The following is a 45,136-nucleotide window of genomic DNA, read 5'->3' on the forward strand; positions in this document are numbered from 1 at the left end:
CATCAACCCACTACAGTTGACAAAGAGCCCTTTTTTAAAAAAAACAGAGAAAACTTGTGCCCCCTCTGTTTATAGTATTTAAGATAATTAATTTTCTTCACTCATTTTTGATTTTACTTCATCATAAGATAGTGCATGTGATTCCTCTTCTACTGTTTCAGGCATCTTTCCTGTTTCGTATAGAGATTTAATTTGTGTACTATCCAATGTTTCGTATTTCAATAATGCTTCTGCAATCAGCTTGTGAGTTTCACGATTTGACTGGATAATTTCAGCAGCTTTGTTTCGTGCTTCATTCAATAATGAACGAACTTCTTCGTCAATTTCATAAGCTGTTTGTTCTGAAATTGATTTTTGAGGGCTTTGTGCACCAAACATAGCATGATTTCCTTCATATTGTACTGGACCAAGTTTTTCACTCATACCATACTCAGTAACCATAGCACGCGCCATCTGAGTCGCTTGTTCGAAGTCATTAGATGCTCCAGTTGTTTGGACGTTAAAGATAATCTCTTCAGCTACACGTCCACCCATTAATCCAGCTAATTGCTCTTTCATATCTTCTTTAGATAAAAGCATTTGGTCTTCTTTAGGAAGTGCAATCATATATCCGCCTGCACGTCCACGTGGTACTATGGTAACTTTATGAACAACACGGGCATTTGACAATACTAGACCGACAATGGTGTGTCCTGCCTCATGGTAGGCAACCAATTCACGTTCTTTTTGTGAAACTGTCTTGTCTTTCTTAGATGGTCCAGCGATAACACGATCTTCAGCTTCATCAATATCAGAAGCATCAATCACTGATTTATTACGACGAGCTGCAACTAAAGCTGCTTCATTCAATACATTTTCCAAATCGGCACCAACAAAACCTGGAGTTTGTTGTGCTACCAATTTCAAATCTACATCTTCAGCTAAAGGTTTATTTCTAGCATGGACTTTCAAAATTGCTTCGCGTCCCTTAACATCTGGACGACCAACCAATACTTTTCTATCAAAACGACCTGGACGAAGTAGAGCCGGATCAAGAACATCTGAACGGTTTGTTGCCGCAATGACAATAATTCCTTCATTTCCTTCAAAACCATCCATTTCAATCAAGAGTTGGTTTAAGGTTTGTTCTCGTTCATCATTACCTCCACCTAAACCAACACCACGTTGGCGACCAACGGCATCAATTTCATCAATGAAGATAATAGCTGGTTCTGCTTTTTTTGCGTCCTCAAAGAGAGAACGTACACGGCTCGCACCGACACCGACGAACATTTCTACAAAGTCAGAACCTGAAATACTAAAGAATGGTACACCAGCTTCTCCTGCGACTGCTTTGGCAAGTAATGTTTTACCAGTTCCCGGAGGTCCTTCTAAGAGAACTCCAGCTGGAATCCGGGCACCCAATTTTGTAAATCGTTTTGGATCTTTTAAGAATTCAACAACTTCAACAAGTTCTTGTTTTTCTTCCTCTGCGCCTGCGACATCTGAGAAGCGAACTTTGATATCTTCTTTATTAGCAGCTTTAGCTTTACTACGTCCAAAGCTCATTGGATTGCGTCCACTATTTCCGCCCATATTTCCCATCATAGAGAAGAGGAAGAAGAATAAGATAGCAAATGGTACTACTGAAACCAGGATGTTAATCCACATACCACTTGAGCTTTCGTGTTTCACTTCAATCTGTGTTTGGTGTTCACTTGCTAACTTTTGCAAATCCGCTACAGTTGTATCTGATGGGAGGACAATACTTGTAAATTTCTCTACTTTTGTAGCAGAGGGTGTAAAAAATTGAATTCCCGTTTCCTGTTTCTCTGTCTTAGCAGTTTTGTAGACACCATACACTTCAATAACACTACCACTTGGTTGGTAGGTCATTTCTTTTACATTGTCGTTAGTGATTTCCTGAACCAATTCTGAGTACTTAATTTGTTGACTATGACCAGCGGATCTGCCAGCAAAAAAGTACTGGAATCCTGTCACTAGCAAGAAAATCATCAACAAATAAAGAAATGGATTTTTTATGAAACCATTATTTTGTTTTTGCATTCAAACACTTACCCTTCTATTTTGAGTAAACTTCCTCTTTCAATACACCTACATAAGGAAGGTTACGATAGTTTTCATTATAGTCTAGTCCATATCCTACAACAAATTCATTTGGAATTGTAAAACATGTATAATCTGCTTCGATTTCTACAGTGCGACCTTCTGGTTTATCAAGCATGGTAACAATCTTCACAGACGCTGCTTCTCTTGCAGTAAACATATCTTTCAAACTTTTCAAGGTTTGACCAGTGTCAATGATATCTTCTACAAAGACAACATGTCGACCTTTAATATCTTGAGTTACGTCTTGTTTAATATTAATGACACCACTACTTACAGTCCCACCATGATAGCTAGAGACCATCATAAAGTCCATTTCAAGATGTGTATCAATATATTTCACCAATTCTGCCATAAAAGGAATAGAACCTTTTAAAATTCCAACTAAAATCGGATTTTTACCCTCATAATCTTTTGTCAACTGAGCACCCAATTTTTTAGCTGCTTCTGTAATTTCATCTTGTGAAATCAAAATTTTCTTGATATCTTTTTCTAACATGATTTTACCTATCTATTTTTTCTATATAAAGTACAGTGTTCATTATATCATTTTTCATTTTTTTACTCAAATCACTGATTTCAATTCCTAAAACTGAACAAATTTTTCCAAATTGCTCAATGATAATAGCTTTTTCTCGTCTTTCTTTAGGAATTTTTAAATCAATAAAAAGTCGCCTTAGTTTTTTACGATGACCATTTTTTATCAAATAATCACCAGGCTGTCGATGCCTTAAAATCAAAGATGTTTCACGAGAAACATTCATCTTTTGAATATTTTCCCCTTCTAGAGGGATTCCAAATGAAAATAAATAACCTTCATAATGAAGTTGATTTTGATAGTTTAACACACACTCACTACTTTTTTCATCAGACTTTGGTCTGATTTTACAAATTCGAAAGTGCTGGTATTCTTTTACAAGTTCATAACCATTTTTTATATAATGGCGATATTGACTCTTAGTTTTTAAAATATGATGAATTTCTTGAAATTGTTCTCTTGTTACATTTAAATCAGCAAAACAACTAAGGTATTGTTGTAGCAAAATTCGCTGTGTTGCCTCAGAAAAGAATAAAAACTGAGTTAAATCTTCCACATTGACTGTTTGAGATAATTCAGTCAGAGCAATTTGATAGTCAGATACTTCTTTTCCAAACTCTAAAAATGCTCTCTTCACCTGAATATTTTCTTTTTCCAGTTGTGGTAAGTAAATATTACGAACTCGATTGCGAAAATAGTAATTTTCTTCATTCGTCCTATCTTCAAAATGCTCGATTTCAGGAAAATCCTTCTTATAAAAAGACAGCAAAGGACGAATCAATTCTCCTTTATCAAACTCTTGTCTTTCTTTAATAGCTGATAAGTGTTGTAATCTAACACCCCTAATCATTCGCATAAATACCGTCTCAACCTGATCATCTGCATGATGAGCTGTTACAAGGGCTGTAGAGGAAGTTTTCCCCATCACTTTCCTAAAAAATTTATAGCGAAATTGACGAGCATTTGCTTCTGAAAAATCTCCAGTAAAATGAGCTACGTAAATTGGAACTCCAACTTGTTCAGCTAGTTTTATTAATTCATATTCTTCATGGTCTGATTCTAATCGTTGTTTATGGTTTACATGAGCTAAAAATAATTCAATCCCAAGTTCTTCTTGGTAAGTTGAAAGGAGATGAAAAAGAAACATCGAATCCAATCCACCAGACAAGGCTAATATAACTCGTGAATGATCTTTAAAATAACCTTTTTCTAGAAAATGATTTAAAAAATCTCGGTCTCTCATTTTAGGACCTCATAGACATCCTTAGCAATTTTAGAAATGGTATCATAATCAGAATCTTTGGTAAAGATTGAAATAATGAAAGGAGAATCTGTATAGACTATTCCTACATCGTGTTTAAATTCATCTGCATCCCCAATTTTATGGGCTACCTTAGCAGAAATATTCTTAGCAATCCTCTGATTATCAAAAGCTGTTTGTGATAGGGATTCTAAAACAAAACCATTCTGATTATAAATAGATTCCATAACTTGACCAGCCATTTTCGCTGAAGCCAACTTATCTGTCACATCCCATTCCTCACCTGCGATAGTAGCCATCTCTTTTTTAAAGGCTTCATCTGATTTATTCGTAATATAATAACCAAGAATATTATGAGCTACATTGTCAGATTCTTTTGCAGTTTTTGTGATTAAATCTTTGATTGTGTATTCTTTATTGTCTGCTGTTTTAGGGAGACTTCCGCTTCCTTCAGGTTTATAAGAACCAGGGAAATCATTAACTTCGGAAACATACTTTAATTTCGTGTCAAGTTGGTAATCACCTTGATTGATTTTTTCTTGAACATAATAAAGATAAGGCAATTTCATAACACTAGCAGCGTACATTTTTTGATCTTCATTAATCCCAGCTTCCTTACCTGTACTCAATTGTTTAACATAAATAGAAAACTGTTCATTTTGATAATTCGCAGATAACAACTCTTGTACTTTCTGGATTCTATTATCATCATTGGAAATATAATCCGTCGAAATCCAACCAGTTTGTTTGATATGTAAAAATTCATGCCCACCAGCAAAAATAGACATATCTACTTCAACATCTTGATAGGGTACCAAAGTAGATTTTAATTCTTGTTTATCATAAGGGCTATTATAGACAATAAATTCAGGTTCTAACCACAGTCGTTTAGAAAAATTGTTGACAATTGAACTATCGTATAAAAGTCGTTTATCGGCCATCACAAACTGATTATTAGACAATTTAAAGATAGGCTGTCCTTGTTTATTTAATCTCCATTCTAAAACAGATAATTTTGTATCTGCATTGACTTTTCCTGATTCTTTAATCAAATCTTCTGTAGAATAAACAGATGTTTCACCATAAAATTTTGGAGATTCTATAACATCTTGATAGTAAAAGTGATACGAAGCGTGGGTTAAGGAATAAACTTCTTGGTTTGGAATGATAACTGGATTCTCAGTGCTTACTACTTGGACACTTTTTAAAAAAATAGGAAGTAGCAATATCACTAAAAATTTACGCATTCTTTTTTTCCTCTTCTTCCTGTAACCGTAACAGATGATTTTTTTGAGCTAACTCTTCTAATTTTTCATCTGATTGACTTAAAAATTGTTCAATAATATCTAATAAATTTTCCATTTTACATTACCTAGGAAGTAAGTCCGGAATAGTATAAACTTCTTCCCATGATTTTGAATAGTAATATTTTGCACGCAAATACTTGGCTGCGTATGTTTCGTCCTTTAATTTGGTTGCAAGATTTGATTCTTTATCTTTTTCATCGCTCAATTCTTGATACTGTTTTTTCAGATCGGCTAACTGTTGGCGACGTTCGAGTAGTTGCTGATAACTTTGAGTCAAATTATAGGTTGGTAGGATGAACAACAACATAATCAAAATCAAAACCCAGCCCATAAAACGATTTCTTCTTTGTCGTTCTTCCATCAAGTATTTACGACGTTGGTGTTCATTTTGAATAAAAGAATTATTCATTTGTACAATTTTTTTATACATCGTTTTCTACCCTTGTTTCGCTGATAATTTCATACATACCGGCAGCATCTTCTTTTTTAGTGCTATCTTTCATTTCTAACACTTTTACGAGCAACAATTTATTTCCAAAACGAATTTCGACTTGATCGTTGATTTTTAAATCTGTAGAGCTCTTAGCAAGAATACCATTTACCTTGATACGTCCCTTATCTGCAACTTCTTTAGCCACTGTACGACGCTTAATAATTCTTGATACTTTTAAATATTTATCTAATCTCATTTTTATTACCTCAAATTATTATTGTACCATTTTTCTACCTTTTATAGAAGAAAAAAGATAACTCCTAATGTGACTATTTTGATTCTTTTATATTTGCTAATGATTCTCCAAAAGTTAAAAGACCTTCCAAAATCTCATAATCCTTTTTATTACGAATATCAAAAACAACTTCGATTAAACCTTGATTTTCTGAAATATTTGCCTTCAAACTTGTCTGAGAAAGAGCCTGGAAATAATCTTGTGTTAAAAATAATTGTTGCGATATTTTTTCAAACTGAATGACCAGCTTATTAACCTTTCTTTCTACACGATTGACAAATACTTTATCAAGATATGCTTTGGCTAACCCAATTTCTAAAAGGTAAGCAACCACATCTGGATATTCTCCAAAACGATCGATCAACTCATCTTGTAATTCTTCATAGTTGACACGATTGTCAATTTGACGAATTCTCTTGTAAATTTCAATTTTATGCCGTTCATCTGAAATGTACTCATCCGGAAGATAAGCATCAATTTGTAAAATTAACTCAGCATTTCCTTTTTCACGTTTTTTGTCAGTTCCATTTTTCTTAGCTATCGCTTCTTCCAGCAACTGAGAATACAACTCAAAACCAACAGAATCAATAAAACCAGACTGCGAACTTCCTAAAAGATTACCCGCTCCACGAATGGATAAATCACGCATAGCGATTTTGAAACCAGAACCTAGTTCAGTGAAACCTTTTATGGCTTCTAATCTTTTCTCAGAAACTTCTGTCAGGGTTTTATCTGGACGATACATAAGATAAGCATAAGCGATTCGGTTACTACGACCAACCCGACCTCTTAATTGATACAAGGTAGACAGACCCATATGATCCGCATTTTCAATAAATAAAGTATTTGCATTTGGAATGTCCACACCTGTTTCAATAATTGTAGTGGTGACAAGAATATCATACTGTCCTTCTATAAAGTCAAGTAGCGTATTCTCCAAACGAATTTCACTCATTTGTCCATGAACAAATCCAATCAAAGCTTCTGGAATCAGTTCTTGTAACTCTGAAACCTTTTTTTCAATCGTGTCAACTTTGTTGTAAAGATAGTAAACCTGACCACCACGATCCATTTCTCTCAATACAGCATCACGAATGACACGATCATTCTGTTCAAGAACATAGGTTTGAACAGGATATCGATTGGTTGGAGGAGTTTCGATGACTGATAAATCTCGGATACCTAACATAGACATGTGGAGGGTTCTAGGAATTGGTGTAGCTGTCAAGGTTAAGACATCAACCTTCTTTTTTAATTCCTTCAAAGCTTCTTTATGCTTTACTCCAAATCGTTGTTCTTCATCAATAATCATCAACCCCAAATCAGCAAACTCAACATCTTTAGATAAAACTCGATGAGTTCCTATCAAAATATCTACTTGACCTTTTTTCAATTTTTCAAGTGTCTCAGTCTGCTCTTTTTTACTTCTAAAACGACTCAAAACATCTACATTGACAGCAAATTGTTCAAATCTTTCTTTAAAATTACTGTAATGTTGCTGAGCAAGAACGGTAGTTGGTACTAAAACGACAACCTGTTTATGATCATTGACAGCCTTAAATGCAGCTCGCATGGCCACCTCAGTCTTACCAAAACCAACATCTCCAACTAAAAGTCGGTCCATCGGTTGAGGAGCCTGCATATCTTTCTTTATCTCTTCGATACTTCGAAGTTGGTCCTCAGTCTCTACATATGGGAATGCTTCGTCAAAAGCGTTTTGGTCTTCATCATCTTTGGAAAATGCAAAACCTTTAAGTTGACTTCTCTCTGCATATAACTTAATTAAATCATCTGCAATATCTTCAACTTGACTCTTTACTTTTTGCTTCGCTTTTTTAAAACGTCCATCGTTTAATTTGTTTAACTTTGGAGCCTTACCATCACTAGAGACATACTTAGAAAGAGTCTGTATCTGCTCCACAGGGATAGAAATACGATCTCCATTTTGATATAGAACACTTACGTAGTCTCGATGAATTCCTTTGATTTCAATCGTTTCAATCCCTAAATATTGCCCAATACCATGAATTTGATGAACAACATAGTCTCCTTTTTGGAGCTCGTTATAATCCTTTAATCGCTCAGCGTTGCTGATATTTTGTCTTCTATATTTCCGTTTAATCTTCTTTTTAAAAATCTCATATTCAGTGATAAATACAAGATTTTCATCTACAAAATGAAACCCATGTCGCAGATTTCCTTCAACAAGATTGACAGTTCCTTTACAGATTTCACTTTCATTACTATTATCAACTTTAATATCATATTCATCAAGAATCGTTGACAGTTTCTTTAATTCAGTTTTGGTACTTGATTGAAGAACAATTGTATACTTCAATTTTTTATAACGTTCAATTTCTTCTTTCAGAAAAGAAAACTGATTGAAGAACTCTTGCATTGGATATTGACTAAATTGATACAGATGATCAAATTTTAGATTTCCAAGCCCTTTTTGGAAATTTGAAAAGAAACTAGAAGGCTGATATTTTTTTAAAATCCCTTCTGTATCTACAAAGTAAAGTAGACTTGACACTGATTTACCATTATGTAAATCATCTGTAAAGTAGCTAGCGATTTCCTTATCAAAAGCATCGTACTGATTCAAGATTTTTTGAAAATCATCAAAGATAATGGGCACTTGATTCAAATAATCTATCAGTGTCCACTGTTTTTTATAAAAATTAGATAAAAACTTACGAATATCAGCATGAAGAACTTGCTCTTTCGTGCAACTAAAAACTTCTTCTAAGTAAGACTTTATAGTTGGAGAAAGTGACTTATCAATCTCATGTTCTAAAAATTTCTGGCCACGCTGATAATCTTCAAAAGTTAGTAAAATATCACTTGCTGGATATATCAGTACTTTAGACTGACTGTCTTTAGAAAGCTGAGTTTCAGTATCAAATTCTCTAATGCCATCAATCTCATCACCAAAAAATTCTATTCGGTAAGGAGATAGTTGAGAAGTTTCAAAGATATCTAGAATATCTCCACGAAGGCTAAATTCTCCCTGACTTTGAACTTGTGTAACTTTCTTATAACCAAGAGAAATTAAGTGATTTTTTAATTCTCTTTGTTCGCATTCCTGGCCCACTTGAAGTTCTAAGACACTATCATCAAAAACTTGAGGATTTGGTAAGAATACCCGACTAGCTGCGACATTACAAACTAAAATCCCTCTTTGAGACTTATCTCTTAGAAAACGCAAAGCTTCAACCCTAGAAAAAATCTTTTCCTGAGATGATACCAAAAATTCGACCATTGGTGAATCATCTACTAGAAATGGATAAACCAGATCCGAACCTAGTATAGAGATTAGATCATTGACCAGACGCTCAGCTTCTCCATATGTGGAAGTCATCACTAAAACCTTATCCTGACTCTTCAGACTACTAGCAATCGCTAAAGATTTTGCTGAGCCAGAAAGACCTAGCAATAATTGTCTTTGTTTCTGTGGTAGGTTCTCATGCCAAGATAGGATTTGTTTATTCTCTAAAAAGAAATCTAGTAAATTCATTGGCCTACCCGTTGTATTTCTGCATCGTTTTTTCAAATTTTTTTTCTTGTAAATAATAATTTACAGCATCGTCAACCTTGTCAATAGATTGTAAAATACCAATATAATCTTCTTGATCAAACTTACTCAAAACATGGTGAACAACAGACATTCCTTTTTTAGGTCTACCAATACCAATCTTTACACGATTGAAAACCTGTGTACCGATATGTTGAATAATCGACTTAATTCCATTATGACCACCAGCTGATCCTTTAGCACGAAGACGAATTTTTCCTACTTCCATGTCAAGATCATCGTAAATAATCAGTAAATCTTCAATATCTAAACCATAGTAGGTTAACAATGCATGAACAGCTTTTCCACTTTCGTTCATAAAGGTAGTTGGTTTTACCAGATAAATTTTTTCACCATTAAGGAAAAAGGATGCTAAGTCAGCTTGGAATATCTTATCGTGTGTAAAGGTGACATTCTGTTTTTTTGCTATTTGATCAATCAACATAAAGCCAACATTATGTTTAGTTTCAAAATATTTATCCCCTGGATTTCCCAATCCTACAAGTAATTTTGTCATTTAAATTTCCTTTCAAAAGCCAAAAGGGTTGGAATTTTTTTCCAACCTAATTGACATTATGTTAAATATTGATTAGACGTTAAAGCGGAATTCCATAATATCGCCATCTTGCACGACATATTCTTTTCCTTCTTCACGCAAGCGTCCAGCTTCTTTTACGGCCTTTTCAGAGCCATATTTTACCAAATCGTCATAAGACATGGTCACTGCACGAATAAATCCTTTTTCAAAGTCAGAGTGGATGATACCAGCTGCTTGAGGAGCTTTCATGCCACGTTTAAATGTCCAAGCACGAACCTCTTTTTCACCAGCTGTAAAGTAAGTTCCAAGTCCTAGTAGATGATAAGCAGCTCGAGTCAACTTATCTACACCTGATTCTGTCAATCCAATGGCTTCAAGAAACTCTTTTTTATCTTCATCGTCTAACTCAGAAATTTCTTCTTCAGCACGCGCTGAAATGACCACTACCTCTGCATTTTCTGTTTCTGCGAATTCACGAATTTTCTTCACATAATCGATAGATTCTGGGTCTCCAACGACATCCTCATCAACATTAGCTACATAAAGAATAGGTTTCGTGGTCAAAAGGAAAAGACCTTTGACTACTTTTTGCTCTTCATCTGTAAATTCAATGGTACGTGCTGATTTACCGTCTTCAAGAACAGGTTTAATTTTTTGAAGAACGTTAAATTCTGCAACTGATTCCTTATCTTTTTGCGTACGCGCCATTTTTTCTACACGCGCATAGCGTTTATTGACTGATTCTAAGTCAGCAAGAATCAATTCTAGGTTAATAGTATCAATATCTGCTAGCGGATCCACAAAGGCATCTTCACGACCTTGCTCACGCATGACATTTTCATCATCAAAGGCACGAACCACATGAACAATCGCATCAACTTCACGGATATTGGCTAAGAATTTATTCCCCAGACCTTCTCCTTTTGATGCACCCTTTACAATCCCTGCAATATCTGTAAATTCAAAGGTTGTTGGGACTGTCTTCTTAGGAGTGATCATTTCAGTCAATTTTTGTAGGCGTTCATCTGGAACTTCTACCATTCCAACGTTTGGATCAATAGTCGCAAAAGGATAGTTTGCAGCCTCTGCTCCTGCTTTTGTAATTGCATTAAATAGGGTTGATTTACCTACGTTTGGTAAACCAACGATACCTGCTGTTAAAGCCATAGTTTCTCATTCTCCGTTCACATTTCAATCTTCAATATTATAACACAAAAAGGGAAAACTTGCTAACCCTCTAACTAGGGTTCTTAGTCGATGATTTTACTCATTTTTCTTTCAAAATCATAGCGACTCATCATGACCACATGATCACAATTGCTACATTTTATTTTGATATCTGCACCAACACGGGTAATTTCCCAGCGATTTGCCTTTTTGCCTGTTGACTTAATCGTACAAGCATGAGGTTTTTTCATTTCAACAAAATTTCCAACTTCATACATAGTTAGTCTCCTTTTTCTTTTTCGATTATATCATAAAAGAGGCGAGCTAGGCTCAACCTCTTTCCATTAATTTGTACGAACTGGCGTGATGAGCTGCATGAAATCTTCATCTGTATCAGCTGGAACCAGAGTAAATGGACGAACTGCTGAAATAAAGCTGATTGTAACTTTTTCGCTATTTAGAGCTTTTAGTGCTTCAATCAAATAAGTTGGGTTGAAACTAATTGTCAAATCAGCACCACTTACATTTTCAGTATCAATTTCTTCATTTACTTTCCCTACTTCTGGAGAGTGAACATGGGCACTTACAACTCCTTCTTTGATTTCTAATTTAACAGTACCATTTTGTGTCGCACTTGATAAGAGGCGAGCACGTTCCATAGACTGGCGTAGTTTAGCAACATCAAAAGTAACTGTTGTATTGAAATCTGTTGGAATCAATCGATCGGTATCTGGATAATTTCCTTCTAAGAGACGTGTGTAAAAGCTAATATTTTCACTTCTAAAGAGAATTTGGTTGTTTGCGAAGAAAATCTCTACGGTTTCGATATCGTCCGTAAAAACAGCTGAAAATTCACGTAGCGAACGACTTGGGATGACAACATCAAAATCATCGCTATTTTTTTCAAGAGTCAACTTTTTCTGACTAAGACGGTGAGAGTCTGTCGCAACTGTTTTTAATTCTTTATGATTGCTCAAGACAAAATGTACCCCCGTCAAAATAGGACGGCTTTCTTGGGTACTAGCTGCAAAAGCTGTTTCATTGATAATCTTTTTAAGAAGTTTTGTTTCAAGAACTAAAGGATTGCTTGCAGAAATTTCCTGAATACGTGGATATTGCTCGCTATCTTTTCCTTTAAGAGTAATCTCTGATTTTCCACTAGTTAAGACAATTTGCTTTTGTTCAATCTCTTTAAAATCAAGTGTTACATCTGGAAGACTTGAAACAACATTGATAAAGAAAGAAGCTTCCAGTAGAACTGATCCTAAAGAATTAATCAAGAGACCTGCATTTTCATTTTTTTGCGAAATGAAATTTTCGATTGAGATTTGACCATTTGATCCAATCAAGGTAATTCCTTCATTGGTAACATCAATTTTTACAGTCGACAAAATAGGAATTGCATTCTTTGAGCTAATAGCTCTCTTTGTTGTATTTAAGGCTTGTAAAAATAAGTTTTTATTAATTGAAAAATGAATCATGGATTCTCCTTTATTCTTTTTATTATTAGAAGGATAATAGTAATAATAGAGCGTGTGAAATCTGTGGAAAAACACTTGTAATCAAGAAAACTCAAGGACAGAGCCTTGTTTAAAAGATGTGGATAAATAAAAAATTTTTCAAAAGTTATCCACAAGTTATTTAATTTTCTTTTTGATGTTTTCAATTTCTATACGTAAATTATCATCTGTTTCAAGCATGGATTTGATTTTTCCATGAGCGTGAATGACCGTTGTGTGGTCTTTACCACCAAACTCTTTTCCAATCTTAGGAAGGCTATTATCAGTCATTTCTCTGGCTAGGTACATAGCAACTTGACGGGCTAAAACGATATTTTGAACACGTCTAGTTCCTTTCATTTCCTTGACACTAACACCATAGAAGTTTCCAACTTCTGTTTGGATTTTATCAATTGGAATCACAATCATTTTGCTAACGTCTTGTTTACGAGCACGAATAGCTTCAGCGGCAATATCAACTGTGATATCGTTAATCTTTTTGACTTTGGCCATTAGGCTGATATCATTGAGTGCACCCTCGAGTTCTCGCACGTTAGAGTCAAATTGTCCAGCTAAATATTCGAGTGTATCATTCTGAAAATGATAATTGAGATGTTCAGTTTTACTCTGTAAAATTGCAATACGTGTTTCAAAATCAGGTGGTGTGATATCTGTCGTTAATCCCCACGAGAAGCGCGTGACCAGACGTTCAGGTAGACTCTCTAAATGTTCAGGCCTACGGTCACTCGTCAAAACAATCTGTTTATTATTATTGTGAAGGGCGTTAAATGTATTGAAAAACTCTTCCTGAGTCTGAACTTTCTTTCCACTAAGAGATTGAATATCATCAATGAGTAGGAGATCCAAACTACGATAAGTTTTTTTGAATTTTTCCATATCATTGAGTCTTAAATGCTCTAGGAATTCATTAATGAAGCTTTCAGCAGGTATGTATTTAACACGCGCATTCGGGCTCTTTTTTAGAATTTCATTACCAAGGGCATTTAGTAGGTGGGTTTTTCCAAGACCAGGCCCTCCATAGATAAATAGAGGATTATAAGTTAGTCCAGGATCTTCAGAAACTGCTAAAGCTGCGGACTTAGCCCAAACATTACCATTTCCTTGAACAAAATTATCGAAAGTATACTTTTCCTTGAGTCCAGTTTCAGAATATGGAATAGTGGATGGAATTGGTTGATAATCGTTGCCAGGTTCAGACTCGAAAGCTACTTGTGAGCTAGCTTCTTCAACTTTCGTGAAGATATAATGAGCTTTTATTTCAGTATCATAGATTTCAAAACCTGCTGCTAAAAGCATCCCATTGATATTTCTTTCCCAGAATATCTGCATTTCATCGCGGGGTAAGAAAATCGTTGCAGTATTTTCTTCAACTTTAACCAGTTTTGCGTCTAAAATATAGAAATCATAAACTGACTGAGTTAATTTATCATGTGCAAGTTCTAAAAGACGATTCCAAAATTGTTTTTCCTTCAATGATTTCCTCCTCCTTTACTATAGAATTTAAAAGGTTTATTGATAGAATCATTTTACCATAGATAAGATTATTTTTCCACAACTTGTGGAAAACAAGTAACAATGTTTTTAAATGTTATCCACAAAATGTGGAAAACTAAGAAAAATTCTGAAATACTGGGCTTTTAAAAACTAAAATGCAGTGGATAACCATGTTAGTTAAGAATAATAAAATAACAGCCTTATTTCAGGCTGTTAATAAATTGTTGGTATTCTTCTTGGTTATGGAAGGAAATTGAGATTTTACCGCTATCTTTTTTTTGAAGGCTAATCTTAACATCTAATCCAAGTATTTTTTTCAATTTTTGTTCTTCCTCTTTGACAAAGTAATCTTTTTCTTTTTTGCTGATCTTCTTTGTTTTTTGTAGTATTTGTTCAACTTGTCGAACAGAGAGATTTTCAGTTTGAATACGATTCAAGAGTTTATCTTGTTTATCACTTGATAATTGAATGAGGAGTCTAGCATGAGCCTGGGAAAGCTTCCCACTTTCAACTTCTGTTAGGATATGTTTAGGTAGCCCTAACAATCGAACTAAGTTTGTAATATAAGGTCGAGATTTCCCCATTTTTTCAGCAATTTCTGTGTGGGTAAAACCTTTATCGATTAAGGACTGGTATGCTTTAGCTTCTTCGATAGGATTTAAATTTTCGCGTTGGAGATTTTCAATGATGGAATGAAGCATCATATCTTGATCAGAAAGTTGCTTAATAATTACTGGAATTTCTGAAAGTCCGGCAGCTATTGAAGCGCGATACCGTCTTTCTCCAGCTAGAATTTCATATCCAAGTACTGGAGATTTTCTAACGATAATTGGCTGAATCAAGCCGTTTTCCTTAATGGATTGTGCCAACTCTTGTATTTTTTCTTCTGAAAATTCTTTACGAGGTTGATAGGGATTTTTTTGAATATCCTTTATTTGAACAATTTTAAATTCTTCCATAATTCTACATTATCATAACTTAGATATTCTGTAAAGCAACTTTACATATCTGTAAACTATTGTTCCAAATCACTAGTACTCTTATCTAATTTAATGGTAGTTGTTTCTTCTTTACCATTACGGTAGTATGTAATGGTCATGCTATCTCCGATAGAATGACTATATAGAGCACTTTGTAATTCAGTAGTTGAAGAAATAGCTTTATCATCTACTTTTGTAATGACGTCATATTGTTGTAGATGTCCATTGGCAGGCATACTAGTTATAACAGAACGAACAACTACTCCTGCAGTGACACTTGATGGTACATTCAATCTTTGTAAATCACTGCTACTAAGATTTGAAAGGTTGACCATTTGAATGCCCAAGGCTGGTCGAGTGACTTTTCCATTCTTTTCTAATTGATTGATAATATTGATGGCATCGTTTGAAGGAATCGCAAATCCAAGTCCTTCTACAGAAGTTCCACCGTTTGTGGCTATTTTACTAGATGTAATTCCGATTACTTGTCCCTGAATATTGATTAAGGGACCGCCAGAGTTTCCAGGGTTGATGGCTGTATCTGTTTGGATAGCTTTTGTAGAGATAGCTTGTCCATCTTCAGATTTTAAAGAAACATTTCTATTCAAACTTGACACGATACCTTGTGTAACGGTATTGGCGTACTCAGAACCTAGAGGGCTTCCGATTGCAATGGCAGTCTCTCCGACTGTTAGTTGATCAGAATCACCAAATTCAGCTACGGTAGTCACCTTATCTGCAGCAATTTTTACAACTGCAATGTCAGAATAAGTATCAGAACCGACAATTTCACCTGGAACTTTAGTTCCGTCAGCTAAACGAATATCTACTTTTTTAGCTCCACTGATAACGTGAGTATTGGTTACGAGGTAAGCAAAGTTACCTTCTTTTTTATAAATAACTCCAGAACCTTCACTCGATACTTGCTCAGTATTTGTATCTGTATCAGTTTCTGCAGATCCAAATAAACTATTTTGGGAGTTTGCAGAGTAAGTAATGACAGATACCACAGCATCTTTAACTTTATCGACTGCCTGTGTAGTTGAGTTTTCATTTTTTACAGCTGTTTTGCTGACAGTGGTGGTATTTGTTGGACTAGTGTTTTGTTTTTGACTTAGTTGCAATGTCGTAAAACTACCTAAAACACCACTAAAAAAGCTAATGAGAATGACTAATAAAAGTTGTCCCCATTTTTTGGAACTAGTTTGTAAGTTTTTCATAGAAGCCTCCATGTTTTTTTAATCAATGAAAGTATAAAATAGCTAGCTTAATCCAAGCTTAAAGAAAGAAAGTTTTTCACAACTTGTGGATAACTTTCAAAAACCTGTGAATTTATTGAATTTTTTCAAAATCTTCTCTGTGAATAAGATGTGAAATTGAGTGTGAATATGTTAGAATAGAAGAATGAAAATTAAAGTGGTAACAGTTGGAAAACTGAAAGAAAAATATCTCAAAGATGGCATAGCTGAATATTCCAAAAGGATTTCACGCTTTGCTAATTTAGAAATGATTGAGTTGACAGATGAAAAAACACCAGATCGGGCTAGCGAATCTGAAAATCAAAAGATTTTGGAGTTGGAAGGGAACCGCATTCTTTCTAAAGTAGGAGATCGTGATTTTGTAGTTGTTTTAGCTATTGAAGGAACAACTTTTTCTTCTGAAGAATTCAGCAAGCAGCTTGAAAGAGCCTCTATTAATGGATTTTCTACAATCACTTTTATCATTGGTGGGAGTTTAGGACTCTCTCCAGAGGTGAAAAAGAGAGCCAATCTCTCTGTTAGTTTTGGGAGATTAACGCTTCCTCATCAACTGATGAGACTAGTCTTAGTAGAACAAATCTATAGAGCATTTTCGATTCAACAAGGCTCACCCTATCACAAATAGATGATTGACTAAGCTAGCTTTTTTTGATAAGATAGATAGGTAAGGTCTCATAGCTCAGCTGGATAGAGCATTCGCCTTCTAAGCGAACGGTCGCAGGTTCGAATCCTGCTGGGATCAGTGTTAAATCGTAAGCTGGGAAAAAATCCCAGCTTTTTTTGTAAAAATTTGACATTTCAGAAGAAAATTTGAGCATTTGAGAGATAATTCTTCATAGAAATCCTAGATTTTATATAATATTTTTGTAAGTTAATTTACAAGAAAAACATTATAGGAGTTTATATTATGAAAAAGAATACAGATTTTGCTCAAATGAAAGATTTCCAAGAATTGAACGAAAAAGAACTGCAGGAAATCAGAGGTGGGGAATGGAGACCTATGTATACAATAAATAATTTTCTTTTTTCAAAAAGTAAGTAAGTAAAAATAAAGGTGGGAAATAATGGATTTATTCGGATTAGTAATTGCTATTGTTTATGTTTTTATTATTAGTAAAATTCATGAATGGGTTTGTAAAGCAACTAGAAAAGACCAATATTTTTTTAGTCTTTATATCTTTCTACTACCATTAGTATTAGAAGTAACTCTCCATTTCTTGAACTTAGATAGTTTTGGTTTGTCTAAATTTTTATTTCCTTTCCTCCTATTTGGTTACTTTGTTGGATTTAAGAAGTATGAGAAGTATAAGGGGATTTTTATCAGTCTATTATTTTCTCTTTTATATAATAGTACTAATAACTTTTTATCAGTAACCTTATCATCTATTACAGGAGATGAGTTTGCATTGAAGTATAACAATTATTTTTCTCTATTTATCCTGATCTTAACTTATTTGGTTATTAAAGTTGTTGTTTCTTATTTCCATCTCGAATTTAAATATTTTGATAAAGACTATCTATATCCTTTTCTGAAAAAAGTGCTCTTTACATTTATTTTTCTACACGTTGTCTCTTTCACTTCAGATATTGTGAGTACGATTCGTCACTTAAATGGTTTTGGAAGTATTTTATCATCCATTATTTTTGTTGGTCTACTTTTGACTTTTTTCTCTATGAATTCTTACAAAGTTCAGATGGAAAAAGAAATTGAATTGGAACAAAAGAAGTTTGAGCAAAAACATTTACAAACTTACACGGATGAGATTGTTGCATTATATAATGAAATTCGTGGTTTTCGTCATGACTATACAGGAATGCTTGTCAGCTTAAGAATGGCGATCGAAAGTAAAGATTTACAAGAAATTGACAGAGTTTACAGTGAAGTTCTTGTAAAGGCGAATCAAAAATTACGTTCAGATAAGTATACCTATTTCGATTTGAACAATATTGAGGATTCAGCTCTTCGTAGTTTGATTGCTCAATCTATTGTCAATGCGAAAACGAATGATGTAGAGTACACATTAGAGGTAAAAGATATTATCACACCTTTGTCTATGGAATTGTTAGATTTGGTGCGCGTGATGAGCGTTCTGCTCAATAATGCTGTTGAAGGGGCAGTTGAAAGCTATCAAAAACAACTAGAGGTAGCTATCATCAAATTGGATCTTGAAACTCTAGTTGTTATCCAAAACTCTTGTAAAAAAAGAAAGGTAAAATCTGAAGATTTATTTGAGTTAGGATTTTCAACTAAAGGAAGACATAGAGGACTTGGGCTCAATAATGTTAAAGAAATTTTAGGAAAATATGACAATGTTATTTTAGAAACAGAAATTGATAATGATGTATTTAAACAAGTGATTAGATTTAAGAGGGAACTGATATGAAAGTATTAATTTTAGAAGATATTATAGAACACCAAGTAAGGTTGGAAACAACTTTGAATAAAATCTCTAAGGAAACAAATATTCCTATCTCCTATAAAACAACAGGAAAAGTGAGAGAGTTTATGGAATATGTAGAGCATGATGAAGTTAATCAGCTTTATTTTCTAGATATTGATATCAATGGGATTGAGAGAAAAGGATTTGAGGTTGCTCAATTTATTCGTCACCGAAATCCTTATGCCATTATTGTTTTTATTACAAGTCGATCTGAATTTGCTACCTTGACTTATAAATACAAAGTTTCAGCATTGGATTTCATTGATAAAGAAACCAGTGATCAAGTTTTTAAAAATAGAGTTGCCGACTGTGTGCTTTACACTAAAACTACTTTACTTGAAAACCAATCAGTCGTTGATTATTTTGATTATAGTTATAAAGGAAATGATCTTTGTATTCCTTATCATGATATTCTCTACATTGAGACAACTGGAACTTCTCATAAATTACGAATTGTAGGTAAGAATTTTGCAAAAGAATTTTATGGAACAATGACAGATATTCAAGAAAAGGATAAGGAAACCCAACGTTTTTATCTAGCTCACAAGTCATTTTTAGTCAATATCGGTAATGTGAGAGAAATTGATCGTAAAAAAATGGAAGTTGTATTTTATGAAGATCATCGTTGCCCTATCTCTCGCCTAAAAACTAAAAAATTGAGAGAACTAATGGCTAAAAACCAAAAAAAGTAATTGACAATTTTTGATAAATTGATATAATGGTTATATCTGCTACAGGTAGAGGGTCCGTTGGTTAAGAAATCGTCTTTTCATAGCGGTAACACGGGTTCGAATTCCGTACGGACTATTTAATCCGCCATAGCTCAGTTGGTAGTAGCGCATGACTGTTAATCATGATGTCGTAGGTTCGAGTCCTACTGGCGGAGTCAGATGAAAGGAACACTAATTTGGTGTTCCTTTTTTTGATTCGTTGTCCGATGTAATGAGGGGAGGCATACCTAACATACGGATAGATAATGATTTGTGTCCGAAAATAAAACTAAGGAAATTGTATTGCCTTAGCCTAATAAGAATAACAAAATAGGCTCCATAATAATCATAGGGGGTGATTTCCTATAAATATTATAGAGCTTTTTTATTAATTTGTATCCCTTAACATTTTCATTAAAAAGTCCGTAATTTCTTGTGGACTTTCTTTTTTTCCATGGGCAATCCAGGTTTGACAGACTCCAAAGAGAGCATTTGTCAGGTAGACGCTACTGTATTCTAATTCTATTTCATTTAGTTTGAGTTGCATAAAACGTTTTTGAAGGTCTGTGCTCAGTAGGATGTGAAGTTTATTTCTCAAGAAATTTTGAATTTCCTTGGTTCCATTTTCAGATAAAAGAGCTGCTAGAAGTGGTTCTGATTCTAAGTATTCAAATACTTCTAGAATAGCATCTCGTTTATGATTAGCATGTTTTTGAAAGATATATTCGAAGGTATGAAATAGTTTACTTTGGTAATGTTCAATCATATCGTATTTATCTTTGTAATGAGTATAGAAACTGGAGCGGCTGATTCCAGCTTTTTGTGCTAATTTAACAGTTGTAATCTGATCGAATGGTTGTTCCATCAATAATTCTACCATGGCATTTTCGATAATACGCTTGGTTTTTAATCGTTTATTACTTTCTTGCATGTTCCCTCCAGATGAACATTTTTAGACAATGTGTTCAAAAATAGATTTTTTATCTTGTCTTTTTAATTTTTTTATGTATAATCTATTATATCAAAAATTTAGACAAGTAGTTTAAAAAAGGAGACAATATGTTTAAAGAATGGAAAGCAATCTTTAAAAAACCTACATTTATTATTGTCATGATAGGAATTTCCTTAATTCCAGCTCTTTACAATATCATTTTCTTATCCTCAATGTGGGATCCATATGGTAAACTTTCGGAGTTACCTGTAGCAATTGTTAATAAGGATCAAGCTGCTACTTATAATGATGAAAAACTCACTATTGGTGAAGACATGGTGTCTAATTTGAAAGATAGTAATAGCCTGGATTTTCATTTTGTAGATGAAGGTGAGGGAGAAAGAGGACTGCGGGATGGAGATTATTACATGGTTGTAACGTTGCCAAGTAATCTTTCTGAGAAAGCTTCTTCTATCCTTACAAATCATCCTGAACAGATGACGATTGACTATCAGACATCAAGTGGTCATAGTTTTATTGCAAGTAAGATGAGTGATTCTACCATGACACAAATCAAACAGACTGTGGCTACTAATGTTACTCAATCTTATACCAAAGCTTTATTTGAGAAGATGGGTGATTTAAAACTTGGTTTATCTCAAGCTGCAAATGCAAGTTTACAGTTGGCTGATGGTTCGAATCAGCTTTCTGATGGGAGTCAAACCTTAACGACTAATCTTCAAACCTTAGCTCAATCGAGTTTCACATTTTCTAATGGTGCTGATCAATTATCTACAGGTTTAGGAACCTATACAGCTGGTGTAAATCAGTTAAATCTTGGTCTTGGTAATTTTAATACTGGTTTAAATCAATATACCAGCGCTATTTCACAAATCGACAATGGATTAAACCAACTGAATTCACAGACACCGGCACTGGTATCAGGATTGACTCAACTTGATTCAGGCACACAAGCCTATACAGGTGGTGTTTCTCAATTAAATTCAGGATTAAATCAATTTTCACTTGGTATTGATACTTATACAAATGGAGTTCAAAGTCTATCATCAGGTGCAAATCAGATTTCTAAACAATCAGAGACCTTGCGTACAGGACTTACCCAACTTAATCAAGGAATTCAAGAACTTTCTACTCAATTAGATGGGACAACCCAACAAAAAGATCAGATTAAACAATTAGCAACTAGTTTAGAGCAATTGAATCAAGTTATTCAAACGTCAGACACAAGAGACATAACAGAGTTAACAACTCAGTTTTCTAGCAGTCTATCAACCATTGCCAATTCAGCACAAAGCATCATTACTTCAAATCAAGCTGAAAAAGAAACTACTTTGTCAGCTATTCAATCTACTAGTGCTTATCAAAGCCTAACTCCTGACCAACAAGCAGAGATAACTTCTGTTGTTTCTAATTCATCATCTTCTACTAGTGACTCAGCACGAACAATTTTAACCACAGTTCAAACGTTACAATATTCTTTAGAGAATGTAAATAGTCAAGTAAATAGTCTTAGTAGCTTAAAAACAAGTTCAGCGCAATTGTTACCAACTACTACTGCCACCTTGACAAGTTTGTCAAGTGGATTAACAAAAGTACAGACAGCAATTGATGGTCAATTATTGCCAGCTAGGCAAACTCTTGCATCTGGTATTGACAACTACACAAAATCAGTAGACCAAGTAGTTTTAGGAGCAAGTCAGTTGAGTTCGAAAAATTCGAACTTGACAGGAAGTTTCAATAAGTTGCTACAAGGTTCTAATCAGTTGACAGAAAAATCTTCTACATTGACAGGTGCTACTGCTAAGTTAGCAGAGAATGCACCAGAATTAGCAACAGGAATTGATAAACTTACATCAGGTGTCAACCAAGTAAATAATAAAACATCAGATTTAACCGCTGGATTTAATCAATTACAAGCGGGCTCTCAACAATTAGCTGATAAATCAGACCAGCTAGTTTCTGGTGCAAATCAACTATCTAATGGTTCTGAAAAAATAGCTAGTGGAGCAGATCAACTTGCTCAAGGATCAGAAATTTTACAATCAGGACTTGGAAAATTAAGTGATGGTTCAAGTCAATTAAATCAAGGTTTGACAGAGGCTGAGGGGCAATTGAAACAGGCTTCAACTGAACCAATAAATGCAGATTTACTAGCTGATCCTCTAAGTCTTTCAAAAACTGATAAGGATCAAGTAGCAGTTAATGGAATTGCCATGGCTCCATATATGATATCAGTTGCTCTTTTTGTTGCTGCTATTTCAACTAATATGATTTTTGCTAAATTGCCTTCTGGGCGCCATCCAGAAAGTCGCTGGGCTTGGTTTAAGTCTCGCTTTGAAATTAACGGTATCATTGCTGGTTTGGCAGGAGTATTAGTTTATGGTGGAGTACATTTAATCGGACTGACTGCAGTTCACGAATTCAAGACCTTTGCTTTGATTATTTTAACCAGTCTTGCTTTCATGGCGATGGTAACAGCATTGACAACCTGGAATTCTCGCCTAGGCGCCTTCTTCTCCTTAATTTTATTACTCCTTCAATTAGCATCAAGTGCAGGAACTTATCCTTTAGCTTTGACGAATCAATTCTTTAAAACTATTAATCCATGGCTACCTATGAGTTATTCAGTTTCAGGTCTACGACAAACCATTTCTATGACAGGTAATATTCATAGTCAGATTATTTTCCTTATCTTTACAATAATGATTTTTGTTGCTTTAGGAATGCTTTCCTACCAACCTAAAAAAGTTGAAGAAGATTAAAAACTATCGACCAATTCGGTCGATAGTTTTTTTATCTAGAATATTTTTTTCTTTTAAAATCGTAAAAGATAAAGACAATAATGGCTATAAGAGAACAACTTGCACCAGCAATAAATCCTTTTGGTATAAAGGAAAGGGTAATAGTTCCTTCACCTTCAGGAACATCAACTTTCATAAATCCAGTTTGTGCCTGTTGAATTTGTAATTTTTTACCATTTTGATAAGCAGACCATCCTTGGTCATAAGGAATTGTGAAAAAGATCGATGTTTCATTCTTTACCTTATAATTTACAATGACTTTATTTTTATATGATTGCACTTCTACTGGATTTTCTTTTATTTTAGCAATTGCCTCCGTATACTTTTTAGTATCTAATAGATAGAAAGTTGGAGATTCAAATGATACTTGAGCATTTCCTGGGAACTTAACTTGGATATCAAAAGTTTGTTTATGGTCTGTATACCCAAGATTAAAAAATGTAAAAGCATTATCTGTGGTAAAGGATTTTTTTTCACCATTGACAATGATGTCAACTTGCTTTTTCTTATCATTTGAAAAATTTAGCTTGGTCATGGAAAGGTAAACCTGACTATTATCAGGTACTTCAATGCTATAGCTGATAGTTGCATCTTCAGTATCAGTTCCGTTTAGATTGACCACGCTGTCACCAGAGTCTGTATGATGATTTATCGGATAAAAGTACTCTTCATTTAAGCCAGCAATGTGATTTAAAAATTGAGTTTGGTTATCAAGAGTATGGTCATTGAAATCGACATCTTTGTAAAGAGACTGCGTAGCAAAAGCAATTGGCAGAGCGAATTGATTTTTATAAAGGATTAGATTATCTTTTTGATAGCTTGGATGAAAACCGTATTTATCTGGATAGGTTTCAGAAATATTATAGCTGATTCCAAATAAACTATCTGCAATGATACTGTTATTTGCATAACGGAGATTAAGGTTGGTTCCTGAAGATTTAAACCCCAACTTATCTAAAGTTGTACTTGCAGAGCGATTACGAACAGATGAAAACTGGGAAATACCATTGTAGTTAAATTTCATGCTGTCATTTCCAGTCTGTGTCTGCAATTTTTCAGTTCGTGTAAATGTATCTGGTTGCTGTTTGATATACTCCAAAATAGCTTCCATACTTGGACTATCTTTGTCATAGGTGCTACGAGAAGCGAATCCCCATTCTTTTGAAATTCCATTGAATTGCGATGTTGCGTTCAAACTGACTTCACTTAGTATAAAGATCAGAATAAGGATTGAAAAGATTTTTGGTGAAATCATCTTTCGGATAAATGCCAGTAACAATAGCAAGTATACCACTAGAAATTCAATTGTTAAAAGGATATTTAAATTAGTTAAAAATGAATAATGGTTTTTAAAATAAATGGTTGCTAGATAACCAGCTAAAAGGAAGGTCATTGAGCAGAAAACGTTCCACAATTTTATATCTTTAACCCTATTTAAAACTTCTGCTGATATATAAATCAAAAGAGTGGAGAAAATCCACGCATAGCGATGAAGAAACATATTCGGTGCGTGCATTCCTTGCCAAAATAGATCTAGAACTTCAAGATAAAAACTAGCTATGATGATGATAAATAAAGTTGCGTAGCATAGTTTCACGTGAAACTTAATTGATTTTAATGTAAAGAATACAATTGTTAAGATGAAAGGAAGGAGGCCAACAAAAATCATAGGGATGGAACCATATTTAGTAGTATCGAAAGCACCAATGAATTGTTTAGCAAATATGTCTAGGTACCAACTAGCGTCTGTTTTTATTTTTGTAATAGCAGTTAGTTTTTCACCATGAGTTTTTAAATCAAACAAGGTTGGGAGTGTCATGATGAAACTTGTTAAACCAGCGAGTAAGGATGTTAGGAAAAAATCAAGGAAAGAATATTTGCGACTTTTAAAATCCCAGGAAAGTTGGCAAAAATACCAAACCACTAAAAACAGGGCAGTCATATAACCAAAATAGTAGTTTTGGATAAATAATATTGACAAATTTGTAAAGTATAAAATACGTTTTTTTTCTGTTATGAGTAGATGTAAACCAGTTAAAATTAAGGGAATTAAAATAAAAACATCTAACCAGGTTTTAATCTCAAGTTGACTAACTGTAAAGCTCATTAAAGCATATGAGGTAGATAGAGCTAATCGAAGTGGGGCTGGTATATTTTTAAATATTTTACTCAAGCTAAAAAAGGTTGACAGACCTATCAAGCCAAATTTCAACAAGGTTGACAGATAGACTGCATCTGGCATGCCTGATACATCAAAAAAATAAACAAGAGGAGATAGAAAACTACCAAGATAATAACTGGACAAGGCATAAAAATTGAGACCTAGACCACTGGTAAAGGTATAAAATAAACTACCACTTCCATGTAAAATATGACGGAGATTAAGATCAAAAATAACATATTGATGAAATCCATCCCCTAATAAAGGTGAAGTATCACTATTCCAGTAGATACCTTGAGAAAGATAGACTCCGAACATAATCACTAGGGGAATGATGAAAGAAATAAGATAGGTCCAATAGTTTCTGAAAAATGTTTTCATGTTACCTCATAGAATGTTAGAAAACTCAGTTGGTTAATCCAACTGAGTTTTAAAGTATTATTTAGTCTTTCCAAAGTTCTTTGACTTTTGCTTGTACTTCAGCATTTTCTAAGAATTCATCATAGGTTTCATCGATACGGTCGATTACACCATTTTTAGATAGGACAATAATGTGGTTAGCCAATGTTTGAATGAATTCATGGTCATGGCTGGCAAAGATGATAGATTCTTTGAAGTTTTTCAATCCATCGTTCAAACTTGAAATAGATTCCAAATCTAAGTGATTAGTAGGATCGTCAAGTACTAGAACATTTGATTTCAAAAGCATGAGTTTCGATAGCATCACGCGCACTTTTTCTCCACCTGACAAGACGTTTACAGGTTTGTTAACTTCGTCTCCAGAGAAGAGCATGCGACCAAGGAATCCACGTAAGAAGGTATTATCATCTTCTTCTTTACTTGCAAATTGGCGCAACCAGTCAAGAATAGATTCACCCCCAGCAAAATCAGCCGAATTGTCTTTTGGTAGGTAAGAGCGACTAGTTGTAACTCCCCATTTGACAGTTCCCTCATATTCAATTTCGCCCACGATTGCGCGAATTAAGGCAGTTGTTTGGATGTCGTTTTGTCCGATAAGAGCTGTCTTGTCACCTGGACGCAAGATAAAGCTGATGTTGTCAAGAATAGTTTCGCCATCAATCTTGACAGATAGATTTTCTACTGTCAAGAGATCATTACCAATTTCACGTTCGGCTTTAAAGTTGATAAATGGGTATTTACGACTAGATGGAATGATTTCTTCCAAGACAATCTTGTCAAGCATCTTTTTACGTGAAGTTGCTTGTTTAGATTTAGATGCGTTAGCAGAGAATCGAGCAACGAATTCTTGGAGTTGCTTAATTTTTTCTTCCGCCTTAGCATTACGGTCTGCTAACAATTTGGCAGCAAGCTCAGAAGATTCTTTCCAGAAATCGTAGTTTCCGACATAGAGTTTGATTTTTCCAAAGTCAAGGTCGGCCATGTGAGTACATACTTTGTTTAAGAAGTGACGGTCATGGGATACGACAATAACGGTGTTATCAAAGTCAATCAAGAAATCTTCTAACCAAGTAATAGATTGGATATCAAGACCGTTAGTTGGCTCGTCTAGAAGAAGAACATCTGGTTTACCAAACAAGGCTTTAGCAAGGAGAACTTTCACTTTATCTCCATTTGCTAGTTCACTCATATTTTGGTAATGAAGATCTTCAGGGATATTCAAGTTTTGCAAGAGTTGTGAAGCTTCACTTTCAGCTTCCCAGCCGCCTAGTTCAGCAAACTCTCCTTCAAGCTCAGCTGCACGAACCCCGTCTTCATCAGTAAAGTCTGCCTTCATATAGATAGCATCTTTTTCTTTCATGATGCTATATAGCTTTTCATTACCCATGATAACGACATCGATCGCACGCTCATCTTCGTAGTCAAAGTGATTTTGACGAAGAACAGAGAGACGTTCGTCTGGTCCAAGAGAGATATGACCAGTTGTCGGCTCAATATCACCAGCCAAGATTTTTAAAAATGTTGATTTACCTGCACCGTTAGCACCAATCAAACCATAGGTATTTCCTTCTGTAAATTTGATGTTGACATCATCAAAAAGTTTGCGGTCACTAAAACGTAGTGAGACATCAGATACTGTAAGCAATGTTTTTCTCCTATTATATATAATACTTTAATTCTACTAGAAAATCCCCAAATATTCAAATTTTTATTTGTCAATTTTTTGTAAATAAAGTTGACAGTTTCTTTACGATTGGATAGATATCCTAGATATAGTTTGATTTCAAAAATTATCTGTCTTTTTATCAAAAAAATGCTATAATTAAAAGGACCATATCAAAGGAGAATAAGATGAATAAACCCATTATTTTAACAGGAGATCGTCCAACTGGGAAATTACATATCGGACACTATGTAGGTAGCTTAAAAAATCGTGTTATCCTTCAAGAAGAAAATAAATATGACATGTTCGTTTTTTTGGCTGATCAGCAAGCCTTAACTGACCATGCAAAAGATCCACAAACAATTGTAGAATCTATCGGGAATGTTGCCTTGGACTATCTTGCAGTGGGATTGGATCCGAAGAAATCAACGATTTTCATCCAAAGTCAGATTCCAGAGTTGGCAGAGTTGTCTATGTATTACATGAATCTAGTGTCTTTGGCTCGTTTGGAACGAAACCCAACAGTCAAGACAGAAATTGCTCAGAAAGGCTTTGGAGAAAGCATTCCAACTGGATTTTTAGTTTATCCGGTTGCTCAAGCAGCAGATATCACAGCTTTCAAGGCTAATTATGTTCCTGTAGGTACAGACCAAAAACCGATGATTGAACAAACGCGTGAGATTGTGCGTTCTTTCAATCATTCCTACAACTGTGATGTTTTGGTAGAGCCAGAAGGGATTTATCCTGAAAATGAAGGAGCAGGTCGCTTACCTGGTCTTGATGGTAATGCTAAAATGTCTAAATCGCTAAATAATGGTATCTACTTATCAGATGATGCGGATACTTTACGTAAGAAAGTAATGAGTATGTATACAGATCCAGATCACATTCGTGTCGAGGATCCAGGTAAGATTGAAGGAAATATGGTCTTCCATTACTTAGATGTTTTCGGACGTCCTGAAGATTCTCTGGAAATTACTGACATGAAAGAGCATTATCAACGTGGAGGTCTTGGTGACGTTAAGACCAAGCGTTACCTGCTTGAAATTTTGGAAAGAGAACTTGGTCCTATTCGTGAACGTCGCCTTGAATATGCCAAAGATATGGGTGAAGTGTATAATATGCTTCAAAAAGGTAGTGAAAAAGCTCGAGAAGTTGCTGGCCAAACGCTATCAGAAGTAAAATCAGCAATGGGTCTAAATTACTTTCATTAATAGATAAAATACGAACTCTAAAACTATCTCTTCTTTAAAGTTAAAGGGATAGTTTTTTTACAGTATCTATTATCAATATAATTGACAAATTTTCATAGAATGGTATGATAGATACAATACAAAAAGCGTCAAGCTCAAAAAGAAAGAAAAGAGGAAACTTCAATGTCTAATTGGGACACTAAATTTTTGAAAAAAGGTTTTACCTTTGATGATGTATTGCTTATTCCAGCAGAGAGTCATGTATTGCCTAATGATGCGGATTTAACAACAAAATTGGCAGATAATTTGACTTTAAATATCCCAATTATTACAGCAGCCATGGATACTGTAACAGAAAGCCAAATGGCTATTGCTATTGCTCGTGCAGGTGGTCTTGGAGTTATCCATAAAAATATGTCAATTGCTCAACAAGCAGATGAAGTTCGTAAGGTAAAACGTTCTGAAAATGGTGTTATCATTGATCCATTCTTCTTGACTCCAGAGCATACAATTGCAGAAGCAGATGAACTCATGGGACGTTACCGTATCAGTGGTGTTCCAGTGGTTGAAACTCTTGAAAATCGTAAATTGGTTGGTATCCTAACAAATCGCGATCTTCGCTTTATTTCTGACTACAACCAACCAATTTCAAAACACATGACTAGCGAAAACTTGGTTACTGCACCAGTTGGTACAGATTTAAAAACAGCTGAGAGCATTCTTCAAGAACACCGTATTGAAAAACTACCTTTGGTTGATGAAGAAGGTCGTCTTTCTGGCTTGATCACAATCAAAGATATTGAAAAAGTAATTGAATTCCCAAATGCAGCAAAAGATGAGTTTGGTCGCCTTCTAGTTGCAGGTGCGGTAGGTGTTACTTCTGACACATTTGAACGTGCAGAAGCCCTCTTTGAAGCAGGGGCTGATGCCATTGTCATCGATACAGCACACGGACACTCTGCAGGAGTTCTCCGCAAAATCGCTGAAATCCGTGCGCATTTCCCAGACCGTACACTGATTGCCGGAAATATCGCTACTGCTGAAGGAGCACGTGCCCTTTATGACGCAGGAGTTGACGTTGTTAAAGTTGGTATTGGACCAGGCTCAATCTGTACAACTCGTGTTATCGCAGGTGTCGGAGTTCCACAAGTTACAGCTATCTATGATGCGGCAGCAGTTGCGCGTGAATATGGCAAAACAATCATCGCTGATGGTGGAATCAAGTATTCTGGAGATATTGTAAAAGCTCTTGCTGCTGGTGGAAATGCAGTAATGCTTGGATCAATGTTTGCAGGAACAGATGAAGCTCCAGGTAAAACTGAAATTTTCCAAGGACGTAAGTTCAAGACTTACCGTGGTATGGGTTCAATTGCTGCGATGAAGAAAGGTTCAAGCGACCGTTACTTCCAAGGTTCTGTCAATGAAGCAAATAAACTTGTTCCAGAAGGAATTGAAGGGCGTGTTGCTTATAAAGGAGCAGCAGCTGATATCGTCTTCCAAATGATTGGTGGTATCCGTTCTGGTATGGGTTACTGTGGTGCTGCTAACCTTAAAGAATTGCATGATAACGCTCAGTTTATTGAAATGTCAGGTGCTGGTCTAAAAGAAAGCCATCCACACGATGTGCAAATCACAAATGAAGCACCAAACTACTCAATGTAACAAAAAATCTCCTGTTTGACAGGAGATTTTTTGTTGTTTACAAAGTTGTAAAGCTCAATTTACAGATAATTGACCATCTTTTACTGTAAACACACTGAGATTGTCAGGTAAGTTTTGAAGATGTTCTAAACTAGTGGTAGTAATAAAGGTTTGAATATTTTGGGATATAGTCTCTAATAATTTAAGTTGACGATTATTGTCAAGTTCACTCATAACATCGTCAAGTAAAAGAATTGGTGATTCCTTGGTAATGCTTTCCATCAACTCAATTTCAGCTAGTTTGATAGAGAGGACAAGGCTACGATGCTGTCCTTGACTGCCAAAACTTGCTTCTATACCGTTGATTAAGAAAATCATATCATCTCTATGAGGACCAACTCCAGTGTTCTTCTTAAATAAATCTCTTGCTCTACTTTTTTGAAGAGCTGCATAGAAAGATTCTGCTAGGTGTTTCTTGTCAGTGAAGTTTACAGATGGTTGATAGCGTATTGACAGTTCTTCCAATTGCTCTGAGATATCAAAGTGCTTTTTACGACCAAAAGACTCCATTTTTTTAATAAATTCTTCTCTGTGGACCATCACTCGACAACCATAGTCTACTAGCTGGTCATCCAGAACAGATAAAAATGTTTCGTCAATCTGATTCGCTGACTTTAAGTAGGTATTTCTTTGTTTGAGCACATGGTTGTAGCTTGACAAGTCTGACAAGTATATGGGTTTGATTTGCCCTAGCTCCATATCTATAAACTTACGTCGGATAGCTGGTGCTCCTTTGACAAGTTGTAAATCTTCGGGTGCAAATAGAACAACATTCATGTGTCCAATATAGTCAGATAGCCGAGCTTGCTTTAAGTGATTGACTTTAGTAATCCGACCTTTTGGGGTTAAGTCAATCTCAAGTGGAACAGTAGTCGTTCGTTTTTGAAGAATTCCAGAAACTTGAAGTTGTTGTTCTTCAAATTGAATTAAATTCTTGTCTGTCTTTGTCCGATGACTTCTAGTTAAAGCTAAAAAGTAAATACTTTCCAGAAGATTGGTTTTGCCTTGTGCATTTCGACCAACAAATACATTCAATTTAGGATTAAACTCAATCTCAGTATCCTGATAGTTTCTAAATTGCTTGATGGATAAGTTTTTTAGCCACATACTTATCTACCTGGGAAACGTGGTGCAGTTTTTGTTTCAGCTTTCTGGGTCTTTTTTGTTGGCTTTTTTTTGACCGTCTTATTCATTTCTTTGACAAGTTTAGCCACACGTTCTTTCTCAAGTTTTTCTTGGAGATATTCTTCCTGTTCTTCTAAGCTCGGTTGCGTCAGAATGATTTGGATTTTCATGTCAGGAATGTCGATAGAGTCTTCGATTCTTACTTTTTTTCCACGACGATTCTCTAATTCCCCATTAAAATAGACAAGATGTTCAGCTAAAAAGGATTTAATAGCCCCGCCACTGTGTATAATACCAAGTTCTTTCAAGAGAGCTTGGAGAGTGATAAATTCTTCAAATAATTTGTATTCCATAGTTCACCTCAATCTTTGGTATTATACCATATTTTACCTTGAAATGGCAGAGGTAAATTCGTTAGAAATGAAAGCGATTTTAATTCTAAAAGGGGTAAAGAGAACAAGAAAAATTTCTCTTTTCATGGTATAATAGAACTCTATGTAGAAGGAGGTAAGCGATGGAGTTAGTACCTGGAATTGCAGTGCATTTTATCCAATCAAAAAAATTTAAAACTAATAAAATTACTGTGCGTTTCACAGCTCCATTGTCTTTGGATTCAATTTCAAGTCGCATGTTAAGTGCCAGTATGCTTGAAACTGCCAACCAAAGTTATCCAACTGCTCAACTGTTTAGAAAACGTTTAGCAACCTTGTATGGAACTGATTTGTCAGCGCACGCCTATCGAAGAGGACAAAGTCATCTTGTGGATTTGAGTATTTCCTATGTGCGTGATGAATTTTTAAGTAAGAAAAACGTATTAACTTCTCAAATTTTAGAATTACTGCACCAGGTTCTGTTTATACCATTGTCGGATGAGGATGGATTTGAGAAAAATGCTTTTGACATCGAGAAAAAACAGATCTTATCAAGGCTAGAATCAGAATTGGAAGACCCATTCTTCTTTGCACATAAAGAGTTAGATCAATTGTTTTTCCAAGAAGAATCAATGCAGTTAGTTCCTAAAGATTTGATTTCTAGAATTTCAGAAGAGACTTCTAAAACTTGTTTTTCAAGTTTTCAAAAAATGATGAAAGAAGATAGAATTGACTTATTCTTTTTAGGGGATTTTAATGAAATTGAAGTTTTAGAGTATTTGAAAAAATTATCGTTAACAGGTCGTAAATCATCTGTAAAGATTCAATATCAGCAACCCTATTCTAAAATTCTTAAGGAAGGTATTGTTAGAAAGAGATTGGGACAGTCTGTTTTAGAGATGGGTTACCATAGTCCAGTGGGGTATGGTGATGAAGAGCAGATGGCAGTGCTTCTTGTCAATGGTCTTTTAGGAGCCTTTCCTCATTCGAAACTATTTACCCAAGTACGAGAAAAAGAAGGGCTAGCCTATACGGTATCGAGTCACTTGGACCTTTTTAGTGGATTTTTACGATTGTTTGCTGGAATTGATCGGCAAAATCGAAATAAAGTAAGAAAATTGATGAATCATCAGTTGCTTGACATAAAAAATGGCAAGTTTACAGATAAGGAAATTGATCAGACTAAACAAATGATTCGTCGATCCTTACTACTAGCTCAGGATAATCAAGATTCTATTGTCGATAAATATTATCTGTCAACCTTTTTTGGAAAAGCAAATCTTGATACAAAAACTTTAATCGATAAGCTTGAACAAGTTGATAGAGAAGCGATTTGTGAAGCAGCAAATAGTTTTAAGTTGCAGGCTATTTATTTTATGGAAGGAGCAGAATGACCAGACCTACTTTTCAAAAGAAATATTATCCTGCTGTAAAAGAAACTTTGTATCAAACTAGATTAGAAAATGGTTTGACAGTTACTTTACTACCTAAAAAGGATTTTAACGAGGTTTATGGAGTTGTGAGCGTCCAAGTCGGTTCTGTTGACACAAGGTTTACAGCAGATGATAAGGGCTTGCAACAGTATCCTCAAGGGAGCGCTCATTTCTTAGAACATAAACTTTTTGAAAGAGAAGATTCTGGAGATGTTATGGCAGCTTTTACAGAGCTAGGGGCTGAAAGTAATGCCTTTACGAGCTTTACAAATACTAGCTATCTTTTCTCGACTTCTGAAAATGTTCTAGAGTGCTTAGATTTACTTGAAGAACTTGTCACTACCTTCAATATGACTGAAGAATCAGTGGAGCGCGAAAAAGATATCATTCAGCAGGAAAGAGAGATGTATCAGGATGATCCAGATTCTTGTCTATTTTTCAATACTCTCGCAAATCTCTATCCAGAAAGTCCATTAGCTTCAGATATTGTTGGCAGTGAAAACTCCATTGATGCTATTTGTCTGGAGGATTTGAAAGAGAACTTTAAAGAGTTTTACAGACCTGTCAATAGTAATATCTTTTTGGTCGGTAATTTTAAACTTGAACTTCTTGAAGATTATTTTGCTAAGAAATCTTATCTTCAAGAGAAAAAACATGAGTTTAAAAGAGAACAAATATCTTTACATCCTGTAAAGACTACTGAAAGTTTACGGATGGACGTAGCTTCTCCAAAATTAGCGATAGGTATTAGAGGAAATAAAGAAATCGGAAATCGAGATCAGTATCGTTATCATCTTTTATTGAAATTGTTGTTTACAATGATGTTTGGTTGGACTTCACAAAGATTTCAAAGATTATATGAGTCTGGTAAACTGGATGCTTCCTTGTCTCTAGAAATAGAAGTGGATCGTCGTTTCCATTTTGTGATATTAACAATGGATACAAAGGAACCTGTGGCACTTTCTCATCAATTTCGTAAAGCTATTCGTAATTTTATGAAAGATGAGGATGTCACTGAGGATCATTTGGATATTGTAAAAACTGAGATGTATGGGGAATTTCTTCATAGTATGGATTCCTTAGAATATATTGCTACTCAGTATCATCCAACTGAGACAGGCTCGACCCTGTTTGACCTTCCTAAACTTTTGCAGGAAATTACTTTAGAAGATGTTCTAGAAGCAGGACATGATTTGATAGATAATAGCGATATGGTTGATTGTACAATTTTCCCGATATAATCGCTAGAAAATACACTAGAAAGAAGGAATGTTAAGTATGAGAAAAAAAACAATTGGTGAGGTCTTACGTCTTGCAAGAATTAACCAAGGACTGAGCTTAGAAGAATTACACAGAAAGACGGATATTCAACTGGATTTGTTGGAGGCACTGGAAACAGATGATTTTGACAAACTACCGAGTACTTTTTATGCTCGATCTTTTTTGAGAAAATATGCTTGGGCAGTTGAATTAGATGAACATATTGTTCTAGATGCCTATGATTCAGGTAGTATGATTACCTATGAAGAAGTAGATGTTGATGAGATTGAGCTTTCAGGACGTAGACGTTCTAATCGCAAGAAGAATTCATTTCTCCCGCTATTTTACTTTGTTCTCTTGTCTTCATTAATTTTAATTTTTGTAACCTACTATGTGTGGAATTACATTCAAACCCAACCAACTACGCCAGCTACAGCAAGTTATAGTGTTGTGAGTTCAACAAGTACTTCCAGTAGTGAGCCATCAAGTAGTAGCCAATCTACTAGTTCATCAAGTTCGAGTGATGCCTCTTCTGTGATCATTTCTGGTCAGGGAGATACGATAGCAGCAGAATACAAAACTTCTAAAGATTCAGTTGAGCTTCAATTTTCTGTTAGCGATGTAACGAGCTGGATCAGTGTTTCGGATACTGATTTGGCAGGAGGAGTGACTCTCGAACCTAATAATAAAACAGCTAAAACAACGATTTCGAAAGACAATCCTGTAACAATTACATTGGGAGTTGTTAAAGGAGTAACAGTGAAAATCGATAATCAGGAAATCGATACTTCAAAATTGGCTGGGGAAACTGGCTGGATTAAACTGACAATGAGTTCAAATTAAGGAAGGATAATATGAAAAAAGAGAATATTCCTAACATACTAACGATTGGTAGAATTTTATTTATTCCCATTTTTGTTCTTCTTCTATCATTTGGACCGTCTCCAGTATTACATATAACAGCAGCAATTATTTTTGCTATTGCTAGCATCACGGACTATTTGGATGGATATTTAGCTAGAAAATGGCAGGTGGTTAGTAATTTCGGTAAGTTTGCGGATCCGATGGCTGATAAATTATTGGTCATGTCAGCCTTTATTATGCTAGTTGGTCTAAATATGGCACCAGCTTGGGTGGTAGCAGTTATTATCTGCCGTGAACTTGCAGTCACTGGTTTGCGCTTGCTCTTAGTTGAAACAGGAGGTACCGTTCTAGCTGCTGCTATGCCTGGAAAAATCAAGACATTTAGTCAGATGTTTGCGATAATATTCTTGCTACTTCACTGGAATGTGCTTGGTCAGATAACTCTTTATATTGCCTTGTTCTTCACAGTTTATTCTGGTTATGATTATTTCAAGGGAAGCGCATATTTGTTTAAAGGAACCTTTCGTTAGATATGGAATCGATTATTGAGATAAAAGACCTGTCTTTTCGATATCAGGCAGATCAAGAACATTATGATGTTCATAATATTACGTTTCACGTGAAACGTGGAGAATGGTTGTCAATCGTTGGTCATAATGGTAGTGGAAAATCAACGACAGTTCGCTTGATTGATGGTTTGCTAGAGTCTGAATCTGGAGAAATTTGGATAGACGGTGATTGCCTAACTCCAGAAAATGTCTGGGAAAAAAGACGTAAGATTGGTATGGTCTTTCAAAATCCTGATAACCAATTCGTAGGAGCAACTGTTGAAGACGACGTTGCTTTTGGACTGGAAAATCAAGGAATCCCGCTTGAGGAGATGAAGCGTAGAGTTACAGAAGCCCTATCCTTAGTTGGGATGGCTGGATTTTCTAAAAAAGAACCTGCTCGTTTGTCAGGAGGTCAAAAACAGAGAGTAGCTATCGCAGGCGTTGTTGCCTTGCGACCAGATATTTTAATCTTGGATGAGGCTACAAGTATGTTGGATCCTGAGGGACGATTAGAGTTGATTAAGATAGTCCAGAAGATTCGCAAAGACCATCAGATGACAGTCATCTCCATTACGCATGATTTGGATGAGGTAGCCATGAGTGACAGAGTTTTGGTGATGAAAAAAGGAGAAATCGAGTCAACTAGCACTCCTAGAGAGTTATTTTCTAGATCAGATTTAGATCAAATTGGCTTAGATCAACCCTTTGTCAACCAATTAAAACAATCACTGCGTGATAATGGCTTAAAATTACCAGAGCACTATCTGTCCGAAGAGGAGCTCGAGGAGGCTTTATGGGAATTATTCTAGACAATGTTAGTTATACATATCAGGAAGGAACACCCTTTGCCTCAGCTGTCTTGTCAGATGTCAGTTTGACCATAGAAGATGGTTCCTATACTGCTATTATTGGGCATACAGGAAGTGGAAAATCAACTATTTTACAACTATTGAATGGTTTGCTAGTTCCCACAGATGGAAGTGTTCGTGTCTTTGATACATTGATCACACCAACATCGGTCAATAAGCAAATTCGCCAAATTCGCAAACAAGTTGGGTTGGTGTTTCAGTTTGCAGAGAATCAAATTTTTGAGGAAACTGTCCTAAAAGATGTGGCTTTTGGCCCTCAAAATTTTGGTGTTTCTGTAGAAGAGGCAGAAGCTATTGCGCGTGAAAAACTAGCTTTAGTAGGAATCGATGAATCACTCTTTGATCGAAGTCCATTTGAACTCTCGGGTGGACAAATGAGACGGGTTGCGATTGCTGGAATTTTGGCAATGGAGCCAAGAATTTTGGTCTTAGATGAGCCAACAGCTGGTTTGGACCCAATTGGTCGAAAAGAGTTGATGACCTTGTTTAAAAAGCTTCATCAAGATGGCATAACAATTGTTTTAGTAACCCACCTTATGGATGATGTGGCCGAATTTGCTGATCAAGTTTATGTGATGGAAAAAGGGAAACTAGTTAAGGGTGGGAAACCAGGTCTTGTCTTTCAAAATGTCGAATTTATGGAAAAAATCCAATTGGGTGTTCCTAAAATCACACGATTTGCTCAAAGGCTAGTTGACAGAGGAATTTCTTTCGAACAATTGCCGATAACGATAGAGGAGTTTAAGGAGTTTATCAATGGATAATATGATTTTAGGTCGATACATACCAGGAAATTCGATTATTCATCGTCTAGATCCTCGTAGTAAGTTAGTAGCAATGATTTTATTGATCATCATCGCTTTTTGGGCCAATAATCCAATTACAAATCTCATACTCTTCATTGCAACAGGCATATTTGTCGTTTTATCAGAAGTTCCCTTATCTTTTTTTATAAAAGGATTGCGATCTATGTTTTTTCTGATTGCTTTTACAACCCTTTTTCAACTGTTCTTTATTTCTGGTGGTCACGTCTTGTTCGAGATGGGATTTATAAAAATCACAAGCTATGGTATTGAGCAGGCAGGAATTATTTTTTGTCGCTTTGTGTTGATTATTTTTTTCTCAACTTTGCTAACCTTGACGACTATGCCACTAAGTTTGGCAACAGCAGTTGAATCCTTGCTTGGACCTTTAAAAAGATTTAAGGCTCCAGTTCATGAGATTGGGCTCATGTTGTCTATGAGTTTGCGATTTGTACCAACCTTGATGGATGATACGATTCGCATTATGAATGCTCAAAAGGCGCGTGGTGTTGATTTTGGAGAAGGAAATGTAATTCAAAAGGTTAAGGCTATGATTCCTATTTTGATTCCTTTGTTCGCTACCAGTTTGAAAAGAGCGGACTCTCTTGCTACAGCCATGGAAGCTAGGGGGTATCAAGGTGGGAATGGACGCAGTCAGTATCGACAGTTAAATTGGATGAACAGAGACAGTATAGCGCTATTATTTGTTTGTGTATTGGGTGCAATTCTATTTTTGCTAAAATCTTAGAATGTAATATAAGGTAGAGGTATGAACCGTTTTAAAAAATCAAAATATATCATTGTTCTATTTGTCGTTGTATTAGTAGTATCCGTTTTTTTAGTAACAACACAATCAAGTGCAGTTGTAACAAAAGCTGGAGATGGAATTTCATTAGCCGATAGAATAGTGCAAAAGCCTTTTCGATGGCTTTCTTCCGTAAAATCTGATTTAGGTCGTTTGACCAGAACCTATAACGAGAATGAAACTCTCAAAAAAGAACTCTATCAGATGAAGAAGGAAACGAATGAAGCAGACAGTTTGAAGGAAGAAAATGAGCAACTACGTCAGTTATTGGATATGAAGTCAAAATTGAATGCAACCAAGTTAATTGCTTCTGACGTCATCATGAGAACTCCTGCAACCTGGAAACAAGAGTTGACAATTGATGCAGGTTCTCAACAAGGCGTGACAAGCAATATGCTTGTTATAGCTGGTGGGGGACTAATTGGAAGCGTGGGAAAGATTGAAGATAACTCTACTGTGGTCAACTTATTGACCAACGCGGAAAATACGGAGAAAATCTCCGTTAAAATCCAACACGATTCTACTAGTATATATGGTATTATCATTGGCTACGATAAGGAAAAAGATTTACTGAAAATTAGTCAGTTAAATAGTAGTAGCGACATTAGTAAAGGCGATAAGGTCGTAACTGGTGGTCTTGGTAATTTTAATGCTACTGACATTCCAGTAGGTGAGGTCGAATCTGTGACGCATAGCAATGACTATCTGACAAGAGAGGTGTTAGTCAAACTTCAGTCTAATTCAATGAATACCAAAGTCGTAGAGTTAGTGGGGAACCCATCATGAGACTGTTGAAGCAGATAGGAATGTTTTTACTTTTGCCTACAGTTGTCTTAATAGACAGTCATTTAGGGCAATTTGTAAATAGTTTTTTTCCACATTTTCAAATTGTGAGCCACATTATCTTCATCTTCTTGTTGTTTGAAACTATAGAAGTATCAGAGTACCTATTTTTAGTTTATTGCTTATTTATTGGTCTTATATACGATATTTATTTTTTCCATTTAGTAGGGATTGCTAGTCTTCTTTTTGTGATTATTGGTGCAATCATTTATAAAAATAATGCGATTATTTTATCAAATAGATGGACTAGACTATTAGCTATTTTAATGATGACTTTCTCTTTTGAATTTGGTAGTTTTCTTCTAGCGCAAATGATTGGCTTAACTGCTGAAAGTATAACAGTCTTTATCGTTTATGGTCTAGTTCCGTCAATGATATTAAACTGTCTATGGATGTTAGTTTTCCAGTTTATTTTTGAAAAAATATATCTATAAGAAAGAAATAAAACTGTAATAAAGGCGTAATATTTATTAGGCCTTTTTTTGATATACTAGTATTGTCTTAAAAGAAGGAGTATTCACACTTATGAAGAAAAAAATCCTAGCATCACTTTTGTTAAGTACAGTATTAGTCTCACAAGGAGCTGTTCTTTCAAGTGTTAAAGCAAATACAACAGATGAAAAAATTGCTGCTCAAGATAGTAAAATTAGTAACTTGACAGCTCAACAGAAAGAAGCTCAAAAACAAGTAGACGAAATTCAAACTAAAGTTTCAGCTATTCAATCAGAGCAAGAAAAATTGCAATCTGAAAACGAAAAACTTCAAGAAGAATCTAAAAAACTTGAAGGTGAAATCGCAGAGCTTTCAAAAAATATTGTAGCTCGTAATGCATCGCTTGAAAACCAAGCTCGTAGTGCACAAACGAACGGAACTGCTACAAGCTACATCAATACGATTATTAACTCTGACTCAATTACAGAAGCTATTTCTCGTGTAGCAGCTATGAGTGAAATCGTATCAGCAAACAATAAAATGTTGCAGCAACAAAAAGAAGATAAGAAAGCTATTTCTGAAAAACAAGTTGCAAACAACGAAGCAATCAATACAGTCATTGCTAACCAACAAACGCTTGCTGACGATGCTCAAGCTTTGACGACAAAACAAGCAGAATTGAAAGTAGCTGAGTTAAATCTTGCAGCTGAAAAAGCTACAGCAGAAAATGAAAAAGCTAGCTTGTTAGAGAAAAAAGCAGCAGCAGAGGCAGAAGCCAAAGCAGCAGCAGAGGCAGAGGCAGCTTATAAAGCTAAACAAGCAAGTCAACAACAATCACTTGCAGCTTCAGCCAACACAACCTTTGCTGCACAAGTACAAGCAACTTCAAGTTCTTCATCAGATGATTATTCAAGTTACACACCTGCAGCAACTACTGTAAGTCAACGACCAACTTATAGTTCAAATGCTTCAAGTTACCCTGTAGGTCAATGTACATGGGGTGCTAAGACTTTGGCTCCATGGGCTGGTGATTATTGGGGTAATGGTGGTCAGTGGGCTACTAGTGCAGCAGCAGCAGGTTTCCGTACAGGTTCTACACCACAAGTTGGTGCGATTGCTTGTTGGGATGATGGTGGATACGGGCATGTAGCAGTTGTTACTGCTGTTGAGTCAACAACGCGTATTCAAGTTTCAGAATGTAACTATGATGGTAGTGGAACTCAACCAATCGGAAATTATCGTGGATGGTTTAATCCTACAGCATCACGTGGTACAGTAAGATACATTTATCCAAACTAACATATTAATTATTACTAAATTTAGGGTGAGGTTTTATTAATCTCACCCTTTGTATGGTATTAATAAAAAATTTTTATCAGAATGTTTTTGTCATTATGGAATTAAAGATGGGAAGAAAATTATCGGATATGTAGCTAGGATAAATATGTTTATCTAACGAAATAATATGTTTTTAAGAGAGTTGGTACTGGAATTATGTTTACTTATAAAATGAATGTTGATGCCAAAGAGTGGGATTTGTTTTTAGAAAATCATCCTCAAGGAAATTTATTGCAGAGTAGTGATTGGTCCAAGATAAAGGATACTTGGGGAAACGAGAGAGTTGGCTTTTATAAAGAGAATCAACTAGTTGGAGTAGCGAACATCTTAATTCAGCCTCTTCCATTAGGTTTTTCCATGTTCTATATTCCAAGAGGCCCAGTTATTAATTATGAAGATAAAGAACTTCTGAAATTTGTGATTTTAACATTGAAAAAAATTGCTAAAAAAAGCAATGCAATAATGGTTAAATTTGATCCAAGCCTTTTTATTAGTCGAAGTCTGATCGACCAAAAAACTATTCAAAATTCTAAAACTTTTGAAATTGTTGAGAAATTGCAAAAAAATAAAGTTCATTGGACAGGATTGACAAAGGATATGGCAGAAAACATCCAACCTCGTTTTCAAGCTAATATTCATAAAGAAAACTTCTCGCTGGATCAACTGTCCAAATCTACTCGACAGGCAATTCGAACTGCAAGAAATAAAGGATTGGAAGTGAAATTCGGTGGACTTGATTTATTAGATGAATTTTCATTTTTAATGAAGAAAACAGAGTCTCGTAAGAGTATCAGTTTACGAGGAAAAGATTATTATCAGAAGTTATTGACTACTTATTCTGATCATTCCTTTATCACACTGAGCTATTTAGATTTACCTAATAGACTGAAAGAAGTTGAGCAGCAACTGGAAAAAAATCTTAAAATAGCACAGAAATTCACTGATAAAACGAAAGAAGGCAAAATAAAAGAGAATCAGCAAGAGAGAAAACGATTAGAGGAAGAAATTTCTTTTCTTAAGAGCCATATTGATAGAGGGGACAGTGTCGTTCCATTGTCTGGAACTTTGACCATCGAATTTGGGAAAACTTCTGAGAACTTATATGCTGGAATGAATGAGGAATTTAGACATTATCAACCTGCTATTCCAACATGGTTTGAGACTGCTCAACATTCATTTGAACGCGGGGCAGAAACTCATAATATGGGTGGAATTGAAAACAACTTAGAGGGTGGGTTATTTAATTTTAAATCTAAGTTTAATCCCACTATCGAGGAATTTGCTGGTGAGTTTAATTACCCAACTAGCTCATTGTATTTCTTGTTTAATATAGCCTATAAAATCCGTAAGAAACTTCGAAGTAGCAAGTAGAAAGTCAAAGACTTATTGGCAAGTTTAATCTTTAGTAATTGTTTTTTTGATAACATATAGTATGAAGATATGATACTTGCTATAAAAAATATAAAGTAGATTCTTTCATATCAAAACATTTAAGTTATCAACTCGAAATATTTTGTATTTATCTGAGTCTCAACATAAGCGGTTATTGCACATTTAGCAGTAACCAATTTATGTTGGGATGTTTTTTATTTAAAGTTGATAAATTTTTTTAAAATTTCAGTTGGGAAGTTACGTTATGAAGGAAAAACTAGCACAATTACTTGAAAAAAAGGTTCAACTATGATATAATGTAACTTGTCGTGTAAACGATAATACTCATTCTTGATGAATTGTGAAGCTGTTGCCTTCGGGTCGTTTTGCAAGCTGAAATCAAGAAGAGGAAAAAAACAAAAAGGAGAAATACTCATGGCAGTAATTTCAATGAAACAACTTCTTGAGGCTGGTGTGCACTTTGGTCACCAAACTCGTCGCTGGAACCCTAAGATGGCTAAGTACATCTTCACTGAGCGTAACGGAATCCACGTTATCGACTTGCAACAAACTGTAAAATACGCTGACCAAGCATACGACTTCATGCGTGATGCTGCAGCTAACGATGCAGTTGTATTGTTTGTTGGTACTAAGAAACAAGCAGCTGATGCAGTTGCTGAAGAAGCAGTACGTTCAGGTCAATACTTCATCAACCACCGTTGGTTGGGTGGAACTCTTACAAACTGGGGAACAATCCAAAAACGTATCGCTCGTTTGAAAGAAATCAAACGTATGGAAGAAGATGGAACTTTTGAAGTTCTTCCTAAGAAAGAAGTTGCACTTCTTAATAAACAACGTGCACGTCTTGAAAAATTCTTGGGTGGTATCGAAGATATGCCTCGTATCCCAGATGTAATGTACGTAGTTGACCCACATAAAGAGCAAATCGCTGTTAAAGAAGCTAAAAAATTGGGAATCCCAGTTGTAGCGATGGTTGACACAAACACTGATCCAGACGATATCGATGTAATCATCCCAGCTAACGATGACGCTATCCGCGCAGTTAAGTTGATTACAGCTAAATTGGCAGACGCTATCATTGAAGGTCGCCAAGGTGAAGATGCTGTTGCAGCAGTTGAAGCAGAATTTGCAGCTTCAGAAGCTCAAGCAGACTCAATTGAAGAAATCGTTGAAGTTGTAGAAGGCGACAATGCTTAATTTATACAAATAGTAATTACCTAGGAGGGCGGGGCTTAGCCCGGCTCTCCTATTTTTAAAAAATATAGGAGAATCAAAATGGCAGAAATTACAGCTAAACTTGTAAAAGAGTTGCGTGAAAAATCTGGTGCTGGTGTTATGGACGCTAAAAAAGCATTGGTTGAAGTGGAAGGCGATATCGAAAAAGCGATTGAATTGCTTCGCGAAAAAGGTATGGCAAAAGCAGCTAAGAAAGCTGACCGTGTTGCTGCAGAAGGTTTGACTGGTGTTTATGTTGACGGTAACGTTGCAGCAGTTGTTGAAGTAAATGCTGAAACTGACTTCGTTGCGAAAAACGCTCAATTTGTTGAGTTGGTAAACGCAACAGCTAAAGCAATCGCTGAAGGAAAACCAGCTAACAACGAAGAAGCACTTGTTTTGACAATGCCTTCAGGTGAAACTCTTGAAGCAGCTTATGTGTCTGCAACAGCGACTATCGGAGAAAAAATCTCATTCCGTCGCTTTGCTTTGATTGAAAAAACAGATGCACAACACTTCGGAGCATACCAACACAACGGTGGACGTATTGGTGTTATCTCTGTAATCGAAGGTGGAGACGAAGCACTTGCTAAACAAATTTCAATGCACATCGCTGCTATGAAACCAACAGTTCTTTCATACAAAGAATTGGATGAGCAATTTGTTAAAGATGAGTTGGCACAATTGAACCACGTTATCGACCAAGATAATGAAAGCCGTGCTATGGTTGGTAAACCAGCTCTTCCACACTTGGCATACGGATCTAAAGCTCAATTGACTGATGAAGTAATCGCTCAAGCTGAAGAAGCTATCAAAGCTGAATTGGCTGCAGAAGGTAAACCAGAAAAAATCTGGGATAAAATCATCCCAGGTAAAATGGATCGCTTCATGCTTGACAACACTAAAGTTGACCAAGCTTACACACTTCTTGCACAAGTTTACATCATGGATGACAGCAAGACAGTTGAAGCTTACCTTGAATCAGTTAACGCTTCAGTAGTTGAGTTCGCTCGCTTTGAAGTTGGTGAAGGTATCGAAAAAGCTGCAAACGACTTTGAAGCAGAAGTTGCAGCTACAATGGCAGCAGCCTTGAATAACTAATAAAAAGTAAGGAAGCAAATCAGCTTCCTTCAGAACGAAGACAAACGTCATTTTTGGCGTTTGTTTTTTTCTCTTTTCAAAAATAGTTTGTCTCATCATCTGATATTCTATTCAAAAATCTGAATTTGAGAAAAATAAAAAGGGATATTTCCTATCCATTTCACTAATTTTTTGATATTTAAGCATGCCAAAGTAAGCCCAACCTGATCCTCCATTTTGG

General features: G+C 35.3%; 40 protein-coding genes and 2 tRNA genes. 22 read left to right on the forward strand and 20 right to left on the reverse strand.

Features of this window, described 5'->3' with window-relative positions:
* Window positions 1–87: 87 nt before the first annotated feature.
* The 15 genes from ftsH to HMPREF2837_RS02220 all read right to left on the reverse strand — a co-directional run bounded on the left by ftsH (window position 88) and on the right by HMPREF2837_RS02220 (window position 16,433).
* Complete coding sequence (ftsH, locus tag HMPREF2837_RS02155; RefSeq protein ID WP_049549109.1) at window positions 88–2,046, reverse strand: ATP-dependent zinc metalloprotease FtsH; 1,959 nt, start codon at window positions 2,044–2,046, stop codon at window positions 88–90.
* Between the two features lie 16 nt (window positions 2,047–2,062).
* On the reverse strand, window positions 2,063–2,605 hold the full coding sequence (gene hpt, locus HMPREF2837_RS02160; RefSeq protein WP_000890189.1) for a hypoxanthine phosphoribosyltransferase: 543 nt from the start codon (window positions 2,603–2,605) through the stop codon (window positions 2,063–2,065).
* Between the two features lie 4 nt (window positions 2,606–2,609).
* Window positions 2,610–3,887, reverse strand: coding sequence for a tRNA lysidine(34) synthetase TilS (gene tilS, locus HMPREF2837_RS02165; protein WP_049549108.1), 1,278 nt, complete (start codon window positions 3,885–3,887; stop codon window positions 2,610–2,612).
* Window positions 3,884–5,152: a serine hydrolase gene (locus HMPREF2837_RS02170; RefSeq protein ID WP_049549107.1), complete on the reverse strand. Its 1,269-nt coding sequence runs from the start codon at window positions 5,150–5,152 to the stop codon at window positions 3,884–3,886. The genes tilS and HMPREF2837_RS02170 overlap by 4 nt, the downstream gene beginning before the upstream one ends.
* The gene (locus tag HMPREF2837_RS11600) at window positions 5,145–5,267 is read right to left on the reverse strand and encodes an SP_0009 family protein (protein ID WP_000429332.1); all 123 of its coding nucleotides are present in this window, start codon (window positions 5,265–5,267) and stop codon (window positions 5,145–5,147) included. The genes HMPREF2837_RS02170 and HMPREF2837_RS11600 overlap by 8 nt, the downstream gene beginning before the upstream one ends.
* A 6-nt stretch (window positions 5,268–5,273) precedes the next feature.
* Window positions 5,274–5,642: a septum formation initiator family protein gene (locus tag HMPREF2837_RS02175; RefSeq protein ID WP_000277028.1), complete on the reverse strand. Its 369-nt coding sequence runs from the start codon at window positions 5,640–5,642 to the stop codon at window positions 5,274–5,276.
* Window positions 5,635–5,901 (reverse strand): RNA-binding S4 domain-containing protein, encoded by a 267-nt coding sequence (locus tag HMPREF2837_RS02180; protein WP_001234970.1) that lies wholly within the window; start codon window positions 5,899–5,901, stop codon window positions 5,635–5,637. Before HMPREF2837_RS02180 ends, HMPREF2837_RS02175 begins: the two co-directional genes overlap by 8 nt.
* A 73-nt stretch (window positions 5,902–5,974) precedes the next feature.
* The gene (gene mfd, locus HMPREF2837_RS02185; protein WP_049549106.1) at window positions 5,975–9,457 is read right to left on the reverse strand and encodes a transcription-repair coupling factor; all 3,483 of its coding nucleotides are present in this window, start codon (window positions 9,455–9,457) and stop codon (window positions 5,975–5,977) included.
* Window positions 9,458–9,461: 4 nt separating this feature from the next.
* The gene (pth, locus tag HMPREF2837_RS02190) at window positions 9,462–10,031 is read right to left on the reverse strand and encodes an aminoacyl-tRNA hydrolase (RefSeq protein WP_049549105.1); all 570 of its coding nucleotides are present in this window, start codon (window positions 10,029–10,031) and stop codon (window positions 9,462–9,464) included.
* Between the two features lie 72 nt (window positions 10,032–10,103).
* Window positions 10,104–11,219 (reverse strand): redox-regulated ATPase YchF, encoded by a 1,116-nt coding sequence (gene ychF / locus HMPREF2837_RS02195; protein ID WP_049549104.1) that lies wholly within the window; start codon window positions 11,217–11,219, stop codon window positions 10,104–10,106.
* 83 nt (window positions 11,220–11,302) lie between these two features.
* On the reverse strand, window positions 11,303–11,497 hold the full coding sequence (locus HMPREF2837_RS02200) for a DUF951 domain-containing protein (protein ID WP_049549103.1): 195 nt from the start codon (window positions 11,495–11,497) through the stop codon (window positions 11,303–11,305).
* Window positions 11,498–11,563: 66 nt separating this feature from the next.
* The gene (dnaN, locus tag HMPREF2837_RS02205; RefSeq protein ID WP_049508360.1) at window positions 11,564–12,700 is read right to left on the reverse strand and encodes a DNA polymerase III subunit beta; all 1,137 of its coding nucleotides are present in this window, start codon (window positions 12,698–12,700) and stop codon (window positions 11,564–11,566) included.
* 156 nt (window positions 12,701–12,856) lie between these two features.
* On the reverse strand, window positions 12,857–14,212 hold the full coding sequence (dnaA, locus tag HMPREF2837_RS02210) for a chromosomal replication initiator protein DnaA (RefSeq protein ID WP_049549102.1): 1,356 nt from the start codon (window positions 14,210–14,212) through the stop codon (window positions 12,857–12,859).
* A 221-nt stretch (window positions 14,213–14,433) separates the two neighbouring features.
* Entirely contained in the window at window positions 14,434–15,192 is a 759-nt protein-coding gene (locus HMPREF2837_RS02215; protein ID WP_049549101.1) for a ParB/RepB/Spo0J family partition protein, read from the reverse strand.
* 56 nt (window positions 15,193–15,248) lie between these two features.
* Window positions 15,249–16,433, reverse strand: a complete 1,185-nt coding sequence (locus HMPREF2837_RS02220) for a serine protease HtrA (protein WP_049549100.1) — start codon at window positions 16,431–16,433, stop codon at window positions 15,249–15,251.
* A gap of 184 nt (window positions 16,434–16,617) precedes the next feature.
* Between HMPREF2837_RS02220 and rlmH the strand changes: the two genes are divergently transcribed.
* The 6 genes from rlmH to HMPREF2837_RS02245 all read left to right on the forward strand — a co-directional run bounded on the left by rlmH (window position 16,618) and on the right by HMPREF2837_RS02245 (window position 19,799).
* Window positions 16,618–17,097, forward strand: coding sequence for a 23S rRNA (pseudouridine(1915)-N(3))-methyltransferase RlmH (gene rlmH, locus HMPREF2837_RS02225; protein ID WP_075230577.1), 480 nt, complete (start codon window positions 16,618–16,620; stop codon window positions 17,095–17,097).
* Window positions 17,098–17,140: 43 nt separating this feature from the next.
* Window positions 17,141–17,214: transfer RNA gene (locus tag HMPREF2837_RS02230), tRNA-Arg, on the forward strand.
* Window positions 17,215–17,379: 165 nt separating this feature from the next.
* Window positions 17,380–17,514 (forward strand): ComC/BlpC family leader-containing pheromone/bacteriocin, encoded by a 135-nt coding sequence (locus HMPREF2837_RS10605; RefSeq protein WP_080979250.1) that lies wholly within the window; start codon window positions 17,380–17,382, stop codon window positions 17,512–17,514.
* Window positions 17,515–17,536: 22 nt separating this feature from the next.
* Window positions 17,537–18,856 (forward strand): competence system sensor histidine kinase ComD, encoded by a 1,320-nt coding sequence (gene comD / locus HMPREF2837_RS02235; RefSeq protein WP_075230578.1) that lies wholly within the window; start codon window positions 17,537–17,539, stop codon window positions 18,854–18,856.
* A complete protein-coding gene (gene comE / locus HMPREF2837_RS02240; protein WP_049530388.1) occupies window positions 18,853–19,605 on the forward strand; it encodes a competence system response regulator transcription factor ComE in 753 nt (250 codons plus the stop codon). The genes comD and comE overlap by 4 nt, the downstream gene beginning before the upstream one ends.
* Before the next feature lie 120 nt (window positions 19,606–19,725).
* Window positions 19,726–19,799, forward strand: a tRNA-Asn gene (locus tag HMPREF2837_RS02245).
* A gap of 212 nt (window positions 19,800–20,011) precedes the next feature.
* On the opposite strand, the gene HMPREF2837_RS02250 is transcribed toward HMPREF2837_RS02245, so the two are convergent.
* The gene (locus tag HMPREF2837_RS02250; protein ID WP_049549096.1) at window positions 20,012–20,554 is read right to left on the reverse strand and encodes a TetR/AcrR family transcriptional regulator; all 543 of its coding nucleotides are present in this window, start codon (window positions 20,552–20,554) and stop codon (window positions 20,012–20,014) included.
* Between the two features lie 128 nt (window positions 20,555–20,682).
* Here HMPREF2837_RS02250 and HMPREF2837_RS02255 point away from each other — a divergent pair, with 128 nt between their 5' ends.
* Complete coding sequence (locus HMPREF2837_RS02255; RefSeq protein ID WP_049549095.1) at window positions 20,683–23,337, forward strand: YhgE/Pip domain-containing protein; 2,655 nt, start codon at window positions 20,683–20,685, stop codon at window positions 23,335–23,337.
* Window positions 23,338–23,368: 31 nt separating this feature from the next.
* Here HMPREF2837_RS02255 and HMPREF2837_RS02260 read toward each other — a convergent pair whose 3' ends face one another.
* Window positions 23,369–25,918 carry a YfhO family protein gene (locus tag HMPREF2837_RS02260; protein WP_049549094.1) on the reverse strand — a complete coding sequence of 850 codons (2,550 nt, stop codon included), beginning with the start codon at window positions 25,916–25,918 and terminating at the stop codon, window positions 23,369–23,371.
* Between the two features lie 61 nt (window positions 25,919–25,979).
* Window positions 25,980–27,602: an ATP-binding cassette domain-containing protein gene (locus HMPREF2837_RS02265; protein ID WP_049549093.1), complete on the reverse strand. Its 1,623-nt coding sequence runs from the start codon at window positions 27,600–27,602 to the stop codon at window positions 25,980–25,982.
* Between the two features lie 206 nt (window positions 27,603–27,808).
* Here HMPREF2837_RS02265 and trpS point away from each other — a divergent pair, with 206 nt between their 5' ends.
* Both trpS and guaB read left to right on the forward strand, forming a co-directional pair.
* The gene (gene trpS, locus HMPREF2837_RS02270; RefSeq protein WP_049549092.1) at window positions 27,809–28,834 is read left to right on the forward strand and encodes a tryptophan--tRNA ligase; all 1,026 of its coding nucleotides are present in this window, start codon (window positions 27,809–27,811) and stop codon (window positions 28,832–28,834) included.
* Between the two features lie 162 nt (window positions 28,835–28,996).
* The gene (guaB, locus tag HMPREF2837_RS02275) at window positions 28,997–30,475 is read left to right on the forward strand and encodes an IMP dehydrogenase (protein ID WP_075230579.1); all 1,479 of its coding nucleotides are present in this window, start codon (window positions 28,997–28,999) and stop codon (window positions 30,473–30,475) included.
* A 54-nt stretch (window positions 30,476–30,529) separates the two neighbouring features.
* Here the strand turns inward: guaB and recF are convergent, their stop codons facing one another.
* Complete coding sequence (gene recF, locus HMPREF2837_RS02280; RefSeq protein WP_075230580.1) at window positions 30,530–31,621, reverse strand: DNA replication/repair protein RecF; 1,092 nt, start codon at window positions 31,619–31,621, stop codon at window positions 30,530–30,532.
* A gap of 2 nt (window positions 31,622–31,623) precedes the next feature.
* The gene (gene yaaA / locus HMPREF2837_RS02285; RefSeq protein ID WP_075230581.1) at window positions 31,624–31,992 is read right to left on the reverse strand and encodes a S4 domain-containing protein YaaA; all 369 of its coding nucleotides are present in this window, start codon (window positions 31,990–31,992) and stop codon (window positions 31,624–31,626) included.
* A 161-nt stretch (window positions 31,993–32,153) separates the two neighbouring features.
* Here yaaA and yfmF point away from each other — a divergent pair, with 161 nt between their 5' ends.
* The 13 genes from yfmF to tsf all read left to right on the forward strand — a co-directional run bounded on the left by yfmF (window position 32,154) and on the right by tsf (window position 44,916).
* On the forward strand, window positions 32,154–33,404 hold the full coding sequence (gene yfmF / locus HMPREF2837_RS02290; protein ID WP_049549088.1) for an EF-P 5-aminopentanol modification-associated protein YfmF: 1,251 nt from the start codon (window positions 32,154–32,156) through the stop codon (window positions 33,402–33,404).
* The gene (yfmH, locus tag HMPREF2837_RS02295; RefSeq protein ID WP_049549087.1) at window positions 33,401–34,684 is read left to right on the forward strand and encodes an EF-P 5-aminopentanol modification-associated protein YfmH; all 1,284 of its coding nucleotides are present in this window, start codon (window positions 33,401–33,403) and stop codon (window positions 34,682–34,684) included. The genes yfmF and yfmH overlap by 4 nt, the downstream gene beginning before the upstream one ends.
* A gap of 37 nt (window positions 34,685–34,721) precedes the next feature.
* A complete protein-coding gene (gene rodZ, locus HMPREF2837_RS02300; protein WP_075230582.1) occupies window positions 34,722–35,546 on the forward strand; it encodes a cytoskeleton protein RodZ in 825 nt (274 codons plus the stop codon).
* A gap of 11 nt (window positions 35,547–35,557) precedes the next feature.
* The gene (gene pgsA, locus HMPREF2837_RS02305) at window positions 35,558–36,097 is read left to right on the forward strand and encodes a CDP-diacylglycerol--glycerol-3-phosphate 3-phosphatidyltransferase (RefSeq protein WP_000711962.1); all 540 of its coding nucleotides are present in this window, start codon (window positions 35,558–35,560) and stop codon (window positions 36,095–36,097) included.
* 2 nt (window positions 36,098–36,099) lie between these two features.
* Complete coding sequence (locus tag HMPREF2837_RS02310; protein ID WP_049549085.1) at window positions 36,100–36,927, forward strand: energy-coupling factor ABC transporter ATP-binding protein; 828 nt, start codon at window positions 36,100–36,102, stop codon at window positions 36,925–36,927.
* Window positions 36,912–37,751, forward strand: coding sequence for an energy-coupling factor transporter ATPase (locus HMPREF2837_RS02315; protein ID WP_049549084.1), 840 nt, complete (start codon window positions 36,912–36,914; stop codon window positions 37,749–37,751). Before HMPREF2837_RS02310 ends, HMPREF2837_RS02315 begins: the two co-directional genes overlap by 16 nt.
* The gene (locus HMPREF2837_RS02320; RefSeq protein WP_049549083.1) at window positions 37,744–38,538 is read left to right on the forward strand and encodes an energy-coupling factor transporter transmembrane component T family protein; all 795 of its coding nucleotides are present in this window, start codon (window positions 37,744–37,746) and stop codon (window positions 38,536–38,538) included. Before HMPREF2837_RS02315 ends, HMPREF2837_RS02320 begins: the two co-directional genes overlap by 8 nt.
* A gap of 21 nt (window positions 38,539–38,559) precedes the next feature.
* On the forward strand, window positions 38,560–39,381 hold the full coding sequence (gene mreC, locus HMPREF2837_RS02325; RefSeq protein WP_049549082.1) for a rod shape-determining protein MreC: 822 nt from the start codon (window positions 38,560–38,562) through the stop codon (window positions 39,379–39,381).
* Complete coding sequence (mreD, locus tag HMPREF2837_RS02330; RefSeq protein ID WP_049549081.1) at window positions 39,378–39,872, forward strand: rod shape-determining protein MreD; 495 nt, start codon at window positions 39,378–39,380, stop codon at window positions 39,870–39,872. Before mreC ends, mreD begins: the two co-directional genes overlap by 4 nt.
* Before the next feature lie 91 nt (window positions 39,873–39,963).
* Window positions 39,964–41,169: a peptidoglycan hydrolase PcsB gene (pcsB, locus tag HMPREF2837_RS02335; protein WP_049549080.1), complete on the forward strand. Its 1,206-nt coding sequence runs from the start codon at window positions 39,964–39,966 to the stop codon at window positions 41,167–41,169.
* 195 nt (window positions 41,170–41,364) lie between these two features.
* On the forward strand, window positions 41,365–42,579 hold the full coding sequence (locus tag HMPREF2837_RS02340; protein ID WP_049549079.1) for an aminoacyltransferase: 1,215 nt from the start codon (window positions 41,365–41,367) through the stop codon (window positions 42,577–42,579).
* 435 nt (window positions 42,580–43,014) lie between these two features.
* A complete protein-coding gene (gene rpsB, locus HMPREF2837_RS02345; RefSeq protein WP_000268462.1) occupies window positions 43,015–43,797 on the forward strand; it encodes a 30S ribosomal protein S2 in 783 nt (260 codons plus the stop codon).
* 78 nt (window positions 43,798–43,875) lie between these two features.
* Window positions 43,876–44,916 (forward strand): translation elongation factor Ts, encoded by a 1,041-nt coding sequence (tsf, locus tag HMPREF2837_RS02350; protein WP_049549078.1) that lies wholly within the window; start codon window positions 43,876–43,878, stop codon window positions 44,914–44,916.
* The last annotated feature ends 220 nt before the right edge of the window (window positions 44,917–45,136 follow it).

This window comes from Streptococcus sp. HMSC071D03, from assembly GCF_001812125.1.
Lineage (GTDB): Bacteria > Bacillota > Bacilli > Lactobacillales > Streptococcaceae > Streptococcus > Streptococcus pseudopneumoniae_N.

What these genes read in the sequence shown, in the direction of transcription:
- ftsH (WP_049549109.1), bottom strand. Translation starts at nt 2,046, where the DNA reads ATGCAAAAACAAAATAATGGTTTCATAAAAAATCCATTTCTTTATTTG.
- hpt (WP_000890189.1), bottom strand. Translation starts at nt 2,605, where the DNA reads ATGTTAGAAAAAGATATCAAGAAAATTTTGATTTCACAAGATGAAATT.
- tilS (WP_049549108.1), bottom strand. Translation starts at nt 3,887, where the DNA reads ATGAGAGACCGAGATTTTTTAAATCATTTTCTAGAAAAAGGTTATTTT.
- HMPREF2837_RS02170 (WP_049549107.1), bottom strand. Translation starts at nt 5,152, where the DNA reads ATGCGTAAATTTTTAGTGATATTGCTACTTCCTATTTTTTTAAAAAGT.
- HMPREF2837_RS11600 (WP_000429332.1), bottom strand. Translation starts at nt 5,267, where the DNA reads ATGGAAAATTTATTAGATATTATTGAACAATTTTTAAGTCAATCAGAT.
- HMPREF2837_RS02175 (WP_000277028.1), bottom strand. Translation starts at nt 5,642, where the DNA reads ATGTATAAAAAAATTGTACAAATGAATAATTCTTTTATTCAAAATGAA.
- HMPREF2837_RS02180 (WP_001234970.1), bottom strand. Translation starts at nt 5,901, where the DNA reads ATGAGATTAGATAAATATTTAAAAGTATCAAGAATTATTAAGCGTCGT.
- mfd (WP_049549106.1), bottom strand. Translation starts at nt 9,457, where the DNA reads ATGAATTTACTAGATTTCTTTTTAGAGAATAAACAAATCCTATCTTGG.
- pth (WP_049549105.1), bottom strand. Translation starts at nt 10,031, where the DNA reads ATGACAAAATTACTTGTAGGATTGGGAAATCCAGGGGATAAATATTTT.
- ychF (WP_049549104.1), bottom strand. Translation starts at nt 11,219, where the DNA reads ATGGCTTTAACAGCAGGTATCGTTGGTTTACCAAACGTAGGTAAATCA.
- HMPREF2837_RS02200 (WP_049549103.1), bottom strand. Translation starts at nt 11,497, where the DNA reads ATGTATGAAGTTGGAAATTTTGTTGAAATGAAAAAACCTCATGCTTGT.
- dnaN (WP_049508360.1), bottom strand. Translation starts at nt 12,700, where the DNA reads ATGATTCATTTTTCAATTAATAAAAACTTATTTTTACAAGCCTTAAAT.
- HMPREF2837_RS02215 (WP_049549101.1), bottom strand. Translation starts at nt 15,192, where the DNA reads ATGGAAGAATTTAAAATTGTTCAAATAAAGGATATTCAAAAAAATCCC.
- HMPREF2837_RS02220 (WP_049549100.1), bottom strand. Translation starts at nt 16,433, where the DNA reads ATGAAAAACTTACAAACTAGTTCCAAAAAATGGGGACAACTTTTATTA.
- rlmH (WP_075230577.1), top strand. Translation starts at nt 16,618, where the DNA reads ATGAAAATTAAAGTGGTAACAGTTGGAAAACTGAAAGAAAAATATCTC.
- HMPREF2837_RS10605 (WP_080979250.1), top strand. Translation starts at nt 17,380, where the DNA reads ATGAAAAAGAATACAGATTTTGCTCAAATGAAAGATTTCCAAGAATTG.
- comD (WP_075230578.1), top strand. Translation starts at nt 17,537, where the DNA reads ATGGATTTATTCGGATTAGTAATTGCTATTGTTTATGTTTTTATTATT.
- comE (WP_049530388.1), top strand. Translation starts at nt 18,853, where the DNA reads ATGAAAGTATTAATTTTAGAAGATATTATAGAACACCAAGTAAGGTTG.
- HMPREF2837_RS02250 (WP_049549096.1), bottom strand. Translation starts at nt 20,554, where the DNA reads ATGCAAGAAAGTAATAAACGATTAAAAACCAAGCGTATTATCGAAAAT.
- HMPREF2837_RS02255 (WP_049549095.1), top strand. Translation starts at nt 20,683, where the DNA reads ATGTTTAAAGAATGGAAAGCAATCTTTAAAAAACCTACATTTATTATT.
- HMPREF2837_RS02260 (WP_049549094.1), bottom strand. Translation starts at nt 25,918, where the DNA reads ATGAAAACATTTTTCAGAAACTATTGGACCTATCTTATTTCTTTCATC.
- trpS (WP_049549092.1), top strand. Translation starts at nt 27,809, where the DNA reads ATGAATAAACCCATTATTTTAACAGGAGATCGTCCAACTGGGAAATTA.
- guaB (WP_075230579.1), top strand. Translation starts at nt 28,997, where the DNA reads ATGTCTAATTGGGACACTAAATTTTTGAAAAAAGGTTTTACCTTTGAT.
- recF (WP_075230580.1), bottom strand. Translation starts at nt 31,621, where the DNA reads ATGTGGCTAAAAAACTTATCCATCAAGCAATTTAGAAACTATCAGGAT.
- yaaA (WP_075230581.1), bottom strand. Translation starts at nt 31,992, where the DNA reads ATGGAATACAAATTATTTGAAGAATTTATCACTCTCCAAGCTCTCTTG.
- yfmF (WP_049549088.1), top strand. Translation starts at nt 32,154, where the DNA reads ATGGAGTTAGTACCTGGAATTGCAGTGCATTTTATCCAATCAAAAAAA.
- yfmH (WP_049549087.1), top strand. Translation starts at nt 33,401, where the DNA reads ATGACCAGACCTACTTTTCAAAAGAAATATTATCCTGCTGTAAAAGAA.
- rodZ (WP_075230582.1), top strand. Translation starts at nt 34,722, where the DNA reads ATGAGAAAAAAAACAATTGGTGAGGTCTTACGTCTTGCAAGAATTAAC.
- pgsA (WP_000711962.1), top strand. Translation starts at nt 35,558, where the DNA reads ATGAAAAAAGAGAATATTCCTAACATACTAACGATTGGTAGAATTTTA.
- HMPREF2837_RS02310 (WP_049549085.1), top strand. Translation starts at nt 36,100, where the DNA reads ATGGAATCGATTATTGAGATAAAAGACCTGTCTTTTCGATATCAGGCA.
- HMPREF2837_RS02315 (WP_049549084.1), top strand. Translation starts at nt 36,912, where the DNA reads ATGGGAATTATTCTAGACAATGTTAGTTATACATATCAGGAAGGAACA.
- HMPREF2837_RS02320 (WP_049549083.1), top strand. Translation starts at nt 37,744, where the DNA reads ATGGATAATATGATTTTAGGTCGATACATACCAGGAAATTCGATTATT.
- mreC (WP_049549082.1), top strand. Translation starts at nt 38,560, where the DNA reads ATGAACCGTTTTAAAAAATCAAAATATATCATTGTTCTATTTGTCGTT.
- mreD (WP_049549081.1), top strand. Translation starts at nt 39,378, where the DNA reads ATGAGACTGTTGAAGCAGATAGGAATGTTTTTACTTTTGCCTACAGTT.
- pcsB (WP_049549080.1), top strand. Translation starts at nt 39,964, where the DNA reads ATGAAGAAAAAAATCCTAGCATCACTTTTGTTAAGTACAGTATTAGTC.
- HMPREF2837_RS02340 (WP_049549079.1), top strand. Translation starts at nt 41,365, where the DNA reads ATGTTTACTTATAAAATGAATGTTGATGCCAAAGAGTGGGATTTGTTT.
- rpsB (WP_000268462.1), top strand. Translation starts at nt 43,015, where the DNA reads ATGGCAGTAATTTCAATGAAACAACTTCTTGAGGCTGGTGTGCACTTT.
- tsf (WP_049549078.1), top strand. Translation starts at nt 43,876, where the DNA reads ATGGCAGAAATTACAGCTAAACTTGTAAAAGAGTTGCGTGAAAAATCT.